Source organism: Humibacter sp. RRB41, assembly GCF_022761015.1.
In the GTDB taxonomy this organism is placed as follows: Bacteria; Actinomycetota; Actinomycetes; order Actinomycetales; family Microbacteriaceae; genus Humibacter.
This window is the reverse complement of sequence record NZ_JAKWJQ010000001.1, coordinates 797761-855431: the sequence shown is the minus strand read 5'-3', so window position 1 is coordinate 855431 and position 57671 is coordinate 797761. Positions and strand designations below refer to the sequence as shown.

General features: G+C 66.7%; 49 protein-coding genes (2 of these 49 only partly in view). 9 read left to right on the top strand and 40 right to left on the bottom strand.

Translation table 11 applies throughout. The features are described from left to right. The 9 genes from MJ603_RS04105 to rpsL all read right to left on the bottom strand — a co-directional run. Positions 1–437, bottom strand: the 5' portion of a protein-coding gene (locus MJ603_RS04105; protein WP_243062380.1) for a hypothetical protein. The gene continues 1783 nt to the left of window position 1, outside the view; 437 of the gene's 2220 nt are visible here — the first part of the coding sequence; it begins with the start codon at positions 435–437; its stop codon lies off the left edge, out of view. Positions 438–443: 6 nt separating this feature from the next. Continuing rightward, the gene (locus MJ603_RS18715) at positions 444–1664 is read right to left on the bottom strand and encodes a glycosyltransferase (protein ID WP_243062379.1); all 1221 of its coding nucleotides are present in this window, start codon (positions 1662–1664) and stop codon (positions 444–446) included. A 4-nt stretch (positions 1665–1668) separates the two neighbouring features. After that, positions 1669–3177, bottom strand: a complete 1509-nt coding sequence (locus MJ603_RS04095) for a sugar transferase (protein ID WP_243062378.1) — start codon at positions 3175–3177, stop codon at positions 1669–1671. 320 nt (positions 3178–3497) lie between these two features. Continuing rightward, positions 3498–3782: an LPXTG cell wall anchor domain-containing protein gene (locus MJ603_RS04090; RefSeq protein ID WP_243062377.1), complete on the bottom strand. Its 285-nt coding sequence runs from the start codon at positions 3780–3782 to the stop codon at positions 3498–3500. 117 nt (positions 3783–3899) lie between these two features. Further along, the gene (locus MJ603_RS04085) at positions 3900–5723 is read right to left on the bottom strand and encodes a DUF4012 domain-containing protein (RefSeq protein WP_243062376.1); all 1824 of its coding nucleotides are present in this window, start codon (positions 5721–5723) and stop codon (positions 3900–3902) included. 160 nt (positions 5724–5883) lie between these two features. Then, positions 5884–7077, bottom strand: a complete 1194-nt coding sequence (gene tuf, locus MJ603_RS04080; RefSeq protein WP_243062375.1) for an elongation factor Tu — start codon at positions 7075–7077, stop codon at positions 5884–5886. Between the two features lie 139 nt (positions 7078–7216). Continuing rightward, complete coding sequence (gene fusA, locus MJ603_RS04075) at positions 7217–9331, bottom strand: elongation factor G (protein WP_308220561.1); 2115 nt, start codon at positions 9329–9331, stop codon at positions 7217–7219. 146 nt (positions 9332–9477) lie between these two features. Further along, positions 9478–9948, bottom strand: coding sequence for a 30S ribosomal protein S7 (rpsG, locus tag MJ603_RS04070; protein WP_243062374.1), 471 nt, complete (start codon positions 9946–9948; stop codon positions 9478–9480). Next, positions 9948–10322, bottom strand: a complete 375-nt coding sequence (gene rpsL, locus MJ603_RS04065) for a 30S ribosomal protein S12 (protein ID WP_243062373.1) — start codon at positions 10320–10322, stop codon at positions 9948–9950. The genes rpsG and rpsL overlap by 1 nt, the downstream gene beginning before the upstream one ends. 355 nt (positions 10323–10677) lie before the next feature. Between rpsL and MJ603_RS04060 the strand changes: the two genes are divergently transcribed. Beyond that, complete coding sequence (locus tag MJ603_RS04060; RefSeq protein ID WP_243062372.1) at positions 10678–11664, top strand: LLM class F420-dependent oxidoreductase; 987 nt, start codon at positions 10678–10680, stop codon at positions 11662–11664. Here the strand turns inward: MJ603_RS04060 and MJ603_RS04055 are convergent. The 10 genes from MJ603_RS04055 to MJ603_RS04010 all read right to left on the bottom strand — a co-directional run bounded on the left by MJ603_RS04055 (position 11645) and on the right by MJ603_RS04010 (position 22634). Continuing rightward, positions 11645–12412, bottom strand: coding sequence for a hypothetical protein (locus MJ603_RS04055; protein WP_243062371.1), 768 nt, complete (start codon positions 12410–12412; stop codon positions 11645–11647). The genes MJ603_RS04060 and MJ603_RS04055 overlap by 20 nt on opposite strands. Positions 12413–12424: 12 nt before the next feature. Beyond that, positions 12425–13093: a hypothetical protein gene (locus MJ603_RS04050; RefSeq protein WP_243062370.1), complete on the bottom strand. Its 669-nt coding sequence runs from the start codon at positions 13091–13093 to the stop codon at positions 12425–12427. Positions 13094–13252: 159 nt separating this feature from the next. Beyond that, positions 13253–13552, bottom strand: coding sequence for a WXG100 family type VII secretion target (locus MJ603_RS04045; protein WP_243062369.1), 300 nt, complete (start codon positions 13550–13552; stop codon positions 13253–13255). A gap of 131 nt (positions 13553–13683) precedes the next feature. Continuing rightward, positions 13684–14310 (bottom strand): DUF3592 domain-containing protein, encoded by a 627-nt coding sequence (locus MJ603_RS04040; RefSeq protein WP_243062368.1) that lies wholly within the window; start codon positions 14308–14310, stop codon positions 13684–13686. Next, on the bottom strand, positions 14307–14942 hold the full coding sequence (locus MJ603_RS04035) for a hypothetical protein (protein WP_243062367.1): 636 nt from the start codon (positions 14940–14942) through the stop codon (positions 14307–14309). Before MJ603_RS04035 ends, MJ603_RS04040 begins: the two co-directional genes overlap by 4 nt. After that, complete coding sequence (locus MJ603_RS04030) at positions 14939–15529, bottom strand: hypothetical protein (RefSeq protein WP_243062366.1); 591 nt, start codon at positions 15527–15529, stop codon at positions 14939–14941. Before MJ603_RS04030 ends, MJ603_RS04035 begins: the two co-directional genes overlap by 4 nt. A gap of 16 nt (positions 15530–15545) precedes the next feature. Beyond that, positions 15546–17111 (bottom strand): putative T7SS-secreted protein, encoded by a 1566-nt coding sequence (locus MJ603_RS04025; RefSeq protein ID WP_243062365.1) that lies wholly within the window; start codon positions 17109–17111, stop codon positions 15546–15548. Beyond that, the gene (locus MJ603_RS04020) at positions 17095–17421 is read right to left on the bottom strand and encodes a hypothetical protein (RefSeq protein ID WP_243062364.1); all 327 of its coding nucleotides are present in this window, start codon (positions 17419–17421) and stop codon (positions 17095–17097) included. The genes MJ603_RS04025 and MJ603_RS04020 overlap by 17 nt, the downstream gene beginning before the upstream one ends. A gap of 117 nt (positions 17422–17538) precedes the next feature. Beyond that, positions 17539–22050 carry an FtsK/SpoIIIE domain-containing protein gene (locus tag MJ603_RS04015; RefSeq protein WP_243062363.1) on the bottom strand — a complete coding sequence of 1504 codons (4512 nt, stop codon included), beginning with the start codon at positions 22048–22050 and terminating at the stop codon, positions 17539–17541. A gap of 137 nt (positions 22051–22187) precedes the next feature. Continuing rightward, positions 22188–22634, bottom strand: a complete 447-nt coding sequence (locus MJ603_RS04010; protein WP_243062362.1) for a VOC family protein — start codon at positions 22632–22634, stop codon at positions 22188–22190. Between the two features lie 56 nt (positions 22635–22690). Here MJ603_RS04010 and MJ603_RS04005 point away from each other — a divergent pair, with 56 nt between their 5' ends. Continuing rightward, positions 22691–23413 carry a TetR/AcrR family transcriptional regulator gene (locus MJ603_RS04005; RefSeq protein WP_243062361.1) on the top strand — a complete coding sequence of 241 codons (723 nt, stop codon included), beginning with the start codon at positions 22691–22693 and terminating at the stop codon, positions 23411–23413. Between the two features lie 43 nt (positions 23414–23456). Here the strand turns inward: MJ603_RS04005 and MJ603_RS04000 are convergent, their stop codons facing one another. From MJ603_RS04000 to rpoB, 9 genes are all read right to left on the bottom strand, one after another. Beyond that, complete coding sequence (locus tag MJ603_RS04000) at positions 23457–24272, bottom strand: ABC transporter permease (protein ID WP_243062360.1); 816 nt, start codon at positions 24270–24272, stop codon at positions 23457–23459. Beyond that, a complete protein-coding gene (locus MJ603_RS03995; protein ID WP_243062359.1) occupies positions 24269–25339 on the bottom strand; it encodes an ABC transporter ATP-binding protein in 1071 nt (356 codons plus the stop codon). The genes MJ603_RS04000 and MJ603_RS03995 overlap by 4 nt, the downstream gene beginning before the upstream one ends. 4 nt (positions 25340–25343) lie before the next feature. Then, entirely contained in the window at positions 25344–26327 is a 984-nt protein-coding gene (locus tag MJ603_RS03990; RefSeq protein ID WP_243062358.1) for a permease prefix domain 1-containing protein, read from the bottom strand. After that, a complete protein-coding gene (locus MJ603_RS03985; protein ID WP_243062357.1) occupies positions 26324–26788 on the bottom strand; it encodes a PadR family transcriptional regulator in 465 nt (154 codons plus the stop codon). Before MJ603_RS03985 ends, MJ603_RS03990 begins: the two co-directional genes overlap by 4 nt. Before the next feature lie 246 nt (positions 26789–27034). Further along, positions 27035–27427 carry an endonuclease domain-containing protein gene (locus MJ603_RS03980; RefSeq protein ID WP_243062356.1) on the bottom strand — a complete coding sequence of 131 codons (393 nt, stop codon included), beginning with the start codon at positions 27425–27427 and terminating at the stop codon, positions 27035–27037. Between the two features lie 787 nt (positions 27428–28214). Continuing rightward, positions 28215–28691, bottom strand: a complete 477-nt coding sequence (locus MJ603_RS03975; protein ID WP_243062355.1) for a DUF6121 family protein — start codon at positions 28689–28691, stop codon at positions 28215–28217. A 33-nt stretch (positions 28692–28724) separates the two neighbouring features. Continuing rightward, a complete protein-coding gene (locus MJ603_RS03970; protein WP_243062354.1) occupies positions 28725–29723 on the bottom strand; it encodes a hypothetical protein in 999 nt (332 codons plus the stop codon). 347 nt (positions 29724–30070) lie between these two features. Further along, positions 30071–33952 (bottom strand): DNA-directed RNA polymerase subunit beta', encoded by a 3882-nt coding sequence (gene rpoC / locus MJ603_RS03965; RefSeq protein ID WP_243062353.1) that lies wholly within the window; start codon positions 33950–33952, stop codon positions 30071–30073. A gap of 44 nt (positions 33953–33996) precedes the next feature. After that, complete coding sequence (gene rpoB, locus MJ603_RS03960) at positions 33997–37524, bottom strand: DNA-directed RNA polymerase subunit beta (RefSeq protein WP_243062722.1); 3528 nt, start codon at positions 37522–37524, stop codon at positions 33997–33999. 695 nt (positions 37525–38219) lie between these two features. Between rpoB and MJ603_RS03955 the strand changes: the two genes are divergently transcribed. After that, the gene (locus MJ603_RS03955; protein WP_243062352.1) at positions 38220–39200 is read left to right on the top strand and encodes an endonuclease domain-containing protein; all 981 of its coding nucleotides are present in this window, start codon (positions 38220–38222) and stop codon (positions 39198–39200) included. 74 nt (positions 39201–39274) lie between these two features. On the opposite strand, the gene MJ603_RS03950 is transcribed toward MJ603_RS03955, so the two are convergent. The 3 genes from MJ603_RS03950 to MJ603_RS03940 all read right to left on the bottom strand — a co-directional run bounded on the left by MJ603_RS03950 (position 39275) and on the right by MJ603_RS03940 (position 41955). Next, a complete protein-coding gene (locus tag MJ603_RS03950; protein ID WP_374230814.1) occupies positions 39275–40003 on the bottom strand; it encodes a response regulator in 729 nt (242 codons plus the stop codon). Beyond that, positions 39996–41210 (bottom strand): sensor histidine kinase, encoded by a 1215-nt coding sequence (locus MJ603_RS03945; RefSeq protein ID WP_243062351.1) that lies wholly within the window; start codon positions 41208–41210, stop codon positions 39996–39998. The genes MJ603_RS03950 and MJ603_RS03945 overlap by 8 nt, the downstream gene beginning before the upstream one ends. A gap of 196 nt (positions 41211–41406) precedes the next feature. Beyond that, positions 41407–41955 carry a hypothetical protein gene (locus tag MJ603_RS03940; protein WP_243062350.1) on the bottom strand — a complete coding sequence of 183 codons (549 nt, stop codon included), beginning with the start codon at positions 41953–41955 and terminating at the stop codon, positions 41407–41409. A gap of 177 nt (positions 41956–42132) precedes the next feature. Between MJ603_RS03940 and MJ603_RS03935 the strand changes: the two genes are divergently transcribed. After that, positions 42133–42990, top strand: a complete 858-nt coding sequence (locus tag MJ603_RS03935; RefSeq protein ID WP_243062349.1) for a spermidine synthase — start codon at positions 42133–42135, stop codon at positions 42988–42990. A gap of 41 nt (positions 42991–43031) precedes the next feature. Here MJ603_RS03935 and MJ603_RS03930 read toward each other — a convergent pair whose 3' ends face one another. Next, positions 43032–44633, bottom strand: a complete 1602-nt coding sequence (locus tag MJ603_RS03930; RefSeq protein WP_243062348.1) for a 5-oxoprolinase/urea amidolyase family protein — start codon at positions 44631–44633, stop codon at positions 43032–43034. 41 nt (positions 44634–44674) lie between these two features. After that, on the bottom strand, positions 44675–45433 hold the full coding sequence (locus MJ603_RS03925) for a LamB/YcsF family protein (protein ID WP_243062347.1): 759 nt from the start codon (positions 45431–45433) through the stop codon (positions 44675–44677). 239 nt (positions 45434–45672) lie between these two features. Between MJ603_RS03925 and MJ603_RS03920 the strand changes: the two genes are divergently transcribed. Next, positions 45673–46137 (top strand): SprT-like domain-containing protein, encoded by a 465-nt coding sequence (locus MJ603_RS03920; RefSeq protein WP_243062346.1) that lies wholly within the window; start codon positions 45673–45675, stop codon positions 46135–46137. A gap of 42 nt (positions 46138–46179) precedes the next feature. Here the strand turns inward: MJ603_RS03920 and MJ603_RS03915 are convergent, their stop codons facing one another. Continuing rightward, positions 46180–46596 (bottom strand): VOC family protein, encoded by a 417-nt coding sequence (locus MJ603_RS03915; protein WP_243062345.1) that lies wholly within the window; start codon positions 46594–46596, stop codon positions 46180–46182. Between the two features lie 117 nt (positions 46597–46713). On the opposite strand from MJ603_RS03915, the gene MJ603_RS03910 reads away from it, so the two are divergent. Continuing rightward, positions 46714–47364 carry a CGNR zinc finger domain-containing protein gene (locus tag MJ603_RS03910; RefSeq protein WP_243062344.1) on the top strand — a complete coding sequence of 217 codons (651 nt, stop codon included), beginning with the start codon at positions 46714–46716 and terminating at the stop codon, positions 47362–47364. Positions 47365–47410: 46 nt separating this feature from the next. Here the strand turns inward: MJ603_RS03910 and MJ603_RS03905 are convergent, their stop codons facing one another. Next, complete coding sequence (locus MJ603_RS03905; RefSeq protein WP_243062343.1) at positions 47411–47713, bottom strand: DUF427 domain-containing protein; 303 nt, start codon at positions 47711–47713, stop codon at positions 47411–47413. A 202-nt stretch (positions 47714–47915) separates the two neighbouring features. On the opposite strand from MJ603_RS03905, the gene MJ603_RS03900 reads away from it, so the two are divergent. Further along, positions 47916–49088, top strand: a complete 1173-nt coding sequence (locus MJ603_RS03900; protein WP_243062342.1) for a hypothetical protein — start codon at positions 47916–47918, stop codon at positions 49086–49088. 56 nt (positions 49089–49144) lie between these two features. Here MJ603_RS03900 and MJ603_RS03895 read toward each other — a convergent pair whose 3' ends face one another. After that, entirely contained in the window at positions 49145–49930 is a 786-nt protein-coding gene (locus MJ603_RS03895) for a 2-phosphosulfolactate phosphatase (RefSeq protein WP_243062720.1), read from the bottom strand. Between the two features lie 33 nt (positions 49931–49963). Beyond that, complete coding sequence (locus MJ603_RS03890) at positions 49964–52255, bottom strand: ATP-binding domain-containing protein (RefSeq protein ID WP_243062341.1); 2292 nt, start codon at positions 52253–52255, stop codon at positions 49964–49966. Between the two features lie 287 nt (positions 52256–52542). Here MJ603_RS03890 and MJ603_RS03885 point away from each other — a divergent pair, with 287 nt between their 5' ends. Beyond that, positions 52543–54225 carry a DEAD/DEAH box helicase gene (locus tag MJ603_RS03885; protein ID WP_243062340.1) on the top strand — a complete coding sequence of 561 codons (1683 nt, stop codon included), beginning with the start codon at positions 52543–52545 and terminating at the stop codon, positions 54223–54225. 55 nt (positions 54226–54280) lie between these two features. Here the strand turns inward: MJ603_RS03885 and MJ603_RS03880 are convergent, their stop codons facing one another. From MJ603_RS03880 to MJ603_RS03870, 3 genes are all read right to left on the bottom strand, one after another. After that, a complete protein-coding gene (locus MJ603_RS03880; protein WP_243062339.1) occupies positions 54281–55117 on the bottom strand; it encodes an SDR family oxidoreductase in 837 nt (278 codons plus the stop codon). Positions 55118–55249: 132 nt separating this feature from the next. Then, positions 55250–56929 carry a glucose-6-phosphate isomerase gene (gene pgi, locus MJ603_RS03875; protein WP_374230811.1) on the bottom strand — a complete coding sequence of 560 codons (1680 nt, stop codon included), beginning with the start codon at positions 56927–56929 and terminating at the stop codon, positions 55250–55252. A 122-nt stretch (positions 56930–57051) separates the two neighbouring features. After that, positions 57052–57534: an FBP domain-containing protein gene (locus MJ603_RS03870; protein WP_243062337.1), complete on the bottom strand. Its 483-nt coding sequence runs from the start codon at positions 57532–57534 to the stop codon at positions 57052–57054. A gap of 121 nt (positions 57535–57655) precedes the next feature. Here MJ603_RS03870 and MJ603_RS03865 point away from each other — a divergent pair, with 121 nt between their 5' ends. Further along, positions 57656–57671, top strand: the start of a protein-coding gene (locus tag MJ603_RS03865) for a GNAT family N-acetyltransferase (protein WP_243062336.1). 488 nt of this gene lie beyond the right edge of the window; the window shows 16 of its 504 coding nt (coding positions 1–16); its start codon is at positions 57656–57658; the stop codon falls past the right edge of the window.

Here is a 57671-nt window from a genome sequence, read left to right as displayed (position 1 = left end):
ACGGTGTAATGGCCAGGCACGGCGGTGGAGCCTCCGCGCCACACACCGTCGGTGCACACCGTGAGGGACGTGTCGTTCGCGGACATCCTGCCGCCCCCTACGGAGACTCCGCGCGCATCAAGCACTTGCCAGTTCTCTGCGCCGATCGGGAGGTCCAGCTTGAACACATTGAACGCGTTGCTGGAGCCGGACAGTTTAATCGTGGGGCTGCCGTAGTAGATACCGCAGAACTCGGATGCCTGCAGCATCCGCCTTGGCTCGGACGCCTTGCCAACGGGGATCGCCGATGACCCGGAGGATGGCTCGGACGTTGCAGGACCCGTGCCATGGATGACCCTCGTCGCCACTACGGCGCCTGCTCCGACGAGGAACACGCCCCCTGCGCCCACGAGCACCTGTCTGCGCGTGATCTTTCGACGCCGATCATCGTCTGTCATCGGACATCACTTTTCGAGGTTAACGAACTCACGGATGCGCTGCACGAAAACATCGTTACCGAAACGCCGAGTCACAGACACCGGATCGAACGGTAGCAACTCGCGAGCGGCCGTGATGCCACGAGCGAGATCGACGGCATCCAGCGAATCCGCGATGACACCGCTGACGCCCGGCGCGAATGTCTCGGTCTGTCCTCCGAATGGGCCGGTGACTACTGGCGTACCCGCTGCCTGAGCCTCGACAGGAACGATGCCGAAGTCCTCGATCGCAGGAAACACCAACACAGAGGCTCGTTGGTACAGCGCGTAGAGCAGAGCGTTCGATGGACTACTGACAACGTCAACCGAAATCCGAGCCGATCGTGCCGCCGCTCGGAGGACGGATTCTTCGGGTCCACGGCCAGCGAGCACCACGGGGATGTTGGCTTGCTCTCCCGCTGCTATCACGAGGTCGAGCCGCTTATAGAAGACAAAGCGCGAGACACCCAGCGCGAACTCGTCAGGGAGGTTCTCGAGTACCTCCAATTCGTCATCCGTCAGCTCAGAACGCCAGTCACGTTGGGCAGTGATGCGGTCGACGTTGACGGGCGGATGGATCACGACCGCCTCTCGTTCCCACGCGGCCGCGATGCGGTCGGCGATGAACGCGCTGTTCGCCGCGATCGCCACGGACTCCTGAGCTCGGGCGCGATCCACGCGTCGGAGCGCCGGGGCTGCGGCACGCGCCGCCGTTCCTGCCCCACGAGGGTCGTACTCAGGGGCCCAGATATAGCGTGCCGGAGTATGCACGTAGGAGAACTTCGGGATTTCAGCATCCACGCCCGTGAATCGTGCATGGTGCGCGAAGAGGTGTGAGCTGGTCAGTATCCAGTCGTAGTGCGTCTCAGATCTTAGGGTGCGCCACGTGGGCAACATCAACGGAAGCGCCAACGCCTTGTGCCGGCGTAGTGGCGTGCGTGCGAGCCAGGTGTCCGTCGATGCAATAGGAAAGCGGCCGGGCGCGTCATCCCATAACACGCGAAGATCCGCGCCCGGGAACGCGGCCAGCATCTGCTCGACCACATTCTCGGCGCCTCCGGAACGCTCGACCCATTCGTGCACTACTACGCCCGCACTGCGCGTGTCCTTCTCGTGCGCGCCGTGCGGCTCAAAATCGATGAATGTCGGATGCGGCGAACTGGCTCCGCCTGCGCCGTCGCCCACGCGAGTGGAGAGCTGTTCACTCACGAGATCAGTACGCCCCGACCGGCTTCACCAGCACCTTGGCCGTGCGCCAGAGGATGATGATGTCGCCCATCAGCGACCAGTTCTCCACGTAGTAGAGATCCAGCCGCACGCTCTCGTCCCAGTCCAGATCGCTACGACCGTTGATCTGCCACATGCCGGTCAGCCCCGGCTTGATGAAGAGGCGACGGTGCACGTGGTTCTCGTACGCCGCGACTTCACACGGCAAGGGTGGTCTCGGTCCGACGAGGCTCATGTCACCGGCGAAGACGTTCCACAGCTGCGGCAGTTCGTCGAGCGAGTACTTGCGGATGAATCGTCCGACACGGGTCACCCGCGGGTCTGCCTTCACCTTGAAGAGCAGGCCCGCCCCCTCATTGGATGCCGCCAATCGCGCGAGCTCGTCCTCCGACGTCGCGACCATGCTGCGGAATTTGTGCATGGTGAACGTCTCGCCGTTTCGGCCGACGCGCTGTTGGGAGAAGATTGCTCCACCGCGGCTGTCCATACGCACCAAGACCGCCAGCAGGAGGAAGAGCGGCGACAAGACTGCTAGCGCGAGTCCCGACAGCACGACGTCTAGGCCACGCTTTAGCGCGTGCTTCGCCCCATCGAACTGCGGGATCTCGACATGGATGAGCGGCAGACCCTCGACCGGGCGGAAGTGGATGCGCGGGCCGGCGACATCCGTCAGACCGGCGGCGAGCACGAGGTCAGTCGCGGCCCCCTCCAGCTTCCAGCTGAGGTCGCGGACGAAGCCGCGGTCGTCGCTGGGCTGCCCAGCGAGGATGACCGTGTCGACGTGCAGATTCGCGGCGGCCATCGCCAGGTTCGAGAGATCCGCGACGACCGGAACACTGAGGTCGTACTCCTTGCCTCCGAGCTGCGAGGTGTCATCGATCGCGGCGCCGATCACGTGATAAGTGGCTCCGGTGTTGCGCTGCAGTTGATCGACGACATAAGCGACATCGGTGATCGACCCGCCCACCAGGGCCCTGGACAGATAGCGTCCCTTGGAACGCTGCCGCGACAACCACTGCCTCCAGAGCCAGCGGCTGAACGTCAAAGCGATGATGCCGATCGGAAGGGTCAGCACGAAGAATCCGCGGGCCACCTCGACCTTGCCGACCAGGAAGACGATCGCCAGCGCGCCGAAGGTGAAGGCGCTTGCGCTCGCGACCCTTCGGTATTCCGTGAAACCCACGCCGATAACCCGCGGATCGCGTGTGCGAAAAGCCGAAAGCAGCACCAACCAGGTGGCGACGACGGCGAAACCGATCAGCCAGTACAGCTCGTCCAGGCCACCGAGATCATCGCTGTGGAAACCGAAACGCGCGACGAACGCGCCGGCGACGGATGCCGTGACGATCAGTCCGTCACTGATCACCAGGCGTGCGCGATAGCTGCGGCTCCAGCGCTGCTCGGCCGACAGGTGGCCTGTGCGACTTCCGCTCGTCAGTCGAGGAAAAGCGGGTCGCGTGACGGCGATCGACCGATGGTCGTCGAGTTCAGTCATGCGCGCCCCCCAGGGCATGCAGGCACTCAGCGGATCGACACTTAGGGGCGGCGCACAATTCGGGTTTGCGCGCCGCCCGTGCCGATGAAGCCACCAGGTGCCTCGGGTTCGGGTAACCACTTGTGAGGACCTTCGCCTCTTCCCACTTTCTTGCCTCGGGAAGGGGCTGAGTAAACCTCAATAAGGCGAGTATATCCAGCGTTGAGTAATTCTCATGTCCCTAGTTAGGGGCATAAAGAGAAGGTCACCAGACGCGGAGAAACGGGCACAGGTGACCCACCGCGTCGGGTGCTTTCAGCGCGTCGACAGGGACTCGGGCGTCAGCTCGATCGACGAGCGTGACGTCGCGAGATGAAGATCGATCCTCCGCCGACGACGACTGCTGCACCGGCGAGGCCGATGAGCGGCCATGAGATGGCGCTGCCGGTGTCTGCGAGAGCGTTGCTCGGACTCGGGTCAACATCGATGACCTTGGTCGGAACGTTGCTGCAACCGCAGGGATCCGGTGGTACGTAGGTGTCGGCGCTCGCGGCGAGAGGCGCGGAGAGAGTGACAGCAGCCACCACTCCGAGTCCGCCGAGGCACGCCAAAAGACGGCGTTTCATTGGAGCCTACCTTCGGGTTTGGGAGGCAAATTCGGGTAGCTCTAGTTTATCGAGAGCGACAAACTGCACCACTCCCCCGATCGGGTGTGACCCGTGAAGGCGGCGTTTCGCCGGGGATCAGCGCAAGACGTCCGAGCATCCGAAGGCGGCGCGGCGAACGTCGGTCGCCCACACGCCGGGTGTGGTCACCGCGTCGAGCGTTGAGGTGGCGGATGCCGTTCCCACCACCGGCGCACCCACGAACTGGAAGTCGTACGTCGCGGTCTGGCCAGGCGTCAGTTTGACGAGCACGTGCGCCACGCTGAGCCCGCCGTCCGTCGCCCGCTGGATCGTGACGTTTTGTCCGCCAGTGGTCGCCCCGACCGTGACGAATCCCTTCGGCGCGTAGACCGCGACCGTGGTGTAGGTGTCGCCCGCCGGCACTCCCTCGAGGCCGGCGCCCGTGACGTACCAGGGCAACGAGGTGGCGGCATCCTCCGGCGCATCGCTGGCGAGCGTGACCTGCACCAGGTAGTTCGCGCGGCCGTCAGAACGGCACTTCGCGCTGCCCAGCCCGACGGTGGTGTGCAGGTAGTAGTCCATTTTCGCGCCAGTGGCGTCATTCAGGTAGACGCCGAATCGATGTTCGTTGCCCGTGCTGGTCGGGAGCGGACCGGAGAGGGTCGTGTCAGCCACGACTGCTTGCTCGCTCTTCTTCGCGTTCCACAGCAGCACGCGTCGCTCGTCGCCGGCCTGTGTCAGCGCGGACAGCATCGTGGCGGTGTCGAACTGCCCGCTCGCTACCTTCGTGAAGACGGCGGCGGCGGAGGCCGCGAAGAATGCGTCCTGCTGCTTCGGATCGCTGAACTTGGCGTACGACTCGCTCAGGAGCACCTGCACAGCGTTGTCGCTCGTCAATTGCTCGCCATCGACGACGTCGACCGGTCCCGTCGCCTTCAGGATGTAGCTGAGCGCTACCGGATCCAGCGAGATCACTCCGTCGACCTTCGTGCCGTATCGCTTTTGCCACATCGCACTCACCAGTTGGCCCGACGTGGCGAAGTTCGGAGTGAGAGTGGTGTCCTGCACGAACTCGCCCGTGATATTCCCGTACAGCTTCTTCGTGCCGGCGTTCAACGGGACCGCTGGGCTCTGCAGCTGCGTGAAGTCGCTCGTGGATGCCTGCCGAACGAGCGTGATCTTGCCGTCTTCGGTGTGCAGGAGCGCGAGTGCACCGACGATGCCGCCGGTAGACCGCGCCTCAGCGTTGTTCTGAAACACGAGAACGTAGTTGCGCGGGCCATCCGCCCCGAGCATGGCCGGAAGCAGACGCGCGGCGCGGCTCGCGACATCCGTCACTGCGCCCGCCTTGCCCAGCGCGTCGCTCAGCTTGTTCACCGCATCGGTCACCGGGCCGATCGTGCCGGAGGTGTCGATCGAACGTACGACCTCGAGGTCCGACTGCAGGGCCGTGTTCGCACGGGTCACCGCCGGCGCTGCGGTGGCCAGAGGCTTCAGATCGACCTTTCCGTCTTTGGGGGTGAAGCTCGCGAGATTGATCGTGCCGGCCAGTTTCGCGAGCGGCGCGATCGACCGGTCCGTGACGTCGGATGCCGCCCACGCCACCTGGCGCACCGCCGACAGGTTCGCTCCAACGCCGGGGATGATCTCGGCCGCTCGCCAGATCGGATCGCTCGTCTCGTCGCGAGCCGCGTGCAGATGCCGAGCCAAGGTGCGCGTCGTCGCCGCAGCGGCAGCCGAGTCGCCCGAGGTGATCTGCGACTGCGCCTTGTCGACGAGGGGCAGGGATGCCTCGAGCTCGGCCTTCGCCTGCAGTGCGCGCACCGCGACCCACACTCCACACGCGATCAGGAGCACGATCACGCCCGCCACGGACCACCAGATGATGCGTCGCCGAGAACGCTTCGTCAGGCGCGCCGGCGCAGCGGTCGTTTCGGGCATGCGGGTATTCAATCAGACGATTCTTGAGTGTTACTCGAATGACGCCTGTATGGGGGACGGGTGCGAGAGATGCGACAAGGGGCCGGGCCAGAAGGCCCGACCCCTTGTCGGTGTGGATCTCGATACGCGTCGCGCTGTGCGCGGCGCTACTCGATCGGCGTTACTTGATGACCTTGGTCACCGTTCCGGCGCCGACGGTGCGGCCACCCTCACGGATCGCGAAACCGAGGCCCTCCTCCATGGCGATGGGCTGGATCAGCTCAACCGTCATGTCGGTGGTGTCGCCGGGCATGACCATCTCGGTGCCCTCGGGCAGCGAGATGACGCCGGTGACGTCGGTGGTGCGGAAGTAGAACTGCGGACGGTAGTTCGCGTAGAACGGGTTGTGACGCCCACCCTCGTCCTTGGAGAGGATGTAGGCGGTGCCCTCGAACACGGTGTGCGGCGTGACCGAACCCGGCTTCACGACGACCTGACCGCGCTCGACATCTTCGCGCTTGGTGCCGCGGAGGAGCAGACCACAGTTCTCGCCGGCCCACGCCTCGTCGAGCTGCTTGTGGAACATCTCGATACCCGTGACCGTGGTCTTCTGCGTCGGGCGGATGCCGACGATCTCGACCTCGGAGTTGATCTTCAGCGTGCCGCGCTCGGCGCGACCCGTGACGACAGTTCCACGACCGGTGATCGTGAAGACGTCCTCGATGGGCATCAGGAACGGCTTGTCCTTGTCGCGCACCGGGTCCGGGATGGACTCGTCGACGGCATCCATGAGGTCGAGAACGGACTGCGTCCACTTCTCGTCACCCTCGAGAGCCTTCAGACCGGAGACACGAACCACGGGGGCGTTGTCGCCGTCGAAGTTCTGGCTCGACAGCAGGTCGCGAACCTCGAGCTCGACGAGCTCCAGGATCTCCTCGTCGTCGACCATGTCCGCCTTGTTCAGCGCGACCAGCAGGTAGGGAACGCCGACCTGCTTGGCGAGCAGAACATGCTCACGCGTCTGGGCCATCGGACCGTCGGTCGCCGCGACCACGAGGATCGCGCCGTCCATCTGAGCGGCACCGGTGATCATGTTCTTGATGTAGTCGGCGTGACCCGGGGCATCAACGTGCGCGTAGTGGCGCTTCGGAGTCTCGTACTCGACGTGCGAGATGTTGATCGTGATACCGCGCTGACGCTCCTCGGGAGCGGAGTCGATCGAAGCGAAGTCACGGGGGACGTTCACGTTCGACGGATACTTGTCGGCGAGCACCTTAGAGATCGCCGCGGTGAGCGTGGTCTTGCCGTGGTCAACGTGTCCGATCGTTCCGATGTTGACGTGCGGCTTAGTCCGCTCGAACTTGGCCTTAGCCACTGTGGGTCCTCCTCAGGACTCTCGTGTAGAAGCTGCGGGCGGCGTTCACCGGCCGGACATTCTACGGGGATCGTGTATATGTTACGGGATGTTGCTGAGCGCGCCGTGCCGGGGCATGGTTTGCTCTGGTCGGGCTGTGTTACTCGCCCTTGCTTTTCTGGACGATCTCTTCGGCCACAGCCTTCGGGACCTCCGCGTAGCTGTCGAACGTCATCGAGTAGACGGCACGGCCCGAGGTCTTCGACCGCAGGTCGCCGATGTATCCGAACATCTCCGACAGCGGAACGTTGGCGCGGATCACCTTGACACCGCTCGCGTCCTCCATCGACTGGATCTGGCCTCGACGTGAGTTGAGGTCACCGATCACATCGCCCATGTACTCGTCAGGCGTGCGAACCTCGACGGCCATCAACGGCTCGAGGAGCACGGGATCCGCCCTGCGGGCGGCTTCCTTGTACGCCATCGAACCGGCGATCTTGAACGCCATCTCCGAGGAGTCGACGTCGTGCGAAGCGCCGTCGACGAGGGTCGCCTTGACGCCGACCGTCGGGTAACCGGCGAGCACGCCGACCTGCATCGCGTCCTGGATGCCGTGGTCAACCGAAGGGATGTACTCACGCGGCACGCGACCACCGGTCACGGCGTTGACGAACTCGTAGCTCGTCTCAGGAGTGACGTCGAGCGGCTCGATCGTGATCTGGATCTTCGCGAACTGGCCAGAACCACCGGTCTGCTTCTTGTGCGTGTAGTCGTACTTCTCGACGGCACGACGGATCGTCTCGCGGTACGCGACCTGCGGCTTTCCGACGTTCGCCTCGACGTTGAACTCACGCTTCATGCGATCGACCAGGATGTCGAGGTGAAGCTCGCCCATACCCTTGATGACCGTCTGACCGGTCTCCTGGTTCTGCTCGGTGCGGAACGTCGGGTCTTCCTCGGCGAGCTTCTGGATCGCGGTGCCCAGCTTCTCCTGGTCGGCCTTGGTCTTCGGCTCGATCGCGACCTCGATCACCGGCTCGGGGAACGTCATCGATTCGAGGACGACCTGCTTGTCCGGGTCGCACAGGGTGTCACCGGTCGTGGTGTCCTTCAGGCCGATCACGGCGTAGATGTTGCCGGCGGTGACGAAGTCGACCGGGTTCTCCTTGTTGGCGTGCATCTGGAAGATCTTCCCGATGCGCTCCTTCTTGCCCTTGGTCGAGTTGACGACACCCGAACCACTGTCGACGTGACCGGAGTACACGCGAACGTAGGTGAGGCGGCCGAAGAAGGGGTGAACGGCGACCTTGAATGCGAGAGCCGCGAACGGCTCAGCGGCGTCGGCGTGGCGGAGGATGACCTTCTCTTCGTCGCGCGGGTCGTGCGCCTCGATGGCCGGCACGTCGAGCGGCGACGGGAGGTAGTCGATCACAGCGTCGAGCATCGGCTGCACGCCACGGTTCTTGAAGGCCGAGCCGCAGAGAACGGGGTAGATCTCGCTGTTCACGGTGAGCTTGCGGATGGCGCCCTTGATCTCGGCGACCGTGAGCTCCTCACCACCGAAGAACTTCTCGAGCAGCACGTCGTCGGTCTCGGCGACGGTCTCGAGCAGCACCTGGCGGTACTCCTGGGCCTTCTCGACGAGGTCGGCGGGGATCTCTTCGATGGCGTACTTGGCGCCCATCTGAACGTCGCCCTTTGCGTCTCCACGCCAGGTGAGCGCGCGCATCTCGACCAGGTCGACGACGCCCTCGAAGTCGGACTCGGAGCCGATCGGCAGCTGGAGGACCAGCGGCTTGGCGCCGAGGCGGCTGACGATGGTGTCGACCGTGTAGTAGAAGTCGGCGCCGAGCTTGTCCATCTTGTTGACGAAGCAGATGCGCGGAACGTTGTACTTGTCGGCCTGACGCCAGACGGTCTCGGACTGGGGCTCGACGCCCTCCTTGCCGTCGAAGACGGCGACGGCGCCATCGAGCACGCGAAGCGAACGCTCCACCTCGACGGTGAAGTCGACGTGTCCGGGGGTGTCGATGATGTTGATCTGGTTCTTGTTCCAGAAACAGGTCACGGCCGCGGACGTGATGGTGATGCCGCGCTCCTTCTCCTGCTCCATCCAGTCGGTCGTCGACGCACCGTCGTGGGTCTCGCCGATCTTGTGGTTGACGCCCGTGTAGAACAGGATGCGCTCGGTCGTAGTGGTCTTGCCGGCATCGATGTGGGCCATGATGCCGATGTTGCGGACCTTCTTCAGGTCGGTGAGCACGTCTTGTGCCACGGGGTTTCCTCCGGAGGATTCAAAGGGGTTTGCTGCCGGCTCGTTCAGCCGGCGCGCGGGGCGGGGAAAAGACATCCGGCCGCCCCGTGCGTCTGACTGTTACAACCCGTTTCGGGCCGATTTTGTTCCGGCGACGAAGCCGCTGGTTACCAGCGGTAGTGCGCGAACGCGCGGTTCGACTCGGCCATCTTGTGCGTGTCTTCACGACGCTTCACAGCGGCGCCGAGGCCGTTGCTGGCGTCAAGGATCTCGTTGGTCAGACGCTCGGTCATCGTGCGCTCACGACGGGCTTTCGCGTAGCTGGTCAGCCAGCGCAGCGCGAGCGTGTTCGCGCGGTGCGGCTTGACCTCGACCGGGACCTGGTAGGTCGAACCACCGACGCGGCGGCTCTTGACTTCGATGGTGGGGCGCACGTTGTCGAGCGCCTTCTTGAGCGTGGCGACGGCATCCTGACCGTTCTTGGCTGCGACACCCTCGAGCGCGTCGTAGACGATGCTCTCGGCGAGGGACTTCTTGCCGTCCTTCAGGATCTTGTTGACCAGCTGGCTGACGATGGGAGCACCGTATACCGGGTCGGCGACCACGGGGCGCTTGGGAGCGGGACCCTTGCGAGGCATTACTTCTTCTCCATCTTCGCGCCGTAGCGGCTACGAGCCTGCTTGCGGTTCTTCACGGCCTGAGTATCGAGCGCGCCGCGGATGATCTTGTAGCGCACGCCGGGGAGGTCCTTCACACGACCGCCGCGAACGAGCACCATCGAGTGCTCCTGCAGGTTGTGGCCCTCGCCGGGGATGTAGGCGGTGACCTCGGTGCCGTTGGAGAGCTTCACACGGGCGACCTTGCGGAGCGCGGAGTTCGGCTTCTTCGGGGTGGTGGTGTAGACGCGGGTGCACACACCGCGCTGCTGCGGGTTGGCCTTGAGCGCCGGCGCCTTGGTCTTCGAGACCTTCGGCTGGCGGCCCTTTCGGACCAACTGCTGAATCGTTGGCACTGTTTCTCCTAGTGATGCTGCACGGTGACAGCTTTGATGATCTGTTTCACATCGCGACCCACCGGATGCCGCAGAAGAGCGGCCTCTTTATAGTGGTGGGTATGCCGTGGGGGTAACCCGCGAGTGCAAGGCTCCCGTAAACAGTGTGGTTTCGGACCTCGCTGGTTCCGTTGCACCTGGCGACTTGCGTCACGCGGCGGGCACGGTTCAAGCGCGCTCAGAGCGCACACCTCGCCCAGCTTACCCGATGCTGCGTGTCGCGACAAACGCAGCCGGAAGCGTGCGCTATGCGCCGGCCGCGGACAGCTTCGAAGGCGACGGCACGCGGACACCGCCCGCGCGCTAGCGTTGCCTCATGCGATTCGGAACGTTTCTTCCCCAAGGCTGGCGGTTCGATCTGGTCGGCATCGATGAGACCGAGCAGTGGTCGACGATGCGCACGCTCGCGCAGCGGGCGGATGCCGGTCCGTGGGAGTCGCTGTGGGTCTACGACCACTTCCACACCACGCCGGTGCCGAGCGAGGAGGCGACCCACGAGGCGTGGACGCTGATGTCGGCGTTCGGCGCTTCGACCTCGCGCATCCGTCTCGGGCAGATGTGCACGTGCATGGGCTACCGCAACCCCGCGTATCTTGCGAAGGTGGCGGCGACGGTCGACCACGTCTCAGGCGGCCGCGTTGAGATGGGCATCGGCGGCGGCTGGTACGAGCACGAGTGGCGGGCGTATGGCTACGGCTTCCCCGAGGTGCCTGACCGGCTGCGGATGTTGCGCGAGGGAGTCGACATCATGCACCAGGCATGGACGACGGGCAGCGCGACCCTGCACGGACGGCACTACGACGTCGACGGCGCAATCGTGCGCCCTCTGCCGCTGCAGGCCGGCGGCATCCCGATCTGGGTTGCAGGCGGCGGCGAGAAGGTCACACTGAAGATCGCGGCGCAGTTCGCGAGCTACACCAACTTCGCCGGAAGCCTCGAGGACTTCGACCACAAGTCCGAGGTTCTGCGCGCCCACTGCGACACCCTCGGCCGGGACTTCGGAACGATCACCCGCTCCTCGAACTTCAACACGATCGTCGCCGCCACCGAGTCCGAAGCGCGAGAGCGGCTTGATGCCGTGATCGCCCGTCTGCGCCCGCACGTCGGTGACGAGCAGGCGGACCGCATTCAGCGGGAGTACCTCGGCTCGGATGCCTTCGGCACGCCGGAGCAGATCGTCGAGCGCCTGCAGACGCGGGCCGCGCACGGGCTGGGGTACAGCATCCATTACTTCCCGGAGCTCGCCTACGACACCTCAGGGTGGGAGCTGTTCGAGCGGGAGGTCATCCCGGCGCTGGCGTGAGACGCGCCGCCTTGCGGTAGTGCAACCCCGTCACCAGCAGTGCGACGCCGATGGCGGCGACGAATGCGGCGAGCGCATTGGGGTCGGGAGGAATGAACCAGGATGCCGGTTCCGCGTATCCGGAGATCAACCACGCGAATCCCGCTACCGCCACGATGACGCCGAGCCAGATCAACAGCCGGTGCATCCTCATGCCCGCTTCGGGCGACGACGGTCTCCACGAGCCCCGGATGCGCCACTGGTAGATCGCGACGACCACCAGGATGAGGCCGAGGATCAGCACGACCATGAGATAGACGTCCCGGAACACGAACCACCACTCGCCGCCGTTCCAGATGGCGGATGACGGCGAGAACGGCACGTAGCTCACGGGGACGGTCTCTGGTGCGTCGGTCAGTGTGGAGACCACCGTTCCCGCCACGAAATGGTACGTCTTGCCGTCGACCTCGTACGCGATCTTCGGCGCGTAGGTGATGGTGCGCGCGGGAATGGTGATCCAGCCCAGCACGACGCCTTTGGTCGTCGGCAAGGCCGACGCGAGAAGCGGACCGGCGATGACCTTGTACAGACCCGTCACCGACAGGATGATGCCGATGGTCCACAGCCAGGCCTGACCGAACGGGCCGACCGCGTACCGCTTGCGGTCGGCATCCGTGTTCTCCCGAACCCGCTCGGGCGTGCCCAGCAGGTTGACGCCCTCTGGCACGGGCTGCTTCGGGGAGCTGTCGTCCCGGTTCGGATCACTCATCGCTCTCGCACACTACCCATAGAAGGAGATCCACGTGTCGACGAAGGCCCAGACGAAGAGCGTGATGAATCCGAGCACCGGGATGCCGATGACGACGAATCCCACGATGGTCCAGGTCCAGCGCGTCGAGCCCCACATCTGACCGAAGCGAAGGGCCCGCGGGAACGCCTGCTTGAACGCCTTGCGCGAGTACCCGGTGCCGGACTTCTTCAACGGCGCCTGTACGTGGTTCTGCGCAGGGATCTGCTTCCACACCGTGGCGAGGGGTGCGTGGGACCCCACCTCGTACGCGACGTGTCCGACCATGCGCCCTCGTGTGTCGAGAAGAATCAGTCCGCCGTACTCGAACATGTTCGCGCCGTTGCCGAAGCTTCTGGCCTGCGCCTTGCGGTAGTCCTCACTGGACGTGGCCAGCGGCACCGAGGTGATCGGCGCGACCACAGTGTCGGCCTCCCGCTCCGGCAGATACACGACCGTTCCGATGCTCTCGGCGGCTACGACTTTCCGACCGCCGAATGCCGAGTCGACGATGTAGACGTTGCCGTTCTCGATGGAGACCGACTGGCGCCGAGAGCGCCGCGAACTGGAGACTATCCCCAGAATCGGCAAGCCGATGACGACGGCGAACACGCCGACGACCGCGATCGCGTAGACCCACCAGGGGTTCACGGAGTAGTCCACGCGCTTCCTTTCGATGCGGGTTCGCGGAGGGCAACGATACCGGCTCACGCCGTCGCGACGACGGCGCACAGGCATGCGAGAGGGCCGTGGTGCGGATCCCCCTGCGCACCACGGCCCTCTCGATTCGGTCGGCCACTCCCCCGAGCGCCGACCAGGCTGCTAGTGGCCGCCGACGCTGGATGCCAGTGACGAGTCGGTCTGCTGCAGCGTGTCGGCCGCCTTGGTAAGGAACTGCGACATTCCGTCGAGGCCGTTGACCGCGTTGGTCGCACCGGTGGTGAACTGCGTGTACGAGTCGTGGAACGCGCCAGAGGCCGAGTCTGTGACGAAGCCGTCGGTGACCAGCTGGTTCACCAGGGTCTGCAGCTCGTTGAGTTTCGAGACGAGGTCTTCCTTGCCGCTGTTCAGCCGGCCGGCCGCGCTCGTCATGTCGCCGTATGTGACATTCATGTTCGCCATGAGATTCTCCTTGGTCTTACGGCCAACCTCTGCTGCCGGCCTCGTACCTCGACGGTATCGCAGCCGCATAGTGGGGTGAAATGGGGAGTACTCCCCATGCTGCCGTCCGCAGACCCTTGGACGCGTAGCCGCTACTGGCCTCCGCCCCGACCGTCCTTCTGCTGGTCGGTCATTCCGCGCACATACTCGGAAGCACGACGGTCGACATCTCGCTGTCGCGCTTGCTCGCGCTTCTTGGCCTGGTTCTTGCTCCCCGGTATCGGCTCACCCCGTGCCACCGCGGCTCGGGTGCGACGGGTCGACCGGAACATCGCTGCCGCCGCAACGATGAACAGTGCGCCCAGTACGAGCGCGACGATCGGCCACACCCAATTGTCGGAAGCAGACGGAAACTCGGCATTGGTCGGATTCGTCGTGTCGTACACCACTTTGATCGTGGCGCCCTTCGACGGCTGCGAGCAGATGAGCATGTTACTGAGGGTGGCGGTGACCTTGGTCCCCCGCTGATCCGTGAAAGAGACTGTCGGATTGTATGCAGTACCGCCGCAGCCGTACTTGCCGCCTGACCGGTGAGTGCTGTAGCCGACGACGACGGCCGACGCGCTCGACGAGTGGGTGGCGAGAACGATCTGACCGATCAGCGGTACCAGTCCGCCGACGAAGAAGATCGCGCCCAGCGCGAGTGCCACCACGGTGGCGACGTACCCCGGGCCCGACTTCTTCTGGTTCTTCTGCTTCGTCGTCTTCGGCGCGGTCACAAGGACTCGCCCGACTCGTCATCCCATCGCATCGACTCGACCATAACCTGGAAAAGCTGAAGCAGCAGTTCCCGCTCGCCGGGAATCGTGGTCGAAAAGGTCAGCAACGCAACCCGTTGCGAGCCGGGGACCGCCACCCAGTAGTCGACGATCAGCGTCTCGTACGGCCCTACGTCGCCGTCGGCGGGATGCTCGATGGTCTTGCTCCGACGCCAGGTCTGGGTGCCTCCGAGCGTCGCCTCTTCCTTGTCGCCGTATTCGGCAGAATCGGGCAACGCCTCGAGCGCTTCGCGCACGAGGGCGATGACGGACTCGGGCTTGGACGGGGTCGAACCCAGGACGTCGATATCCGGCCAGAACAGGGCGAGCGACATCGGCAGCGTCGTGCCGGGAACGATCTCCAACGCCAGGAACACCTGATCTGCACCACCGTCGCGCGCTGAGTCGGCGAGTTCGGTCAACTGTTTCCTGAGGTCGCCGCGGAGACGTGCGAATTCGTCTTTGCGGTTCGTCACCTTGTTGGCGAGGGCGTGGATCGCTCGCGTCGCGGCATCCTCGTCGCCGACCGGGATCTTCCACCAGCTTCCCGGAAGGACGATCTGCACTCCCGGATGCTTCGTCGTCCCGCTCATGCCATTTCCTTAGCCGTCGCGAACTCGAAGGTCTCTGCCACGGTGTCGCCATAGCCCACGATGTCGTCGAAGATCGACAGATCGTCGGTCGTTATCGTGACCAGCATGAACGTCGCCAGTCCGGGAGCTGTGACAGCTGCACGGTACGTTTCGGTGAGCATCCGTTCTCCGCTCTCCGCCTCGGGGCCCTGGACGATCTCGTGCCCCGATACCGCCCGACGACCGGCAAGCTCTTTCTTCTCGTAGTTGCGCAACCAGATGTCGAACCCGTCTCCCGGATCGGCCTGCGTCCACGCCGTGAGGAACTGGTCGAGATCAACGCCTCTGGCCTTGACCGGCTCGATCGTCATGACGGCCGAGATGTCGCCGAGGGAGCGGTCTCCGATGCCACCCCACGTGTGACGGTCGGGATGCCTGTCGTTCGCGACCTGCTGCGCCAGGCGCTCCGCCGCATGCTCGAGGGTCTTCCTGGCATCCGGTCCGTCGACAAGGCGGTCCAGCTCTCGCGAGAGGTGCGTGATCTCTTCGCCCGGGCGGGGCACCTCGAACCATTGCGCCTGGATCAAGCAGGTGTATTGCAGCGCCACTGCGCTCCTCTCGACGTCATTCGAGCGTAGCCGTGCCGGTCACCGCGTGCGCCATCGCGTGCGAGGCATCCACGGTGACTCCTCTGCCGGCATCCAAGATGTTGAGCGGGTTCAACCCACCGAGCGTCGAGGGGTCGGAGTTCGGGACGATGTGCACGTTCGGAATGAGGGGCTGGATCTCCAAGGCGCTGTGCGTCTGGAAGTAGTCGTGCCCCGGCATGTCGTGACCATCCCAGAAGTTGTCGACGGCGGCGCCCGCGTTGACGGTCGACGTCGTGATCGTCGTGTTGACCACGGCCGTTGTGGCCTTCTCGGCAGCACCGCCGGTAGCCTCGCGAATGCCCTCGGTCATGCCGTGACGGTACTGCGCGATGGCATTCTCTCCGGCTCGATCCAATGACGTTCCGTGCTCGAGGCTGCCGTGGAAAGCAGCCGCCGCATAGTCGGCGGCCTTGCTCGAACCGAGGGCTCCGAGATACTTCGATCCGGCCTTCTCGCCGAGTGCAGCGCCGCCCTTGCCGACGAACTTGGCGAACTTGTCGAGAGGCCCGTTCAGCTTGTCGGCGACGTTGATCACTTCGCCGAGTTTGCCGGTCGTGAGCTTCTCAGCGACCCCGGTCAGCTTGCCGGCCTTGGTGAGCGCGGCCGCGTCACCCTTGATCGGCAATGCCGACGCCACGAGGGTGATCCCTGTGTTGAGGAGATCACCCAGCGAGCGGTCGCCCAAACCGACCAACGCGGCAGTCGTGAGGAACGAGACAGCAGCAGCTGCAAGCACGATGATGTCCACGGCCGCCGCGATCGGTGCCAGGACCGGGATGAAGACCGCAAGGATGTTCAGCACCATCGCCAGGTAGCCGCCGATGTCCGCAATCGCCGCCGCCACTCTCTGGATGACGTCCAGAACCGGCGCGAGATACTTCTTCGCCCACGCGACCGCATCGTTCCAAGCGCTCGAGAGCGCATGACCGAGCTTGTCCCAGAACCCGTCGTTCAGCCCGCTGTCGTGGATGGCCTTCTTGATCTGGGAGATGGCGGTCTGCGCTGCCGAGTCGACTTCGGCGATCGCCTCGTGATACTCCTTGAGCGCCGCCGAGACGGCGTCGTTCGCGTCTGAGACCGCCTGGTTTGCACGGGTTCCGGCAGGTGTATCCGCGAAGCTCTTGGGTGCGTCAGCGCCGGGAGCCGGTGCCGGTGCAGTCGCCTGATCGTGCTGGTACTGCTCCTGCTGATGCTGCTGACTCGAATGCGCCGAATCCACCTGCTGCTGCGCACCGTTATATGCGGTGATCGCCCTCAGGGCACGCTGCTGAGCGCTCTCCAGCTTGGGTGCGTAGTCCTGCAGCGCCTTGGCGGTTCCCGCGTATCGGACCTGCGCCTTGGTGATGTTGTCGGCGACATCACTGGCATTCCCGCGAACGGAGTCGATCGCCAGGCTGACGGTCTCGTCGTGGTCGGAGAGTTTGCGGAGGTGGTTGATGGCCTGCTGGATCTGCTCCGCCGCCGACGACAGCCCGTCGGCCTTCGTCTTCAGCGCGGCCGGGTCGCCCGGAAGCGGTGCCAGCTCACTCTGCCCGCTCATGCCCTGCCCCTTCAGTGTGCGCCGCCGGCTTGGCGTCGAACGCCTTGGACAGGTCCTTGTCCGCCTGATCGAATCCGGTGTTGATCACGGCCACGTGATCGTGGATGCCCGTCGTTCCGTCGATCATCTTTCCGCGATGCACGGACCAGTCGCTCGCGAAGTCGTGCACGTGTCCCGACAATCCGTCATGCCCGACGAGGTTCCCGATGTCATCGGAGAACTTGGTGGAATCGCGGAGCTGGTCGACGATCGACTTCAGCCCGGACTGCAACTCGTCGAGGAGGCCGTCAGTGATCTTCAGGTCGCTCACATCAACTCCTTTTTCTGTTCCGGCTGCACCGGAGTCTGGATCTCCAGCGCATGGGAATCGTATCGACGACCATCCACGCAAGGCGATGGGGAGCACTCCCCATGCGGATGCGAACGGCTAGTCCGGCAGAGGAATCTGCACACGCTCGAACGTTCCCTTCGCGATGTACATGCCGCGTCCCGGCGGGAACTCACTGCGCGCGAAGCGCGGCAACGGCGTCTTGAGCAGCAGGTCGCCCTCCATGCTCTCCGGCTGCAGCAGGAAGCCTCGACGGCCGTTCTTCACCTCGGCCATGAGCCCCCAACTCGAGCCCCACCCACTGGTCTCGCCCTCGGCGAGCAGGAAGTGGTCGCTGCGGCGCACCGCTTTGATCAACTCGACGAGCGGAGCATCCGCCGCCGACTGCAGGAAGTCTCCGATCGACTCGATGAAGATCCCGAAGCGATCGACCGTGCCCTGATCGGTGACCGCTCCGAGCAGGTCACGCGCGATACCGGCGACCTCGTCGACCGTGGTGGCGGTGTCCGCCCATGGGTAGGTGCGCACGGCCGGCGACCGGGCATTCCCGAGGTAGTACAGCTGGAATCCGGGATCGAAGCGATGCAGCGATTGCGCGACCGCCAGGAACGCGGTGCTTCTGCCGCTCGCCGGCGGTCCGGCGAGAACCATCGTGCCGGTCGGATCGAATCCGACCGGTTGCAGGTCGCTTTCCCCGATGCCCAGCACCGGAAACTCCGCCGCCCTGTCGGGAAGCGTGGACTGGGCGTACTCGGTGGGCATGGCACCGATCTGCGGCGCCTGCTTCACGCCAGCCCGCTTCATCGCCTCCGCCAACTTTCCCACAGTCGCCGACTGCTCCGAAACGCTCGACGTGCCGCCGAGCACGGCGATCTGCGTCTCCAAGCCGTCGACGATCGCGCGACCGGGAGGCGATGAGGACGACAAGACATCGCTCGGGGCATCCAGAAGGCTGTAACCGTCATCGGCCAGGCGAAGAATGACCCTGCGCTGAACACTGGAGCCGACCGAACTCGGCACGGCACCAGCGCGGTCGGCGGTGAACGCCACGTGCATGCCCAATTGACGGCCGTCGGTGAGCACGTCGCGGAAGACCTCGTACCACTGCGAACGGTTCGCGGTGACCTCGAAGTCCTCGCGGAAGCTCGGAAACCCGTCGAGGAGCAACAGGATGCGCGGCTCGTCTCCTCGCCCGGTGAGCTGTCGATACTCGGTGATGTTCGACGCGTTGGCGGCCGCGAACCGCGGGGCGCGATCATCCAGTTCGGCCCGCAGGGTGCGGAACAGGCGTACGACGCGCTCCACATCGTCACCCTTGATGACGGCACCAACGTGCGGCAGCTGGTCGAGCATCCGCAGGCTGCCCGCGCCGAAGTCGAGCGCGTAGACCTGCACGGGTCCGCCGCGCGGCGTGATCGCCGCAGAACAGGCCAGTGCGCGCAACACGGTCGATTTGCCCGAGCCACCCGTGCCGTAGATGGCGATGTTGCCGTCGACGTCCGGCTGAAAGTAGACCGACGACTGTTGCTGGCGATCGGGGACATCCGAGACTCCGAGCAGCAGCTCGGCATCCGTGCGCTGCCGGAGCAGGCTGAGGTCGTACGCCGGCGCAAGCTCGTCGAGCCACGGCCTGCGGGGAGCCGGAATGCCGATCGACTGCTGCGCCCCGATCATGGCAGAGACCAGGCGCTGCTGGTCGGTGGGACCGGGGTCGCGCTTGAGATCGACATCGGCATCGCCGCCTCCTGGTTCCTCCCAGCGCTGCTCCCCGCCGAAACGCAGTTCGGCCACCTCGATGCCCGCACGCTCCGGCTCACGGCTCGTCCATCCGCCTCCGTAACCGGACTGGAACAGCGTGAGGCGGCCGGGGCCCGTCTTGGCGACACCGCGGCCGGGGATTCCGGGGTCGAAGTGCGCGGCATCCTTCGTGCCCACCACGTCGTCGGAGTCCGACTCATCGGCCATGCGCAGCGCGACCCTCAGGTTGGTGTTCGCACGCAGGTTGTCCTTGATCACGCCGGCCGGACGCTGCGTCGCCATGATGAGGTGGATGCCCAGCGAACGACCGCGCTGCGCGATGTCGACGACACCGTCGACGAACTCGGGCACCTCTCCGACGAGTGCTGCGAACTCGTCGATGACGAGCACGAGCGCCGGAGGGCTGTCAGGATCGCCTCGCTTCTCCAGCTCGAGCAGGTCCTTGGCCTTCTTGCGGTTGAGCAGGTGCTCGCGATGGTGCAACTCGGCACGAAGACTGGTCAGCGCGCGCCGCACCAGGTGCGGGCTGAGGTCGGTGACCAGGCCGACGCAGTGCGGAAGGGTGACGCAGTCGGCGAAGGCGGAGCCGCCCTTGTAGTCGACGAACAGGAACGTGACGCGATCGGGGCTGTACTCGGCGGCCATGCCGAGCACCCACGCTTGCAGGAACTCGGATTTTCCGGCACCGGTCGTACCACCGACGAGGGCGTGCGGCCCCTGGGCGCGAAGGTCGAGGTGCATCGGGTCGACGCCGCCCGATCCGATCGTGGCGCGCAGCGAGCCCGCGCGGCGCGGAGTCGGCGCGGCGCCGCTGCGGTCGTGGATGGAATTGTTCTGACGCCAGCGGTCGACGACGGCATCACTCGACTCGACCAGGTCGTGACCGAGCAGGGTGACGAGCGAGACGCTGCGGGGCAAATCCGACGAGTCGGCGACGAGTGCACCTGCATCGATCACGGCCGCCATGCGACGCGCGAACTCGAGCGCCTGCGCGCCGTCGACGGACTCGGTCGCAACCTCTTCGACGTGCTCACCGAGGCGCACGAAGCCCACGCGCCCCCGACCTGGCTCGTCGCCGAGCTCGAGATAGGTGCGGCAGACGGCCGGGAGCGAGGTGACGTCGCCGGCGATCCAGATCGGGTAGACACCGGCATCCGCCGCCCGCTCCGCCACCTGCACGAGACGCGCACGGTCAACCGCCGCGTCATCGGAGATGAGCACGACGACCGCAGGAATCGGTGATTGCGTGCCACCTCCGGTGCCTGAACCCTTACCGACCTCCGCGCCTCGCTCGAGAGCGGCCGAGTCGGTCTGAATCGCTCCTCGTCGCTGCGCCGACTGGTTCGCCGCCAGCCGAACGTCGATGAGCCCCTCGAGCGCCGACAACAGATTCGATCCGCTGGCGGTGCTGTCGGCGAGGTGCACCGTCTCTATCGGCGACTGCGCGCTGGAGGTGTGCGGAATCCACTTCAGCCACTCCAGCTGCTTCGACCAGTTCGGGGAGACGATCGCCGCCACCGCCAGCTCGGCCGGCGAGTGCAGCGCCGTGAGCTGCACCATGATCGAGTTGACGCTGCCGATCGCCTGCTCCGGCGATCCGGCGATGCCGAGCGCCCCCGAATCGAAGAGGTTGTCGATGATCGGCACGTCGTCGATGGTCTTGTGCGTGTCGACCACCTCGTCGAGGCGTTCCTGGTAGTCCTTCAGGATCTCGCCGCGACCGGCGGTCTTGATCGAGTTACGGCTCGACATGGTGCCGACACCAAGACGCACGTTGAGGAAGGACCAGTGCTCGGGACGCCGGGTCCACAGCAGCGGACCGCGCGAGACGGCGTGGCTCATGGCATCCTCGGTCGACGGGGACTCCTTGATGCGCGTCTCGTGCTCGGTCACCCGCTCCGCTTGAAGCTCGCTGGTGAGGCTTATCAGCCCATCATCGAACTCGGCGATCGACTTCTTGAGGCGGCGTTTATCGCGGCTCTTCGCCGTCATGGCGTTGCCGATCATCATCAACGGCGACATCAGCACGAACAGCAATGACGTGGCCTGGCCCGAGATGGCGAACATCACACCGCCCATCAGCAACGGCGCGATCATCGCCAGAAGCGGGAACGGAGGCGGCTCCTTCTTCGCGGGCACGGCGGGCGCGCCGAACTCCTGCCCGGCGTATCGCGCCTCCACCTTCGGCGACCTGTTGAAGAACACGGGACCGGCCTTCGGCACTGCACCGGCGAGCGCGTGCCTGTCGGTCACGGTGACGACCACCTCGGAGTCGCCGATGAGCAGGGTCTCTTCGCGCGTGATGCGCAGGCGCGGCACGATGCCGCCGTCGACCACGATGCCGTTCGCGCTGCCGAGGTCGATCGCCTCGACGGCGTCGGATGCTTCGAAGCGCACGTGCCGCTTCGAGACCAGCTCGTCGTGCAGCACGATGTCGCAGCCGGGATCGCGACCGAGAACGGTAGTGCCGAGGGTGATGGGGAACTCGCTGCCGGCATCCGGCCCGTTGACCACACGCAGGGTCGCAACCTGCACCCCGTCGCCGAGGCCCTTCGGCTGGTAATGCAGACCGGCATCGGCGAGTTGCACCACCGCGCCGCTGGCGATCCAGGCCTCGCCGACCGGGGCATCCGGCGGTAGCAGCACCCATTCGGTCTGTCCGGGCAGCGCGGCGTGCAGCGTGAGGGACGAGGCGGTGGATGCCTGCCCCTTGCCGGGCGCCGCGAGCGCATTCGCGGGGTCGAGGCGTGCGATCGCTGCGGCGATCTCGGAGATGCTGGCTGCGGCATCCGCTGTGACGACGATGTCGGCGGGCACGCCCGATGGTCGGTTCAGGGTGAGTTTGAGGCGCATTGCTGGCGGGCTCCTGGTGCGGGCCTGGGTCTGGTCGACCGGGGACGACCGCGATCGCCGATCTGCGACACCGCGGCGCCCACTACCCTATCGGGGTCAGACAGCGGGGTACGCCCGCCCCGACGCCGCTACCTGCTTCACTTCGTCGCGGGCGCCCCGAAGACCTCTCGCGCGAGGCGAACGACCTCGTCGTGCGGCACGTCACGCAGCTGCTGACCGATGGCCCAGCGATGCCCGAACGGGTCGATGAACTGTCCGGTGCGCTCGCCCCAGAACGCGTCGTTCAGCGGCTCGAACACCTCTGCGCCGGCATCGAGCGCTCGTGTCCAGACCCCGTCGGCGTCATCCACGTCGACGTGGAGTGCCCCGTACGTGCCCCCGAGCGCCAGCGGAGAGACGATGCCGATCTGCGGCAACTCGTCCGAGATGGCGATGCGGCCGTCGCCGAACTCCAAATCGATCGTCAGCACCGTGTCGTCGGAGAGCGTGATTCGGGAGATCTCGTGCGCACCCAGCACGGAGACGTACCAGGCGGCTGCGCGATTCGGATCGCGGCATACAAGGTGGGGTGTCAAAGTCGTCATGGCGTCACTATACATAGTGTATAGACGATCTGTATAGCACAGTTAGACTCTTCTCCATGAGCGAGGAACGCAGCACGACGCACGGAGACAGGCGTCGCGTCGCCGGTCGCCGGTCATCCGCGGCGGTGCAGGAGTCGGAGCTGCGCGATTCGATCCTCACCGCGATGTCGGAACTGCTCGCCACGAAGAACTTCGGCGAGGTGAGCGTCGCGGATATCCTGCACACGGCCGGCATATCGCGAGGCAGCTTCTACTTCTATTTCGACTCGAAGCATGACGTGCTGGCCGAGCTCGTCGAGCGCGCCGTCGACAGCGGGCTGGAGGCGGCCGAGCCTTGGCTCTCGGTGCCGGACGACAGGCTCTCCGCTCTGCGACAAGGAACAGAAGCAGGGGCCGAGTTGTGGCGGACTCATGCGCCGGTGCTCAGGGCCATAGTCGAGAACTGGCAGAGCGACGCTCGCCTGACGACGCTCTGGCTTCGGCAGATGCAATCGTTCACCGATGCCACCATCGCGGGGATAGCGGACGATCCCGAAGCCACTGCCCACCTCGCGAGTCAGGACGTCGCCGCCGTGGCGAGCGCTCTCACCTGGCTCGGCGAACGCGTCTATTACCTCGCCGCTTGTGCGGTGCCGCCGTTCGATCAGGAGCAGACGATCGTCGACACCCTCACCCATATCTGGGCTTCCACGCTATACGGCGAAACCGGACCGAACGAAGCCAGACCGAACGAAGCCAGACCGAACGGCAAGCGTTCGGCCGCCCGGTCCGACACGTGAAAGGGCTCCTCCGCGCATAGCGGGGAAACCCTTTCACCGAGCCCTACAGGGAGCGCTGGTACCCCCGCAACGCCCGCACCGACCAGATGTAGGCGAGCACGGCGAGCGCGACGAGCCCTCCGACCTGCCACACGGCCGCCGAGTCGGTCGTGCCGGCGAGCGTGTTGCGCGCCAGATCGACGGCCCACGTCATCGGGTTGTACTTCGACACGTTCTGCACCCAGTCGGGCATGAGCGACGACGGCATCATCGTGGTGGAGAGGAAGGTGACCGGCAGCACCACGATCTGCGAGATGCCGATGAGCGCCACCTGGCTGCGGGCGGTCAGCGCCGCTGCCGTCGAGAGCGAGCAGAAGATCGTTCCGAGCAGCAGTGCGACGAGCAGCGCGAGCGCCATGCCGCCGACGCCGCCCGGGTAGGTGGCGCCACCGAGCCATCCGATCAGCAGCACGATGATCGACTGCGCGAAGCAGATGATGAGCTGCTGGATGAGCTGTCCCGTGACGATCGCGGTGCGCGCCACCGGTGCGGTGAGCAGCTGGTCCATGACGCCGGACTTCATGTCGTCGATGTAGCCGCTGCCGGCCCATGCGCCGCTGTAGAGCACGGTCATCATGAGGACGCCCGGCACGAGGAACGTGGCGTACCCGACGCCACCGAACCCCGGCAGTTTGCCGAGCGAGGAGAACACCTGCCCGAACAGCAGGATCCATACGATCGGCTGCACGAGCGAGAACGCTGCGCCCCACACCTGTCGGCGCACGTTGATGAGCCAGCGACCGGTGATCTGGGCGGTCTGAGTGAGCCAACTCGCCCGCACGGGACGTGCGAGAGCTGGGGTGGCGATTGCGGTGGTCATGCTGCTTGTCCCTTCTCGACGGCGTTGGCCGGTTCGGAGCCGGATGCCTGCTCCTGGCCGGCCGGGGCATCCGATCGGTCGAAGGAGCGTCCGGCGTAGTGCAGGTAGACGTCGTCGAGGCTGGGCCTGGATGCCGACACCGCGCCGAACACGATGCCGGCCGCCTCGAGGGCGGCGATGGCGGGTGCGACGGCGGCCGACGCATCATCCGTGCGGGCGATGAGCTGGCCACTTGTGCCCTGCAGTTCGACGACGACGTTGCGCAGGCCGGGGACGGATGCCGCCACCCGTCTCACCCGGTCGGCGTCGGGTTCCACGAGCGCGACGCGCAACGCGTCACCGTTGAGGGATGCCTTCAGCTCATCCGGGCTGCCGCCGACGACCTTGGTTCCCCTGTCGATGATCATGATGTCGTCGGCGAGACGGTCGGCCTCCTCGAGGTAGTGCGTCGTGAGGATCACCGTGATCGCACGCTCGGCCGACAGGCGTCGGATCTCACCCCACATCGCCGCGCGCGACTCGGGGTCGAGCCCCGTCGTCGGCTCGTCGAGGAACAGCACGCGGGGCGCGTGCACAAGGGCGGCCGCGACATCCAACCTGCGCCGCATGCCGCCGGAGAACTTGCCGACCGGCCGGTCCGTCGTGTCGCCGAGGCCGAACTCCCTCAGCAGAGCGGATGCCCGTGCCCGCGCATCCGTAGAGCTCATGCCCCGCAGGCGCCCCGCCAGCACCAGGTTCTCGGTGCCGGTCAGGAGCGGATCGGTGCTCGCGCCCTGAGACACGTACCCGATGTGGGCGCGCACCTCTGCCGGCTTCGCCACGACATCGACTCCGTCGATGCGGGCTGACCCGCTGGTCGGAGTGCTGAGGGTGGTGAGGATCTTCGTGGTGGTCGACTTGCCGGCGCCGTTCGGCCCGAGCATGCCGAACACGATGCCCGGCTCGACCTGGAAGGTGAGGCCGCGCAGGGCCTGCACTCTGGTGCGTGCCGCGCCGCGGTACGTCTTGGTGAGGTCGGAGACCTCGACTGCGAGCGGCGAGCTGGTTGCACGGCGCGTCGCGGGCATCCTGTCATTCATGACCGGCTCCCTTGTTGTTGTCGGAGTTGGATGGGGTGTGCGTCGACTCGGGTGCGAAGAGCATGCGAGCCAGAACGAGGAAGAAGACGACGATTCCGCCGACGAGCGCGAGCCACGACCAGACGAACCCGACCGTGAAGCTCAGCACGATGAAGAGCGCGACGGCGACGATCATGATGACGGCCGCGTAGATGCCGAAGCGCGCGGCTGCAGCCTCGTCGCGGCTGAAGCGGTCGGTGCCCTGGTAGTGCTCCCGCAGTGCACGCGTCCAGGGCTTCTTGCGATTGGTCTGGGTGGCGCCGAGGTAGCTGAACCATGCGATCGCGACGACCAGAAGGGATGCCGCGACGACGATCAGCCAGGTCTGCGAGAGGTCCCTCGCGAACAGAGCTCCCAGCGCCAGTCCGGCCGCGGCGAGGAACGCAGCTGTGCCGTAGGCCGCTGCCCGGCCGCCCGGTACGGGAAAGTTCGACGTGGTCTCCTGGTGCGTTCCGTCACCGACGAGCACGCCCGCCGGAGCGGCGAGCACGACGACCGCGACGATGACGGATGCCCACACCGGCCACCCGAGAATCCCGAACGCCGCCAGCGCCGTGAGCGCGAGCCCCGCCGCGGTGACCACCGCGAGGATGACCGTACGCACGACGAACGCGGGCTTCGGCCGCACCTTGTGCCGGCGCATCAGCTCGATGGCGCGCTGCCCCTGGGTGCGTTCCTCGGCACTCGATGCCGGGGCCTCGCGGCCGCTGCCGTTGCCGATCACCTCCGCCGCGATCGCGCCGATGTCGCCGAGTTCGGCGAACGCGGTGGCGACGGCGGCCGTCGGTCCGGATCCGCCTGCCTCCAGCTCGTCGGCCCGCGCGACAAGGCTGGCGCGCAGTTCGTTCTTGAGGTCGAGCAGGTCGTCGGTCTCCGGCAGACGTCTGAACGCCTCGTCGAGGCGGGCGTCGAGCTCCGTGTTGTCCCGGCCGCTCATGAGCGACCTCCCTTCAGGTTCAAAAGCCTGTTGATGATGTTCTGAGTGGCGACCCAGTCGTCGACGTTGCGGCGGTAGACCGCGCGGCCGGCATCCGTGATGCGGTAGTACTTGCGTCGGCCCCCCTGCGTCTCGTCGCCCCAGTAGGGCTCGACGAGGCCGTCCTTCGTCAGACGACGGAAGCTCGCGTAGAGCGTCGCTTCCTTGATCTCGTACTCGCCGCCAGCGGCATCCCGGATCGCCTTGTGAATCTCGTAGCCGTAGCTGTCGCCGGCACGCAGCACGCCGAGCACGATCGTGTCGGTGTGGCCACGCAGCAGATCGGCAGCGAACGCGGACGATGGCACGGCGTGCGCGTGCCCGCCGCCTCCGCCGGCCCGGCCGACGTCGCCGTCAGCGCCGCCGCCGAGCCCTCCGCTCGCGCCACCGATACCGCCGGCGATACCCATGTCGTGTTCCATAGCCAGTACTGTATCAGATCAAGTACTACTGCTGTCAAGAACCTTGCGACTCACGACCCATGAAGAGATCCGACCCCGGGAACCTCACCCCTGTCGATCGCTCCGCTGTTGATCGCTCCGCGAGAATCATTCCGCTGTCAGATACGGCCGCATGACCTCGCCATTCCCGTAACTATCTGCCAGCCGAACGGACCGAGGCGGGCGCGCAGCGAGCGCGCGCGCAAGCGAGCAAGTGAGCAGCAGAGGTCACTGTGCGGCGACACGGGCTGCGCGCACGCGGCGAGCGAGTTCCTCCGGGTGCTGGAACAACAGCGAACTCGTCACACGGATCACCCGCCATCCCTCCTCGACGAGCCGGTCGATCCGGTCGATGTCTTTCATCCACTGGCGCGAGTCGGTGCGGTGCTGTTGACCGTCGTATTCGATGGCTATTCGCAACTCGGGGTAAGCCATGTCGACGCATCCCAGGAACATGCCGTGCTCGTCGTAGACGTCGTAGTCCAGCACAGGCTCCGGCAGCCCGGCATCGACGAGCGTCAGCCGGGTCCAGGTCTCGGTGCGCGACGCCGACCCCGTGCGGACGCGCGCCAGAGCGTCGCGAAGAGCCCGATTCCCACTCTGCGCGCTGCACCGACGCATGCGTTGAGCTCCTCGACAGTGGACAGCGGCGGCACGGTGGAGCCTGCGAAACCGCCGGGCATCCGTTCGACATGCACGAGAGCATCGGCCACTGCGATGAGGTCGTACGGATGCTCGAGCATCGTCGCCAACGACGCCCAGGTCGAGGCTGGGCTCGATACGCGCAGTCCAGTGGCCCGATGCACGCGAACGGTCGAGCTTCCGGGACGAGCCTGGTGTCCGATCACCCCTCGGCAGCGCGGCGCGCGCCTCGGTGCGAACACACTGACGTGCAGGTCGTGCGATGCGACAGCCTCGCGGGGTAAGGGAAGACCCCAAAGGACAGCGGCAGTGAGGTGGCTGAAGAACTCGTGCTCCCCCATGCGTGCCGCATAGGCGCCCGCTCGACCTCTGATCCGCGCGTGTCGTTTCTCGAGTTCGTCTGAGGATTCGCGGCTGCCGGGCTTCTCCGCCGAGGATTCGACCTGCGTCGTTCGCACGCCGTGAAACGGGGTATCGAGGTCACCCGCCCGCATCCGACGGGTCGACAGGCCGAGCTCACGCCCCCTCGACACGGTGAACGATGACGGCAGGTCGTCGGGCAGCGGCGAGGAACGCATCGGCACAGAGTGCCGCAATCTCACGGCTCCACGCGCGCGTTATCCACCGACAGATCCCCCTCGCTGTCGCATATGGTCGCGTGGTCGTCGACATTGCGGTCACATGCGCCAGCGGAAGGGGTAGTTAGGAGGAAAAGCAAGAAAAGGTGAAGAAAGAAGGGGAAGAGAAAGCGGGTGGCGCGACGACGTCAGTCGCGTTTCTCCCACGGCCACCTCGGCCGGCCGTGTTGGTCGGCGCGCGACGCCAGCACGATCATGTCCAACAGCACGACGACGAGCGACAGGATGCCCGCCGCGGCCGCGAACGGACCGATCAGCTGCTGCAGAACGAACGGCGCGAACCGGTACGGGTCCGCGACCGCGATGACGACTCCCCCGCCCACCGCGTATGCGAGGTAGGAGCCGACCCCGAGCAGCAGCGCCACCCCGACCGCGATGTCGTGCCGGTGGGCGGGAAGGCGTAGCGCCCGCACCAGCAACCCCGCGAAGACGACGGCCACCGCGAGAGCGCAGGCGGCGGGGCCGGCGAAGGGGCCGGCATCCGCATTGTCGATCACATCGCGGTTCAGCAGCACACTGAGCACGCCGAGCGCGGCGATGAGCAGAGCCGCGTAGAGCACCGTGGCGAACGCGGAGAGGGTGGCTGCGTAGCGACGGAAGTCCATGGTGTTGCCGCGCGATGACGTGCGGCCGGGCTGTCAGGCCGTCGGACCGGCCTCGACGCGACGGTCGTAATCGCGCTGCGCCTCAACGTTACGCGCACGCACCCTGCGACCTCTGGCCGCGACCCAGGCCCCGAACCAGAGGGATGCCTCGAGCCCGACCACCGCGGCCGCGAAGGTGAGCGGATTGGTCCAGAGCGTTCCGATGAACTGCCCGACCTGGCCGGAGTTGAGATTCCATGCACTCACGGTGATCAGGGCACCGCCCAGATAGCCGAAGTAGACGATGACGCCGACGAAGAACGATCCGATGCCGTACGCCCACCAGCCACCGCGGTTCACGATCACGATGAGCAGAACGAAGGCGAGGAAGAAGACCACGACAGGCACCCAGAACCCCGCTGTCTGCAGGTAGCTCTCCCAGAGGGTGACGGGTCCGCGCACCTCGCGCAGCGCGAAGATGCCGAGCGCGACCGCAGCGAACACCACCGCGTAGGCCACGGCCGCGACGACCGCGATCAGGATGCCCATCAGCCGGTTGCCCCTGGGTTTCGGCGGCGTCGGGGCGGTGACGTAGACCGGAGTCGGCGCCGCGGGAGTCGCGGCGGCCGTGTCGCTCGCGCCGCCGGCTGCTGTTCCGGTCGCTGCAGCGCCACCTGCCGCGGTTCCGGCGAGGAATGCGTCGGCGGGCGGGTAGGCATCCGTCTGCGCTGTCGTGGGTGCGGTGTCGAAGGCGGCTGGAGCCGGTTGATCGTCGAACCGCACCTCTTCGTAGTCGACCGCGACGACATCGTCGTACTCCGTCGTGTCGCGGTCGAGCCCGTCTTCGGACTCCGTGACCGCGTCATCGGATGCCCCTGGCGATTCGACCGCGGGCTCCGGCTCGCCGACATCGACGGGGATCTCTTCGATGCGGACCGGCTCGGCCTCGACGTCCGACTCTGCACCCGGCGTCGAGGTGAGGTTCTCCTCCGGCTCGGACGAAGCCGTCGCGTCCTCGGGCTCCTGCGGCGATTGCGGTGTCTCGTTGCTCACGGTGCCTCCTCGGTCGGTGGTATTCGCGGCTTCAGTACGCCTGCACCCAGACTTCTGCAGCCACGGTAACAACGGGCCGGGCGCCGCGGGCGCAGGCGCACCGTCCGCAGGCGGGACGGAAGCAGGGATGCGGCGACCTCGCCCCGCTTTCGGCTCGCGCGAGTGGGTGGCGTGCCCGCATCGGGACCGGCCCGAAATGGGCAGAAGCCCCGCGCCGAGTGGCGCGGGGCTTCTGAGTCACGAGTTCGCCTCGCGACGGGTTCCTCAATCAGTTGTATCGCCGCTTCGCGGCTCACAACTTCCCGCGGTTCGGCAAAGCGAGCAAGCTCGCTTTGCTCTCACCTTGGTCAGTTATACGTACCCGGGGTGTAGTCGTCCGAACTGAAGCTGTCGAAGTCGACGAAGCTCAGGTCGTTCTCGTTGAACACGGTGTCATCGGTGAAGATGCGGTTCGGGTAACGCTCCGCCTTCGCTTCCTCGGTGGCCTCGACGGCCACGTTGCGGTAGCGCTGCAGACCGGTACCGGCCGGGATCAGCTTTCCGATGATGACGTTCTCCTTGAGACCGATCAGCGGATCGCGCTTGCCCTCCATGGCGGCCTGCGTGAGAACACGCGTGGTCTCCTGGAACGACGCTGCCGACAGCCACGACTCCGTCGCGAGCGAGGCCTTGGTGATACCCATGACCTCCTGGCGAGCGGATGCCGTCTTCTTGCCCTCGGCGAGCGCAGCACGGTTGATCTCGTTGTACTTCGCACGGTCGACGAATTCACCGGGCAGGAGGTCTGTTCCACCGTGGTCCACCACGGTCACCTTGCGCAGCATCTGCCGCACGATGACCTCGATGTGCTTGTCGTGGATCGGAACACCCTGCGAGCGGTACACGCCCTGCACGCCGCCGACGAGGTGCTCCTGCACCGCGCGGATGCCACGCACGCGCAGCACCTCCTTCGGGTCGACAGTGCCGACGATGAACTGCTGTCCGAGCTCGACGTGATCGCCGTCCTCCACCAACAGCGTGGAGCGCTTGAGCACCTGGTAGCGGTGCTCCTCCTCGCCGTCGTCGGGGGTGAGCACGACATAACGGGCCTTCTCGGTGTCCTCGATCTGCACACGGCCTGCGGCCTCGGCGATCGGGGATGCACCCTTCGGGGTGCGCGCCTCGAAGAGCTCCTGCACGCGGGGAAGACCCTGCGTGATGTCGTCGGCGGATGCCGAACCACCGGTGTGGAAGGTACGCATCGTCAGCTGCGTTCCCGGCTCGCCGATGGACTGAGCGGCGATGATGCCGACGGCCTCGCCGATGTCCACGAGCTTGCCCGTGGCCAGGGAGCGACCGTAGCACTGCGCGCAGACGCCGACGGCGGATTCGCACGTGAGCACGGAGCGCACGCGGATCGTCTCGACACCGGCTGCGATCAGCTTGTCGATCAGAACGTCACCGACGTCCTCACCGGCCTCGGCGACCACCGTGCCCTTCTCGTCCACCACGTCGGTGGCCAGGCTGCGACCGAACACGGAGTTCTCCACGTTCTCGTCGCGGATGAGCACGCCCTCGGAATTGCGAGCACCGATCGAGAGGTCGAGACCCTTCGTCGTGCCGCAGTCGTCCTCACGAATGATGACGTCCTGCGAGACATCCACCAGACGACGCGTGAGGTAGCCCGAGTCTGCAGTACGCAGAGCCGTGTCGGCCAGACCCTTGCGAGCACCGTGCGTCGCGATGAAGTACTCGGCCACCGAGAGACCCTCTGAGTAGCTCGAGATGATCGGACGCGGGATGATCTCACCCTTCGGGTTGTTCACCAGACCACGCATACCGGCGATGTTGCGCACCTGCAGCCAGTTACCACGAGCACCGGAGGACACCATGCGGTTGATGGTGTTGTGCTCCGGGAAGTTCTCGCGCATGGCCTTCGCGACCTCGTCGGTGGCATCCGTCCAGATCTTGATCAGTTCCTGACGGCGCTCGGCCTCAGTTGTCAGACCCTTCTCGTACTCGCTCTGGACCTTCGCCGCCTTCTTCTCATAGGAGGCGATGATCTCCTTCTTCGACGGAGGCGTGATGATGTCGCTCAGTGCGACGGTCACACCGGACCGGGCGGCCCAGTAGAAACCGGCATCCTTGATGCGGTCGAGCGTCGCTGCGACCTCCACCTTCGGGTAGCGCTCCGCCAGGTCGTTGACGATCGACGAGAGCTTGCCCTTGTCGGCGACGTCCTCGACGTACGGGTAGTCCACCGGAAGGGTCTCGTTGAAGATCGCGCGACCCAGCGAGGTCTCGCGCAGTGCGATTCCGCCCTGCACGAAGCCCTCGGGAGCCTCGTCCTCTGCCAGGTACAGTCCGTCGAGACGGATGCGCACCTTGGCGTTGAGGTCGAGCGACCCCTGGTCCTTGGCGAGGATCGCCTCGGAGACCGACGAGAACGCACGGCCCTCGCCCGCTGCGCCTTCGCGCACCGTGGTGAGGTGGTGCAGACCGATGATCATGTCCTGTGCGGGCAGGGTCACCGGGCGGCCGTCGGACGGCTTCAGGATGTTGTTCGACGCGAGCATCAGGATGCGCGCCTCGGCCTGGGCCTCGACGGACAGCGGAAGGTGCACGGCCATCTGGTCACCGTCGAAGTCCGCGTTGAACGCGGCACACACGAGCGGGTGCAGCTGGATCGCCTTGCCCTCCACGAGCTGCGGCTCGAACGCCTGGATGCCCAGACGGTGCAGCGTGGGCGCACGGTTCAGCAGAACGGGGCGCTCGCGGATGATGTCCTCGAGCACATCCCACACCTGCGGGTTGGCGCGCTCCACCATGCGCTTCGCGGCCTTGATGTTCTGCGCGTGCTGCAGATCGATCAGACGCTTGATCACGAACGGCTTGAACAGTTCGAGCGCCATGTCCTTCGGCAGACCACACTGGTGCAGCTTGAGCTGCGGTCCGACGATGATGACCGAACGGCCCGAGTAGTCGACGCGCTTGCCGAGCAGGTTCTGGCGGAAACGACCCTGCTTTCCCTTGAGCATGTCGCTCAGGGACTTCAGGGCGCGGTTGCCGGTACCCGTGACGGGACGACCGCGGCGGCCGTTGTCGAACAGTGCGTCGACGGCCTCCTGCAGCATGCGCTTCTCGTTGTTCACGATGATCTCGGGGGCACCGAGGTCGAGCAGGCGACGCAGGCGGTTGTTGCGGTTGATCACGCGGCGGTACAGGTCGTTCAGGTCGCTCGTCGCGAAACGGCCACCGTCGAGCTGCACCATCGGGCGCAATTCAGGCGGGATGACTGGGACGACATCGAGCACCATGGCGGCCGGCGAGTTGCCGGTAGCCAGGAACGAGCTGACGACGCGCAGGCGCTTGATCGCGCGGATCTTCTTCTGACCCTTGCCGTTCGCGATCTGATCGCGGAGCAACTCGCCCTCTGCAACCAGGTCGAAGGCCTCGAGGCGCTTCTTGATCGACTCGGCACCCATGTAGGCCGTGAAGTACAGGCCGTAACGGTCGACGAGCTCGTTGAAGTCGGCATCCTCTGGCTTGAGGTCGCCGACCTTGAGGTTGCGGAACGAGTCCCACACGCGCTCGAGCCGGGCGATGTCCTCGTCGAAGCCCTTGCGGACCTGCGACATCTCCTTCTCGGCACCGTCGCGGGTGCGGCGCTTCTGCTCGGCCTTCGCACCCTCTTCTTCAAGAGCGGCGAGGTCGGTCTCGAGCTTGGCGAGACGGTCGGCCACGCGGGAGTCCCGCTGGTCGGTCAGCGCCTTGATCTCGAGGCGAAGCTCGTTCTCGAGTCCGGGCAGGTCGTCGTGACGAGCAGTCTCGTCCACGTCGATCACCATGTAGGCGGCGAAGTAGATGACCTTCTCGAGGTCCTTCGGAGCCATGTCGAGCAGGTAGCCGAGACGGCTGGGCACACCCTTGAAGTACCAGATGTGCGTCACAGGGGCGGCGAGCTCGATGTGGCCCATGCGCTCACGGCGCACGGAGGACTTGGTGACCTCCACGCCACAGCGCTCGCAGACGATGCCCTTGAAGCGCACTCGCTTGTACTTGCCGCAGGCACACTCCCAGTCACGGGACGGCCCGAAGATCTGTTCACCGAACAGACCATCCTTCTCGGGCTTCAGGGTGCGGTAGTTGATGGTTTCCGGCTTTTTGACCTCACCATGCGACCAGCGACGGATGTCCTCTGCCGTTGCCAGGCCGATACGCAGCTCGTCAAAAGTTGTTACGTCGAGCAATTTCTCTCCTTGTAAGAAAGTTCGTCAATACGTCTTGGCAGGCTTCAGATCTCGTCGATCGACGAAGACTCGAAGTGGCTGGAAAGGTTGATGCCGAGTTCCTCGGCGGCACGATATGCCTCGTCATCCGTGTCGCGCAGGCTCACCGGCGTGCCATCGGCCGAGAGCACCTCGACGTTCAGGCACAGCGACTGCATCTCCTTGATGAGCACCTTGAAGGACTCCGGAATGCCCGGCTCCTGGATGTTCTCACCCTTGACGATGGCCTCGTACACCTTGACGCGGCCCAGGATGTCATCGGACTTGATGGTGAGCAGCTCCTGCAGCGCGTAGGCGGCGCCATAGGCCTCGAGGGCCCACACCTCCATCTCGCCGAAGCGCTGGCCACCGAACTGCGCCTTACCACCCAGCGGCTGCTGCGTGATCATCGAGTACGGACCGGTCGAACGCGCGTGGATCTTGTCGTCGACCAGGTGGTGCAGCTTCAGGATGTACATGTAGCCGACCGAGACGGGCTCCGGGAACGGCTCGCCGGAGCGGCCGTCGAAGAGCTGGGTCTTACCGGAGTGGTCGATCAGGCGATCACCATCGCGGGTCGGCAGCGTGGAGTCGAGCAGACCTGCGATCTCCTCCTCCAGCGCACCGTCGAACACCGGCGTCGCCACCTTGGTGTTCGGGGCGGCCTCACGCGCAGCCTCCGGAAGGGCCTTCGCCCATGCCGGGTTGCCGTCGACCTTCCAGCCCTGCTTCGAGGCCCACCCGAGGTGGATCTCCAGCACCTGGCCGAAGTTCATACGTCCGGGGACACCGAGCGGGTTCAGGATCACGTCGACCGGGGTGCCGTCCGCGAGGAACGGCATGTCTTCCACCGGGAGGATGCGCGAGATGACGCCCTTGTTGCCGTGGCGGCCCGCGAGCTTGTCGCCCGCGGTGATCTTGCGCTTCTGAGCGATGAAGACCGCGACGCGCTGGTTCACGCCGGAACCGAGCTCGTCGTCGCCGTCGACCGCGTCGAACACCTTGACGCCGATGATCGTGCCCTGTTCACCGTGGGGAACCTTCAGCGACGTGTCGCGAACCTCGCGGCTCTTCTCGTTGAAGATGGCGCGCAGCAGGCGCTCCTCGGCCGAGAGCTCGGTCTCGCCCTTCGGCGTGACCTTTCCGACCAGGATGTCGCCGGGGCGAACCTCGGCGCCGATGCGGATGATGCCGCGCTCGTCGAGGTCGGCCAGCAGATCCTGGCTGACGTTCGGCAGATCACGGGTGATCTCTTCCTTGCCAAGCTTGGTGTCGCGGGCATCCACCTCGTACTCCTCGATGTGGATCGAAGAGAGGGTGTCGTCCTTCACCAGGTTCTGGCTGAGGATGATCGCGTCTTCGTAGTTGTAGCCCTCCCACGGCATGAACGCGACGAGCAGGTTCTTGCCGAGCGCGAGCTCGCCGTTCTCGGTCGCGGGGCCGTCGGCGATGACCTCGCCGGCCTCGATGCGCTCACCGGCGTTGACGATCACACGGTGGTTGTAGCTCGTGCCCTGGTTGGAGCGGTCGAACTTGCGCAGGTAGTAGGTCTGCGTTCCGCCCTCGTCGAGCTGGATGGTGACGGCATCCGCCGACACCTCCGACACGACACCGGCCTTGTCGGCTGTGAGCACGTCGCCGGCGTCGATGGCTGCGTAGCCCTCCATACCGGTTCCGACGTTCGGCGACTCGCTGCGCAGCAGCGGCACCGCCTGACGCTGCATGTTCGCACCCATCAGGGCGCGGTTCGCGTCGTCGTGCTCGAGGAACGGGATCAGCGAGGTGCCCACCGAGACCATCTGGCGCGGCGAGACATCCATGTAGCCGATCTGGTCGGCGGGAACGAGGTCGACCTCGCCACCCTTCTGGCGAGCCAGAACGCGGTCCTCGGAGAAGTGGCCGTCGGCCTTCAGCGGCGCGTTGGCCTGGGCGACGATGAAGTCGTCCTCCTCTGATGCCGTCAGGTAGTCGATCTGATCGCTCACCTTGCCGCCGACAACCTTGCGGTACGGCGTCTCGATGAAGCCGAACGAGTTGATGCGGGCGAAGGACGCCAGCGAGCCGATCAGACCGATGTTCGGGCCTTCAGGCGTCTCGATCGGGCACATGCGGCCGTAGTGCGAGGGGTGCACGTCGCGCACCTCGACACCTGCGCGGTCGCGGGACAGACCGCCGGGCCCAAGCGCCGACAGGCGGCGCTTGTGGGTCAGACCCGCGAGCGGGTTGTTCTGGTCCATGAACTGCGACAGCTGGCTGGTTCCGAAGAACTCCTTGATCGCCGCGACGACGGGTCGCACGTTGATCAGGGTCTGCGGGGTGATCGCCTCGATATCCTGCGTGGTCATGCGCTCGCGAACCACGCGCTCCATGCGGCTGAGGCCGGTGCGCACCTGGTTCTGGATGAGCTCGCCGACGGCGCGGATGCGACGGTTGCCGAAGTGGTCGATGTCGTCGACGTCCAGGCGGATGTCGGCCGGCTTGCCACTGCGGGTGCCATCGATCGCATACACGTTCTCGCTGAGACGCTTCACGTCGGGAGCGGTCGTGTCGTGCAGGGCGACCAGGTACTTGATCGTCTTGATGATGTCGGCGTTGGTCAGCACGGAATCGCTGAGCGGGGCATCCAGGCCCAGCTTGCGGTTGATCTTGTAACGGCCCACCTTGGCGAGGTCGTAGCGCTTCGAGTTGAAGTAGAAGTTGTCGAGGAGCGCGCGGGCGGCCTCCGCGGCGACCTGCTCGCCCGGACGCAGCTTGCGGTAGATGTCCTTGAGCGCCTCTTCCTTCGTGAGGATGGCATCCTTCTCGAGGGTGAGCTCGATGGACGTGAAACCCTTGAACTCCTGGAGGATCTCCTCGCTGGTCAGACCGAGCGCCTTCAGGAAGACGGTCACGGACTGCTTGCGCTTGCGGTCGATGCGCACGCCCACCTGGTCGCGCTTGTCGATCTCGAACTCGAGCCATGCACCACGGCTCGGAATGATGCGCGCCGAATAGATGTCCTTGTCAGACGTCTTCTCAGGGGTGCGCTCGAAGTACACGCCGGGGCTGCGCACGAGCTGCGACACGACGACACGCTCGGTGCCGTTGATGATGAACGTGCCCTTCTCGGTCATCAGCGGGAAGTCGCCCATGAACACCGTCTGGGTCTTGATCTCACCCGTGATGTGGTTCATGAACTCCGCCTCGACATAGAGCGGCGCGGAGTAGGTCTTGCCCTTCTCCTTGCACTCGTCGATGGAGTACTTCTTCTCTTCGAGGAAGGGATTGGTGAACGAGAGCTGCATCGTCTCGCTCAGGTCCTCGATCGGGGAGATCTCTTCGAAGATCTCCTCCAGACCGCTGTGAGACGGCAGATCCTGTCGACCCTGCGCCTCGGCCTCGGCGACGCGAGTCTTCCACGCGTCGTTGCCGACCAGCCAGTCGAAGCTCTCCGTCTGCAGTGCGAGGAGATCCGGAACGGTAAGGGTGTCTGTGATCTTTGCGAACGAAAGACGAGAGTGGTTTCGTCCGTTCTTGGGAGTGGGAGTGGAAGATGCGTTGCGCGCAGCAGCCAAGGAAATAACCTCCATGGGGTTCCTCGAAGGAACCGCGGGTGACTGTCGGTCAGGTTGTGGTGTGGACGAGGTCTCCCGCTACAGTGGTGGCTTGCCGTTGTGCTCTATCTGACCCGTTCCTCGCGCCGAGGAACATAAGCCCGTATACACACCAGAAGACACGCCGAGCCGACCGCAATATGAAGGCATGTGTGTGGGAGCGCAAAGCACGAGTATATGCGCATTTACCCGTTCGTGTCTACTCGATTCTTGACCTGGGACACGACTAGGGGTATAAGCGCAGGTTCGTGGCGTTTATTCCGTGCTTCCGGCCCCGCCCGCCGCGCCACAGGGCACCAGCACACCCACCGCCCCACTGGCTGCCGCGCCCCGGGATCCGGCGGGCCGGCCGAAGCGCCGACGGGTCCGGCGGACCTGCCTCCCTGCCGACCCGCCGATCCGCCGATCCGCCGATCTACCAGCACGTTTTCAGGACATGCTGTGGGGCATCCACACTGATTGGACGGCCGGCAGTATGTCCTGAAAACGTGTGGTGACCGGGCAGGCGGGAGCCGCATCCCCTCGGCTCGCAGGGACGTCATCCCCAGGCGGGCCCCTCACCCATCTGTTCCTCCCCAGGCAGTCCCCTCGGCCATCTGTTCACCATCTTGACGAGACCTCATCCCCACGGCTCCGAAGCAGGCATCCTGCAGACCATGGTAGAGCCGCCCCTCGGGATCACCCCGACGTCGGAGTTGCACGCGATGGGATACACGCGGTATTCGATCGCGGACGGCACTCTTGAGCGGGTGCGTCGCGGTTGGTACGCCGGTTCAGCGGCCGATGCCGACGCGAAGGCTGCAGTGCATATCGGCGGCGTGCTGACGGCGGCATCAGCGACCCGCCACTACAGCCTGTGGACGCCGGACGACAACAGGCTCCACGTCCTCGTGGCACGCAATGCGTCGCGACTTCGATCCCCAGGAGCGCAAGGCCCGAAGGGCCGGGAGACGTGCCTGCACTGGGCAGTGGGCACGCTCACCGCGCGTGCGATCGCCAGCCCACTCCAGGTCGTGAAAGATGCCGCCCATTGCCTACCGCTCGAACACGCTGTCGCGATCGCGGATTCGGCCCTGAACACCCGGCTCCTTCGTCTCGCGGATCTTCGTCCCGTCGTTCCCGCAGTCGCCAGATGGTGCGATCCCGCCAGCCAGTCGGGCACCGAATCCCTCAGCCGCGTACGGCTGCGTCGCAAGAACCTTCGCGTGCGAACTCAGGTCGAGATAGAAGGCGTGGGATTCGTCGACCTCCTCGTTGGAGATCGCCTGGTCATCGAGTGCGACAGCGCGAGCTTCCACGACGGGTACCAGTCGGTGCGGGACTACGACCGGGACATGGCGCTGATACGACAGGGATACATCGTGCTGCGCCTGAAATATCGCCACGTGATGTTCGAATGGGAGAAGGTCGAGGGCCTGATCCTCGCCATCGTGAGAGCGCGTCGCCACCTCTGGCGAGGTGGCGGCTCCGCAGGCACCGTCGTCTCGCTGTGGTCGACCTGGAACAGGTCAGACCGCGCTCGAGGGTCCGTGCGCGCAAGGCACGCCCCACGCCACGCCACGTCACGGCACGGCACATCAATTCAGGACATGACACCAGGCGTCGACACTGTGTGGACGAGCGATGACCTGACCTGAAAACGTGTTGCAGCCTGCGGAGAACCAACCTATGGAACCAACCCCACGGAGAACCTGCGCTGGCGACGGAGCCGCTACGAGCGGGCAAGGGCGATCGCCTGAGCTCGGTCGCGCACCTGCAGCTTCGCGAAGAGGGCGTTGATATGCGTCTTCACCGTCGCCATGCTGACGAAGAGGGATGCCGCGATCTCCGCATTGCTGCGTCCTTGCGCCACCAGCGCCAGCACCTCCGCCTCCCGCGCGGTGAGCTGCGGATGCCTTCTGCGCAACTCCCCGGCGGTTGGCGCGGCGGGTACCTCAACCTCGCCGCCCGGCAGCGCCGCACCAGTGAGCCCGCCGATCAGCCGCGCTCCCACCTCGCCGGCGAGGGTCGTCTGGCCGCGCGCCACGGAGCGCACGGCGGCGGCGACTTCGGCGCGCGAGGCATCCTTCGTCAGGTACCCGCGGGCGCCGGCGCGCAGAGCACCCATCACGGAGGCGTCGTCTGCGTAGGTGGTCAGCACGAGAACCGCCACCGACGGATGCTCCGCCGTGATGCGAGCGGTGGCGCCCGCGCCGTCGAGCACGGGCATCCGCAAGTCCATCAGCACGACGTCGGGCAGCACGTCGGCGACCAGCCGACACGCTTCCTCGCCGTCGGATGCCTCGCCGACGACGTCGATGTCGGGCAGCAGGTCGAGCACGGTCACGAGCCCGTCGCGCACGATCGCCTGATCGTCGGCGACGACCACGCGGATGACGTCGTCGCCCTCCGCACCGGATGCTCCGATCGCCTCTTCGCTCATCGACGTGTCCTCACTCATTCGCGCTCCCAACGACGGCACCGGCACGCACCGTGAACTCGCCGCCGTCTCGACGTGCCGCGACCTCGCCACCTGGCAGCTCGGCGAAGCGCTCGCGCATGCCGGCGAGCCCTCGTCCCGACCCGGATGCCGCGAGCCCCCCCGCTGCTTCGACCTTCGGCATCGGATTGCTCACCCTGAGTTCCACCCGCTCGTCCTCCCACGTGATGCGCACGGTCACGGGTTCCCCCGGCGCATGCTTGCGTGCGTTGCTCAACGACTCCTGCAGTGCTCGACGAAGCGCCGTCGCGAGCGTTTCAGGAACATCGCGCGGGGATCCGACCTGCTCGAAGTCGACGTGCCCGCCGAGGCGCTCGTGCGCATCGACGAGGTCGATCAGCGACGCGCCGAGGTCGGCGGATGCGACGGGCGCAACGGCATCCGTCGGCGAGCGCAGCGCTTCGACGGCACGCCTCGCCTCCGCCAGACCGGACGCCGCCATCGAGCGGGCGTCGTGCAGACGGGCGAGGGCGGCATCCGTCTTGCCCGCTTCGAGCTGGGCGTCGACGGCGTCGAGCTGGATCACCAGGCCGCCGAGACTGTGCGCGAGCACGTCGTGCATGTCGCGGGCCAGCGACTGCCTGGCGGCGAGGGTCGCCGCCTTCGCTTGCTCCTCGCGCACGCTCGCTGCGCTCTCTGCAAGTTCGACGGCCGCCTCCTGCCGCGCCCGGGACTGCCTGCGGTTGACGCCACCGAGCACGGCGATCGCCACCGCGAACTCGAGCGAGAGGATGCCCTCGACCGTCACGGCGTCGCTGCCGGTGATGGCGACGGCGACCGGTACGGCCGCGACGAGTCCGGCGGCGACGAGCGCGTAGAGATACCCGAGCCAGGCCGGCTCCTCGAGTCCGCCGGTGGTGACAAGGATCGCTGAGACCACCGGCACGATCATCAGTCCGTTCGTCGGCCAGGCGGTGAGCGCTCCGAAGACGACCATGACGAAGAAGAGGAAGCGGACGAGCAGAACGAGCCGCCCCGCATCCGGCACGAACAGCACAGCCAGCCACGCGACCATGGCGACGACCGCGAAGGGAAATGGCCACGCGGGGATGTCGCCGGCGATCCGCTCCGTGATGAGGTAGGTGCTCACCACCACGATGCCGAAGGCGTTGAGCGCGAGGCCGAAGCCAGTGCGGCCCAGGCGCGACGAGCGGGGATACGCGGTCATCCTCGCCCCTTCCGTCACGAGCCGAGCCGGGAATCCGTGCACGCACCGGCCCTCGCGACTCCCGAACCATCATCCTGCCCCATCGCGGATCGGCAGACGGAGACGAGCCGATCGGCAGAGGGCGAAGCGGATGCCGGTGCCGCCGCGAAGCCTGCGACGGCACCGGCATCCTGGCCGAACTCGCCCTGTGCCGCGGTCAGATGCGCACGGGAGCTGCGATGCGACCGGTGCGATACACGATGATGCCGACGCGGGCGATGCGGTTGGCGGCGACCATGAGCAGGATGACGCCTGTGGATGCAGCGAGCGTCGACCCCGCGGCGCTGGCGAGGAAGTCGATGCCGACGCGCATCCCGATGAGCACCAGCCACAGCACCATGCCGAGCCATCCGGTGCGGGTCTCGAACGTGACGTTCGCGCTGCCCTGCCGACGGTCGCCGACGTGTGCCTCTCTATAGAGGCGGATGCCGTCATCGGTCAGCGGCCGGATTATCGCGATCGCCCCCATCAGAGCGCCGAGACCGAGCGAGATCACCAGCTCGACGAGCAGCACCCCCAGGTCGACGCCGGTGATCTGGGACACCTTCGTCATGCTGCCGAGGGTGGCGACACCGACGATTCCGAGGATGATCGGCAACCGCCACATGCGTGCGGGGTCGACGGCACGCCATGTCATCTGGCGGTATCCGACGAAGACCACGAGCGCGACGATGATGATCGCGTTGCTGACGAGCTGGATGGACACGGTGCTCCTTCTCGGCCACCGATCTGTCGATGGCCCTTTGGTCTGTTGTGCGGGATGCGCCGCGAGTGGATGTCTCGCGCGACCCGATGCATCCACTCTCGTCGGAGCACAGCCGCCGGCCCACCGCCCAGGGGTGGAGATCGGGTGGAGATGCGGGTCGGCCCATAGTGTTAAGGAGTGCCTGAGCATCCGTCGGTCGTTTTGAAGCACAGTGGTCTGCGCGCCGTGATCGAGCCCGATCGCTGGGTCCCCGGTGCCTTCCAGCTCGTGGTGGACGGCACTCCGCAATCCCACGTCGACCTCGACGACCCCACCCGGCTGTTCTTCGAGTACGTGCAGCGCATGGGGAACGTGATCGATCTGCTCGGCGATCCTGGCGAGCCGATCACCGCCGTGCACCTCGGCGCCGGCGCGATGACGCTGCCCAGGTATGTTGCGGCGACGCGTCCCGGCTCCAGGCAGCAGGTGATCGAGTTGGAGACCGACCTCGTCGACCTGGTGCGCACGGAGCTGCCGCTGCCGCGCAACGCACAGATCAGGGTGCGACACGGGGATGCCCGCGAGGTCGTCGCGAAGCTGCCGGGAGGGCTGCGCGGAACGGTCGACCTGCTGGTGATCGACATCTTCAGCGGAGCGCGCACACCCGCACACGTCACGAGCGTCGAGTTCTACCGCGAGGCCGTCTCGCTGCTCGCCCCTGACGGAATCGTGCTGGTCAACGTCGCGGACGGCCCACCACTGTCGTTCGCGAGGGGTCAGGCTGCCACGCTCGGGTCGGTCGTCGAGCACGTCGCTGCGCTGGCGGAGACCCAGGTGCTGAAGGGCAAGCGGTTCGGCAACTTCGTGCTCGTCGGATCGAACACGGCATTGCCGATGGACTGGTTGCCGCGGCTGCTCGCGAGCGGGCCGCATCCGGCGAAGGCGGTCGCCGGGGACGAGCTGACGCAGTTCGTGGCAGGCGCGTCGGTCGTGTCGGACGCGACTGCCGTGGCGTCGCCGCTGCCGGGTCGTTCGGTCTTCCAGTTGCGCGGCTGAGGCCCCCTCGCCGGTCGAGCGGCGGGCGCAGGGGCGACGGCTCAGCGGGCGTGGCGGAAGCGCAGGCGCTGGCCGGGTCGCAGCTGCGCGAAGAGGTCGAGGTCGGCATCCGTCACGACGGCGATCACCGGATACCCGCCCGTGACCGGCCCATCGGCGAGCAGCACGGTCGGCTCGCCGGACGGCGGAACCTGAATCGCGCCGGGAACCATCGGCTCGCTGGCGAGCTCGGTGGCGGCGACACGTTCGGCCCGGTCGAGAGAGACGCCACGCGGCGAGCGCAGCCGCATGCCGACGCGGTTCGAGGCCTGTGTCACCTCCCACTCGGTGTCGTAGAAGGCCTCGACGGAGTCTCGCGCGAACCAGTCCTCGCGCGGTCCCGGCACCACGTGCACGTCCACCTCGTCGTCGGGCGGCGACCAGACGGTAAGCGCGTCCACCGCCGGAATCCCGGATGCTGTGCCCGCCCCGATGACGATCGCGTCGCCGTCGGTCAGCGGCGCTGGACCGAGCCGTGCGCCGAGGTCGGTGGATGCCGATGCCAGCTCGAGTGGAGCATCCACACCGCCGCGCAAGGCGATCACGTATCGCAGCCCGTGGTCGGCCATGCCCAGGCTGAGCACATCGCCGGCGTCGGCGTGCACCGCGGCATCCGACTCGATCGGATGCCCGCCCACCCGCAGCACACCCCTCGCCCCCGTCACCGCGAACCACGTCGGCTGCTCGAATCGCAGCTCGGCCCCGACCACCACCTCCAGCCCGGCTGCACCCTCGGGGTTGCCGACGAGGCGATTCGCCAGCCGCAAGGCACCGCGGTCGAGCGCGCCGGAGCGGCCGGCGCCGATGGATGCCGATCCCACCCGGCCCAGGTCCTCGATGAGCAATTGCGGGCCTGCGCGCAGCACCGTGATGGAGGGCGCGGCCGCGACGGACGCTGCTGCTGCGGGCCCGGGGGGCGCGGGCGCGGCCGCGGCTGCGGGCGCGGCAGAGTCCGGCGCGAGGGCGTCGACCGCGCGGAACCTCACCGCAGTTCCCGGCGCGAGCAGCGCAGGAGGTGAGGAGCGGGGGCGCCAGAGCGGGGCATCCGTTCGGCCGATCAGCTGCCAGCCGCCCGGACCCTCCCGCGGGTACACGCCGCTGAAGCCGCCGGCGAGCGCGACTGCTCCCGCCGGCACGTTCGTGCGCGGGCTGGACCGCCGCGGAACCTCGAACCAGTCGCCGTCGGCGACCAGGTAGCCGAAGCCGGGGGCGAAGCCGTCGAACGCGACCCGCCAGCGTTCGGCGGCGTGCTTGCGCACGAGCTCGTCGACCGAGACGCCGACCAGCCGAGCGGCTTCCGCGAGGTCCTCGCCGTCGTAGACCACGTCGATGACGACCTCGGAACCCGCCGGATCGCTCGTGGGGCGGCCGTGTCCCACGAGGTCGCCGAGTGCGCGCTGGAACCATGTGCGCGCGGCGTCCAGAGACACGCGCTGCGGATCGAACAGCACCGCGACCGTGCGAGCGGCGGGCACGACGTCCTCGACACCGTGCGGCCGGCTCGCGGCCAGCGCATCACGTGCGGCCAGCACCGTTTCGAGGTCGGGCAGGTCGGCGAGCAGCGCGCGATCGCCCAGCCGACGGATGCCGACGTCCGCGTTCACGACGACGCCCTGCTCACGACGCCCTGCTCACGACGCCCTGCTCACGCGAAGGCCCCGACCCGCACACCGGCCTCCTGCAGAGCACGACGCACAGCGGATGCCATCGCCACAGCATCCGGACTGTCGCCGTGCACGCACAACGACGCAGCATCCATCTGGATCGTCTCGCCGTCGATCGTCTCCACCACCCCGTCCACGGCCACGCGCACGGCGCGCTCCGCGACTCCGTCACCTGCACTGAGCACGGCACCCGCGCGGCTGCGTGGCACGAGGGATCCGTCCGCGAGATACGCGCGGTCGATGAACGCCTCGCGCACGAATGGCACATCCCGGCTCAGGCACGCACGCTCGATCGCGCTGCCGGGCAGCCCGAGCACCGGGAGGTTCGCGGGGAACGCCGCGACGGCATCCGCCACGGCAACAGCGTGCACGGGATCGGTCACGATGCGGTTGTAGAGGGCGCCGTGCGGCTTCAGGTAGCGCACCTCTGTGCCGACGGATGCCGCGACTCCGGCGAGCGCGCTCAGCTGATAGAGCACGTCGGCGTGCACATCCGCCTCGCTCGCGTCGACGTAGCGGCGTCCGAATCCGGCGAGGTCGCGGTAGGACACGTGAGCGCCGATCACGACTCCGCGATCGCGCGCCGCCCGGCACGTGGCGATCATGGTCGCCGGATCGCCGCCGTGAAAACCGCACGCCACGTTCGCGCTCGAGACGAGGTCGAGCATCGCCGCGTCGTCGCCCATCGTCCAGACACCGAACGACTCCCCCAGGTCGCAATTCACGTCGATCGTGCGCATCCCCTTTATTGTGCCCGTGTGTCGGCCGGATACGTAGAGGACGCGATCCTGGCACCTCGCCGCCGGCGACTGCAGACCGGGGCATGGCGCTGAGCTCTGCTCCCGTTCGCAACCCGGTCACTAGACGGCGCATCGCCGTCGAACCCGATGCCCTCCGTCCACAGCCGTCGTCACGGCGCGTTGTGCACCAACGGCGGCGCGTCACTCCGAGCGTCGTGCGCGCTCGTTAGATTCGAAGGGTGGCTGAGTTGGTACGCGTTCGCAGATGGGCAGAGGCTCTCATCGCGATGCACCTCGACCCGGATGTCTGGACCTTCGGCTTCGACAACGCCAAGACGCGTGGCGGCCAGTGCAATCACTCCACGAAGCGCATCACCGTATCGCGGCACCTGACCGCGCGGTTCGACGACGACGAGATCCACCAGGTGCTGCTGCACGAGGTGGCCCACGCGCTCGTCGGCCCGGCTGCCGGCCACGGTCCGAAGTGGCGCACGGTCGCCCGTGAGCTCGGCTATGTCGGCGATCGCACGCTCGACAAGCCCGTCGCCGAAGACCTCGCGCCCTGGGTGGGGCGTTGCCCTCGCGGCCATCTGCACTACAGGTACCGTCGACCGACCAGGCAGATGTCGTGCGCGAAATGCTCGAAGCGGTTTTCGCGCGAGCACCTCATCGAGTGGGAGAGGAGGATCGCCACCGATACGTGATCGCGTCCGATTCGGTCCGGATCGAGCCGGTCCGGTCCGACGTCAATGCAGGCAGAACTCGTTGCCCTCGGGATCCCGCATCGTGTACGTCAGCGGACCCCGGTCATCCGTCACCCAGAGCTGCGTCGCTCCGAGGCTCTCGAGGCGAGCAACCTCGGCGGCCTTGCGGTCGTCGGGTACACGGATGTCGATGTGCACGCGGTTCTTCGCCGTCTTCGGCTCCGGAACCTTCTGAAAGAACATCCGCGGTTCCTCACCGTGCGGGTCACCGGCAGCGGCGACATCAGCGAACTCGGATCGACCGTTGCGAGTGATCCTGTCGCTTGCGGGCATCCTGCCCTCGGCGACGAGGCCGTCGACGAACGCGGAGTTGTCTTCGACTTCGTAGCCGAGCGCCTCCGCCCAGAACTCTGCCAACGCATGCGGATCAGCCGCATCGAACGTGATTTGAAGTCGCATGGGCCATGCCCTTCTGCCACAGCGGCATCGACGGGGTCGGCTGATCGGTAGACTGCCGACCGTAACCGAAGATAACGGTTACTCGAATCAGCGACAAGCGCACTTCGGAGGAGATCCGTGCCGACCACCGACGAAGCCGCAAGCGAACCTCGCCTCCAGGGATGCACCGGGCAGTGGTTCGATTCCGCGGACGGGCAGCACTGGTGGTTCGACTCGGGATGCCTGAGCCTCGACTTCGCCTACACAGGGGCGATGGCGCCCGCACGGGACGGCGAGAGGGTGGCCGACACGGCCGGTGAACGGCTGAAGACGCCCGCCGACCTCGATGCGTGGTTGCACGAGCGCTTCCTCGCCATCGACGCCACCTGCGCCGAGCACGAACTGCGGGATGCCCTCACTCTGCGCGGCGCGATCGCGAACCTGACCTACGCGGCGCTCGGTGGACATCCGTACATCGCACGCGACGTCGACATCGTGAACCTCTACGCGTCGACGCCCGACCTGCCTCCCGTGCTGATAGGCGGTAGCCGCCAGGCAGGACGCACCAGGGCCCGCGCCTCCCAGGCGCTCAGCGTGATCGCGCGCGACGCCGTCGCGGTCTTCGGGCCGGATGCCGGCGACCGCCTCCGGGAATGCGGCGCCGACGACTGCTCGATCGTCTACCTGGACGTCTCGCGCAGCCGCAACCGCCGCTGGTGCTCGATGCAGCGCTGCGGCAACCGCGCGAAGGTCCGTGCACACCGCGCAAGGCAGGCAGCGAGCGAGTAGGCCGGCGCGGAGTAGCCCTCGCGGCGGCCACTCGGCTCGCAGCCAGTCAGTCCTCTATGTGGACTTCCTTCCAGAACGCGACGTAGTCGCTGAAGTCCTTGCCGACGCGGTCGAACGCTGTCGGGTACGGGGTCGGATAACTCCACGCCCTGTCCTGCAGATGCTGTCCGTCGACGTTGACGGTGAAGTACTGGCACTCGCCCTTCCATGGGCAGGTGTAGGGAGTTGGGCTCTTCTCGAGCAGCTGTGACTTCACGCTCGACGGCGGGAAGTACCAATTGCCCTCGATCTTGATCAGGTCTTCCACCGGAGCCTCGGCGAGCACGGTTCCGTTCACGACAGCCTTCACGGTGCGCATCCTTTCGTGACGTATGCAGCAACAGTGTTGGAAACACCACGCGAGCGGATGCCATTCCTTCGCAGGAAACAGCCGGCGCAGAGACGCCCGATTCGTGGTCGGCTGCAGACCGATCTGTCCGCTAGGCTTTGCTCGCCTCAGGTCGGGTGCGCCCCGGGGCATCCGCGCCGTTCCTTCACCCACGGAGTCATCGATGACCGATCCGGGCCTGCCCGATAACGCTGCGGCGGGCGCAACGTCGCCCCAGCCGAGTTCTCCCTACGAGGCACAGGTGAGTGCGACTCCGGTCCAGCCCGCTGCAGACATCGCACACGTATCGGGCCCCGCATCGAAGAGACGCATCGGCTTGTCGGCGGCACTGATCAGCGGCGGGGCGCTTCTGCTCGTGCTGCTCATCGCCGGGGGCGTCTGGTTCGCAATCGAAACCAAGGCCCATACGCCGCAGGCCGCGGTGAAGCCGTTCATGGACGCGCTCGTCAAGGGGGATGTCGCGAAGGCGGTGAAAATCGGCAACATCGACACCAACAGTCCCCTCGTCACGCAGAAGGCCTACTCGGCAACCGAAGACCGCATCAGCGGGTACTCCATCAAACCCTCGAGTACGGAGCCAGGAGCGACGACCGTTGTCGTCGGTTACAAGCTTGCTGGTGATCGGCACACCGAGACATTCCAGCTGAAGGACAACGGCAAAGAGCTGCTCTTCTTCACCAAGTGGACGCTCGAGCCCGTGACACTCCCGACCGTGAAGCTGACGGTGGCGGGTCCGAGCAAGGCTGGAGTAGCCGTGAACGGAACACAGATCTCGATCGACGACAACGGCAGTGCCGTGCTGGATGTGCTGCCTGGCCGCTACAACGCGACGATGGCGAGCAGCGACGACTACACCGCTGAAGACGCCGGCACCACCGTCACCAGCATCAAGGCATCCGGCACCGCCAGCAACGAGGCCGTCACTCTGACCGCCCGCCTCACGGATGCCGGCGAGAAAGCCGCGGACAACGCCGTGAACGCGTGGGTGGCGGAGTGCATCGGCACGCCGAGCCTCCAACCGGCCGGATGCAGCTTCGGGCTGATCAACGACTACCCCGACCTTCAGCTCTCGAACCAGAAGTGGACACTCGTGACAGCTCCCAACTTCTCCGTCGGGGATTGGGACGGCAGCGGATGGGCCGTCGACACCATCTCGACGGGAGCGGCGACGTTCCTCGCCGACGCCTCCGACGCCAACGGTGACACCGGAACCGTCTTCTCCCAGGCACCCGTGGCCGTCACCGTGACGGGAGAGATCGTCGGCTTCGACGCCACAGGCAAGGCCATCTTCGAGTCGATCGACTGGTCGGGCAAGGCGTCGCTTCCGACCGCGTGACGTCCACAGCGCCGGCGCCTCGCGCGTCGGCGCTGTGCGTCGGCGGAATCGAGCCGTCAGCTAGCGCCGACGTACACGCCGTCGACGAGCACGGGCACGGTCGTGGAGACATCCGTCTGGAACGCCACCTCGATGTCTTCGCGCTGATCGTCTTTGAGCAGTTCGCCGCCCGACACCGACGCCGTGAACATGTGACGGATGCCCCGAGCCAAGCCCGTGTAGGCGGCACACGCCGCGGCCGCTTCGGGCGAGCACGCGTCGATGCCGACCGCGCCGAGGGCATCGATCACGGCGCCAGCAGTGAGCATGTCCTCGACCGCGAGGCGCAGGGTCTCGTCGGTACGCACCTCGCCGGCCGCCACGATGGCGACCATCGCACGGTGGCCGACGCGGGTCTGAAAGTCGAGGATCCACCGCGCGACGGCGGTGCGGTTGCGCAGGCTCGCCGCGATGACGGGCACGCCGTAGGTGGCGGCGAGCGCGGTCAACCGCGAGCCGTTCAGCGAGGGAACGACGGCGCGGCGGGAACCGAACTCTGCGACGTTCTGCTCCGTCATGCTGGAGGGCGACAGCGAGACGCCCGGGGCACCCCGCTTGCCTGCCAGGCGCGCATCGCCGAAGCTGCCGGCGGCATCCAGCGCCTCGGCCTCGGCTCTCAGGCCCGCGAAGGGCTGCACCTCGAGGCCCAGCGCCACGCCCATCTCGACCGTCGTGGTGAACGAGATCGCATCGATCACGACGATCACGCCCGCGGTCGGAGCGATGCCGCGCAGGCCGTCACGACCCCAGTCGAAACGCACTTCGTAGTTCTGCTGAATCGGGTCGTCGGGGTGCAGCGGCATCTTCACCCGGCAATGGTATCGGCGGCGATGAGGCTACGGCCGCACCATCGTGAGGCGCTGCGTCGGCCTCGTCATCGCGACGTAGAGGGCGGATGCCCCTCGCGCCGACTCCGCGACCACCCCGTCGGGATGCACGATGACGACCGCGTCGAACTCCAGGCCCTTCGCGTCCTGTGCGGTGAGCACCACGATCGGCTTGACGAGGCCGGGCGCCCCGCGACCCGCCTGCGAGCCGAAGCGGTGCGTGACGGCATCCGTCACGTCATCGGCGAGAACGACGGGAACGATGACCGCGAGCGTTCCGGTGTCGTCGATCGCGCGGTCGAACTCGATCGCGTCGATGCTCGCAGCGACGAGCGCGTCGCTCGTCTCGACCTGGCCGGACTGCGCGGTCGCCGTGACACTCACGTCTCGCACGGGCCACTCGCCTTCGCGTACGGCACGCGCCGGCGTGATCGGCAGGCCCGCAGCGCGGGCCAGCGTCTCCGCCTCGCGCGCGATCTGTGCCGGCGTGCGGTAGTTGACCGTCAGCTGCTCGAGGCGCCAGTGATCCTTGAAGAGCGGGCCGATGGCATCCGCCCAGCTGCGTCCGCCGCCCGCGAGGGTCGAGCTTGCCGACGACGACTGGGCGATGTCGCCGACGATCGTGAACGACTTCATCGGGCAGCGTCGCACGAGCAGCCGCCATTGCATCGGGCTGAGCTCCTGCGCTTCGTCGACGACGACGTGCCCGTAGGTCCAGGTGCGGTCGGCGGCGGCACGCTCGGCCGTCGTCAGCCCGTCGCCGTGCGACACCGACTCGTCGACGAGCTGCGCAGCGGTGACGAACGCCCCGGCGCCCGCGTCGGCGATGGCCGATCGGGCCATGCGCAGGTCGCGCTTGCGCTGCTCCTTCGCGTGCAGCTTGGATGCCTGGTCCTGCGCCTCCGGCAGCTCCCCCAAGAGCTCTGCGGCCTCGTCGAGCAGAGGGATGTCGCTGATCGTGACCGCCGCATCGCGCGGGCGCAGCAGCAGCTCGCGCTTCTCCTCGCTCCAGCGGGGCGTGAGCTCGGCGAGCCACTGCGGTCGCGCGTACAGGTCCGCGATGAGTTTCTCCGGGGTGAGCGGCAGCCAGGCCGTGTTGAGCAGCACGCGCACGTCGTAGCTGGTGCGCACATCCTCGCGCAGCACGGCGAGGTCTTCGTCGTCCAGCGTGCCGCCGCGGGAGCGCAGTTGGTCGGCGAGCTGGGCGGTGAGCGCCGAGAGGGCGTGCTTCACGAACGTGATACGCGCTGTGTTGTGCGGCTTGCCTGTGCGCTGCGCGCTGCGCAGGGCATCCGCGACCAGGGAGGGTTCGACGACGAGTCGCTCGTTGTCGACCTGCACGACGGATGCCTCGGCCGGCACCTTCTGACGGGAATCGACCGCGGCGCGCAGCAACCCTGTCATCTGCTTCGAGCCCTTGAGCTGCGCGGTCGCCGGCGGGTCGTCGGAGTCGGCCGAAGCACCTGGGAACAGCTCACCCAGGCTCTGCATGACAACACCGGTCTCGCCGAGTGATGGCAGCACCTCCTCGATGTACGTGAGAAAGGCCCTGGTCGGACCGACCACGAGCACGCCGGACGTCGCGAGCTTCTGCCGGTGCGCGTACAACAGGTAGGCGGCACGGTGCAGCGCGACGGCGGTCTTGCCCGTGCCCGGCCCGCCCTGCACGACGAGGGCGTCGCGGAGTTCGCTGCGGATGATGGCATCCTGCTCGGCCTGAATCGTTGCGACGATGTCGTTCATGCGGCCGGTGCGCTGGGCCACGAGCGCTGCCATCAGGGCCGCGTCGCCCGAGACCTCGTCCGGCCGCTTCCCCGCTTCGGCGAGCAGGCCGGCATCGAACACCTCGTCATCGACGCGCAGCACCTCTCTGTCTCGCATCGTGAGGCGTCGTCTGGCTGCGACGCCGAGCGGATTCGCCGCGGTCGCCTGGTAGAAGGCACTGGCCTGGGGCGCACGCCAGTCGAGCAGCACGGTGTGCTCGTCGTCGTCGCGCAGTCCGGTGCGGCCCACATAGCGCAGACGCGGGTCGCGCAGCGGGTCGGCTGAGGCTGCGGCCTCCGCGTCCTCGAGCTGCAGCCGGCCGAACACGAGCCGGGGCTCCACATCGCGCAACTGAAGGATGCGGTCCTCGTAGAGACGCGCGTAGGCATCCCGTTCGCTGCGTGCCTGATGCGTGCCACCTGCCGTCTGTCTGCGGACCGCGGCGAGTCGTTGGACGGTGTCCTCGCGCAGACCGTCGAGCAACGCGTAGAGGTCGTCGACGACGTTGCGCTCACGGTCGAGTTCCGAATCGTGCACGCGGCCCCCCGTTCGAAGTCAGGACAAACGAGTTTAGTCGGCGCGCCCCGCACCGCACCTGAGCGAAGAACTCAGGACGGCCTGTTACTGTTGATCATCTTGCGGTCCCGTCGTCGGGATCCGCCTGCGTCGTCAGAGCGCATCACCTCGCGTCGCCGCCCGCCACGGGCCGCCGCACACGATTCTTTCTCACGGCGAACGGATGCTCCCACTGGAGCCTTCGCCATTGTTCCGACACCACTGTTCCGTCGCGTCTGCGACGGCATCCTGCCTCGAAAGGCACCCCCATGACTTCGTTCTCCACCCTCGGCGTGCCCGCGCCGCTCGTCTCCTTGCTCGCCGCGGACGGCAAGCTCGAGGCGTTCCCCATTCAGGCCGACACGCTTCCCGACACGCTCGCAGGACGCGACGTGCTCGGACGCGGCAAGACCGGCTCAGGCAAGACCATCGCCTTCGCGCTGCCCATCGCGGCGCGCCTGGGCACCGGACTCTCCGGCGGACGACGCAGGTCCGGGCATCCGCTCGCCCTGGTGCTCGCGCCCACCCGTGAGCTCGCAACGCAGATCGCCGCCACGCTCGAGCCGCTCGCGGCCGCATACCAACTGACCACCACGACGATCTTCGGCGGAGTCAGCCAGAAGCGTCAGGTCGATGCCCTGAACGCCGGCGTCGACATCCTCGTCGCCTGCCCCGGCCGGCTCGAGGACCTCATGAAGCAGCGTCTGGTCTCCCTCGACGCCGTGGAGATCACGGTGCTCGACGAGGCCGACCACATGGCCGACCTCGGGTTCCTGCCGGTCGTCACGCGCATCCTCGAGAAGACTCCCGTGGACGGACAGCGTCTGCTGTTCTCCGCCACCCTCGACAACGGCGTGGACAAGATCGTCAAGCGATTCCTCCACTCCCCGGTGCTGCACTCCGTCGACGACGAGATGAGCCACGTGGACCGCATGACGCACCACGTGTTCGAGGTCGACTCGGTCGACGGCAAGAACGACCTGGTGCAGGCGCTCGCCTCCGGAAAGGGGCGGAGCATCCTGTTCATGCGCACGAAGCACCACGCCAAGCGTCTTGCCAAGAAGCTCACGGACTCCGGCATTCCGGCCGTCGACCTGCACGGCAACCTGTCGCAGCCGCAGCGCGACCGCAACCTCGCGGCCTTCGGCAGCGGTGGCGTGCGCGTCATGGTGGCGACGGATGTCGCAGCCCGCGGCGTGCACATCGACGACGTCGAGCTCGTGGTGCACGTCGACCCGCCGACGGAGCACAAGGCGTACCTGCACCGCTCGGGACGCACGGCTCGCGCCGGTGCGACCGGTGACGTCGTGACGATCTCGCTGCCGGAGCAGCGTCGCGACCTTCGCGACGTGCTGCGCAAGGCTGCCATCACTGTCACGCCGGTGCCCGTCACGGCGACCTCCTCGGAAGTGGCCACACTGGTGGGCGAGGTGGCTGCGTATGTCAAGCCCTCACCCCGCGAGGCCGGCAACAACGGTGGCGGTCGCGGCTCGCACGGATCCCAGGGCGGCTCGCGCGGCAGCCAGGGCGCGCGGCGGGATCGCTCAGGCGATGGTGCACGCTCCGAGCGCGGGGCCGGCGCGAACGGCGGCGGTCGCGGGTCGCGCGGTCGCGGCGCCCAGACACGCGATGCGCAGGGTCGCAGCACAGAGGGTCGAAGCGCACAGGGTCGCGATGGCCAGAGTCGCGACGGCCAGAGTCGCGACGGTCAGCGCCGGGATTCCCAGGGCCAGGGCACACAGAGCCAGGGCCGCAGCTCGCAGAACCGCGGGTCGCAGAGCGAGACCGGCAGCGGTCGCGGCGCATCCGCCGGCCGCAGCAGCCAGGGCAATGGCGGTCAGAACCGCAGCCAGGGCGGTCGCAGCAGCGGACGTCCGATCCGTGTCGGCGACGTGGTTCGTCCGAGCTCGGGCACGGCCCGCGGTCGCGGAAGCCGACGCGCCCAGGGCTGAGTCCCGGTCGGCGGATGGCGGCGAATGCGGGGCGGCCCGCCGCAAGCAGCGGGCGTCAGCCCTGGGCGCGCTCGGCGACCGGCTGCCACTCCTCCCACGTCGCGATGCGTGAGGCATAGTCCGCCTTCGCGATCGAGAGCGGGGCCCTGCCCAAGAATGCCCGCAACGGCGGCTCGGCCGCGTCGACGATCTCGAGGATCGCCGTGGCCGTTGCTGCGGCATCCCCCGGATTCGAGTTGCGCTGCTTGCGGCCTTCAGCCACGGCGCGATGCACGTCGGCGTACGCCGGCAGCTCCGCCGAGTGCTTCGACGACGATCCGGACCAGTCGGTGGAGTATGCGGCCGGCTCGACGATCGTGACGTGAATGCCGAACGGCGCCACCTCCTGCGCGAGCGCCTGACTGAATCCTTCGAGCGCCCACTTCGACGCGTTGTAGATGCCGACGAGCGGGAAGGCCGAGATGCCGCCGATCGACGACACCTGGAGGATATGGCCACTGCCCTGCTCGCGAAGGAACGGCAGCGCCGCCTGCGTCACCCACAGGGCTCCGAACAGGTTGGTGTCGAGCTGAGCTCGAGCCTCCTCTTCGGTCACCTCTTCGATGAGCCCGAAGTGCCCGTAGCCCGCGTTGTTGATGACGATGTCGAGTCGTCCGAACCTCTCGTGGGCGGCGCGCACCGCGGCGAAGTCCGCCTCGCGGTCATCCACATCGAGCTGCAGCGGGAGCACGCGATCCCCGTACTTCTCGACGAGCCCGTCGAGGGATGCCACGTTGCGTGCCGTCGCTGCGACCCGGTCGCCGCGCTCGAGGGCAGCCTCCGCCCACGCGCGCCCGAAGCCGCGCGATGTTCCCGTGATGAACCAGACCCTGCCGTTGTTCTCTTCAGCCATGCCTCCAACGGTAGAGCGCGGGCCGCGGGCGCGCTCCACCGTCATGACGCGAGACTGCACGCCCGCGGCGAGAGTACGGGGTATAACCGCTGTCCCAGCGTGGGCGTGCAGTCTCGACCGACGGCCGGCCCCTCAGGCGCGGTGGGAGTGGTAGTAGTCCAGGAGGGCGCGGGTCGAGGCATCCTGTGCCTGGGTCGCCGACTCATCGCCGTTGATCGCAGGCGCGATCTGCTGCGCGAGCTGCTTGCCGAGCTCGACGCCCCACTGGTCGAACGAGTTGATGCCCCACACGGTGCCCTGCGTGAACGTGATGTGCTCGTACAGCGCGATGAGTTCGCCGAGCACCTTCGGGGTGAGCGACGTCGCGATGATGGATGTCGTCGGCCGGTTCCCCGCGAACGTGCGCGCGGCCACGAGTGCCCCGGTCGTGCCCTCCGTCTCGACCTCCTCGGCGGTCTTGCCGAACGCCAGCGCCTTGGTCTGCGCGAGGAAGTTCGCGAAGAACAGGCCGTGCACGTCGTGCTCGCCGTCCTTCAACGGATACGCCGGGTTGGCGAATCCGATGAAGTCCGCCGGAATGAGGCGGGTGCCCTGGTGGATGAGCTGGTAGAACGCATGCTGACCGTTGGTCCCCGGCTCTCCCCAGAAGATCTCGCCGGTCGTCGTCGTGACGGGCGAGCCGTCCCACCGCACCGACTTGCCGTTCGACTCCATGGTGAGCTGCTGCAAATACGCCGGAAAGCGGTGCAGCAGCTGCGCGTAGGGCAGCACAGCGTGCGACTGCGCGCCGAGCAGGTTCGAATACCAGACGTTGAGCAGCCCCATCAGCACCGGCACGTTCTGTGCAAGAGGCGTCGTGCGCACGTGCTCGTCGACGGCGTGGAATCCGGCGAGGAAGTCCGCGAAGTTCTGCGGCCCGAGCACGATCGCCAGCGACGTGCCGATGGCGGAGTCCACCGAGTAGCGGCCGCCGACCCAGTCCCAGAACCCGAACGCATTGTCGGTGTCGATGCCGAACGCGGCGACCTTGTCGAGCGCGGTCGAGACTGCGATGAAGTGGTGGGCGACGGCATCCTGCCTGCTGGCATCGTCGTCGCCGATCGCACCGGATGCCTTCAGCCCGTCCCACAGCCAGTCGCGCGCCAGTCGCGCGTTGGTCAGCGTCTCGAGCGTGGTGAACGTCTTGGAGGCGACGATGAAGAGCGTGGTCTCCGGATCGAGACCGGCCGTCTTCTGGGCGAGATCGGTTGGATCGATGTTGGAGATGAAGCGGGCCTCGAGTCCGGCATCCGCATAGGGCTTCAGCGCTTCGTAGACCATGACCGGCCCCAGGTCGGAGCCGCCGATGCCGATGTTCACGACGGTGGCGACCTTCTTGCCCGTGATGCCCGTCCACTCGCCGGAGCGCACCCGATCGGCGAACGCCGCGATGCGGTCGAGCACCTCGTGCACGTCGTGGTCCACCTGCTGGCCGTCGACGACGAGCTCGGGTGAGGCATCCGCCGGCCTGCGCAGTGCGGTGTGCAGCACGGCACGGTCCTCGGAGGTGTTGATGTGCACGCCGTCGAGCATCTCAGCGAAGCGCTCCGCGACGCCCACCTGCTCGGCCAGGCGGACCAGGGATGCGAGGATCTCGTCGGTCACCAGGTTCTTGGAGAGATCGACGTGCAGGTCGGCGAGCGGGAAGCTCAGGTGCTCGACGCGATCCGCGTCGGCGGCGAACCATCCGCGCAGGTCGGGAGCGAAGGAAGATCGGTGGGCCTCGAGCTCGGCCCAGGCTGACGTGGCGGTGGCATCGACGGGAGTGTTCACACGCTCAACGCTAGTAGCGAATGGCATCCAGCACGTTTTCAGGACATCCGGCCCGCCATCGACGTAGTGCGCTCGGCTCGTTGTCTGTCCTGAAAACGTGCTGCAATCGAACGCGACACGGCCTACGCCGTCTTCATCACGGTCGCTGTGAAGTTCTGCACCCTGGTGAGCAGCGCGGCGCCGCGCTCCGCAAGACGCTCGGACGATTGCACGTGCGGCGGCGTGACGCGGATGAGCAGCGAGCACGCCAGGTCGTCGCAGATGTACGAACCGATCGTGTTGCCGTTGCGACCGGCCTCGCCCGCCCTCGGCGCGCTGAACATGCGCACCTGGGTCGCGGGCTGCGACGAATGGCAGAACGAGCACATCGCGGCGATGCCTGGCCGCAGGCCTCCGCTCGCCGCGCGCACGAGAATGCCGGTCGGGCGACCATCCATCCAGTGCACGATGTAGCCGAGGCGGGATGCCTGCGGGTCGCGCCAACCGAGGAACTCGCGTTCGTCCCAGAGGGTCTCGTGGATGCCCGGAATGGGCAACCGCGCCAGCTGTTCATCGGTGGCGTTCACGAACGACGAACGGATGTCATCCTCGGTCAACGGCTTCACGCGGCTCCCCTCCACGATGCGTTCCGCATGCGATGCGAACGCCGATGTGCGGCGCCCCGACGGCGCGATCGCAACAGCTTAACCACGGTCCCCTGATGTCGCTGCTTGTTATCGTCTCCGTGTGGGCGAGGAGCAAG

Excerpts from the sequence above, each read along its gene's own strand:
- MJ603_RS03950 (WP_374230814.1), bottom strand. The coding sequence starts at position 40,003 with ATGAGTGAGGACACGTCGATGAGCGAAGAGGCGATCGGAGCATCCGGT.
- MJ603_RS04025 (WP_243062365.1), bottom strand. The coding sequence starts at position 17,111 with ATGAGCGGGCAGAGTGAGCTGGCACCGCTTCCGGGCGACCCGGCCGCG.
- MJ603_RS04085 (WP_243062376.1), bottom strand. The coding sequence starts at position 5,723 with ATGCCCGAAACGACCGCTGCGCCGGCGCGCCTGACGAAGCGTTCTCGG.
- MJ603_RS03990 (WP_243062358.1), bottom strand. The coding sequence starts at position 26,327 with ATGAGCGGCCGGGACAACACGGAGCTCGACGCCCGCCTCGACGAGGCG.
- MJ603_RS04010 (WP_243062362.1), bottom strand. The coding sequence starts at position 22,634 with ATGACGACTTTGACACCCCACCTTGTATGCCGCGATCCGAATCGCGCA.
- MJ603_RS04060 (WP_243062372.1), top strand. The coding sequence starts at position 10,678 with ATGCGATTCGGAACGTTTCTTCCCCAAGGCTGGCGGTTCGATCTGGTC.
- MJ603_RS03985 (WP_243062357.1), bottom strand. The coding sequence starts at position 26,788 with ATGGAACACGACATGGGTATCGCCGGCGGTATCGGTGGCGCGAGCGGA.
- MJ603_RS03885 (WP_243062340.1), top strand. The coding sequence starts at position 52,543 with ATGACTTCGTTCTCCACCCTCGGCGTGCCCGCGCCGCTCGTCTCCTTG.
- MJ603_RS04035 (WP_243062367.1), bottom strand. The coding sequence starts at position 14,942 with ATGAGCGGGACGACGAAGCATCCGGGAGTGCAGATCGTCCTTCCGGGA.
- MJ603_RS03900 (WP_243062342.1), top strand. The coding sequence starts at position 47,916 with ATGACCGATCCGGGCCTGCCCGATAACGCTGCGGCGGGCGCAACGTCG.
- MJ603_RS03945 (WP_243062351.1), bottom strand. The coding sequence starts at position 41,210 with ATGACCGCGTATCCCCGCTCGTCGCGCCTGGGCCGCACTGGCTTCGGC.
- MJ603_RS03975 (WP_243062355.1), bottom strand. The coding sequence starts at position 28,691 with ATGGACTTCCGTCGCTACGCAGCCACCCTCTCCGCGTTCGCCACGGTG.
- MJ603_RS04055 (WP_243062371.1), bottom strand. The coding sequence starts at position 12,412 with ATGAGTGATCCGAACCGGGACGACAGCTCCCCGAAGCAGCCCGTGCCA.
- MJ603_RS04000 (WP_243062360.1), bottom strand. The coding sequence starts at position 24,272 with ATGACCACCGCAATCGCCACCCCAGCTCTCGCACGTCCCGTGCGGGCG.
- MJ603_RS03925 (WP_243062347.1), bottom strand. The coding sequence starts at position 45,433 with ATGCGCACGATCGACGTGAATTGCGACCTGGGGGAGTCGTTCGGTGTC.
- MJ603_RS03995 (WP_243062359.1), bottom strand. The coding sequence starts at position 25,339 with ATGCCCGCGACGCGCCGTGCAACCAGCTCGCCGCTCGCAGTCGAGGTC.
- MJ603_RS04090 (WP_243062377.1), bottom strand. The coding sequence starts at position 3,782 with ATGAAACGCCGTCTTTTGGCGTGCCTCGGCGGACTCGGAGTGGTGGCT.
- MJ603_RS04015 (WP_243062363.1), bottom strand. The coding sequence starts at position 22,050 with ATGCGCCTCAAACTCACCCTGAACCGACCATCGGGCGTGCCCGCCGAC.
- MJ603_RS03880 (WP_243062339.1), bottom strand. The coding sequence starts at position 55,117 with ATGGCTGAAGAGAACAACGGCAGGGTCTGGTTCATCACGGGAACATCG.
- MJ603_RS03915 (WP_243062345.1), bottom strand. The coding sequence starts at position 46,596 with ATGCGACTTCAAATCACGTTCGATGCGGCTGATCCGCATGCGTTGGCA.
- MJ603_RS04095 (WP_243062378.1), bottom strand. The coding sequence starts at position 3,177 with ATGACTGAACTCGACGACCATCGGTCGATCGCCGTCACGCGACCCGCT.
- MJ603_RS04045 (WP_243062369.1), bottom strand. The coding sequence starts at position 13,552 with ATGGCGAACATGAATGTCACATACGGCGACATGACGAGCGCGGCCGGC.
- MJ603_RS04005 (WP_243062361.1), top strand. The coding sequence starts at position 22,691 with ATGAGCGAGGAACGCAGCACGACGCACGGAGACAGGCGTCGCGTCGCC.
- MJ603_RS03895 (WP_243062720.1), bottom strand. The coding sequence starts at position 49,930 with ATGCCGCTGCACCCCGACGACCCGATTCAGCAGAACTACGAAGTGCGT.
- MJ603_RS03980 (WP_243062356.1), bottom strand. The coding sequence starts at position 27,427 with ATGCGTCGGTGCAGCGCGCAGAGTGGGAATCGGGCTCTTCGCGACGCT.
- MJ603_RS03955 (WP_243062352.1), top strand. The coding sequence starts at position 38,220 with ATGGTAGAGCCGCCCCTCGGGATCACCCCGACGTCGGAGTTGCACGCG.
- rpsG (WP_243062374.1), bottom strand. The coding sequence starts at position 9,948 with ATGCCTCGCAAGGGTCCCGCTCCCAAGCGCCCCGTGGTCGCCGACCCG.